At 64.3% G+C, this 56,283-nt stretch carries 52 protein-coding genes and 2 pseudogenes (1 of these 54 only partly in view); 27 read left to right on the top strand and 27 right to left on the bottom strand.

The genetic code is table 11. The annotated features are described in order from the left end of the window. The 3 genes in view from Q3C01_RS28900 to Q3C01_RS28890 are tightly spaced (at most 20 nt apart) and all read left to right on the top strand, a layout consistent with a single transcriptional unit that may run on beyond the window. Positions 1 to 1,053, top strand: the 3' portion of a protein-coding gene (locus Q3C01_RS28900; protein WP_458148686.1) for an ABC transporter ATP-binding protein. The gene continues 60 nt to the left of window position 1, outside the view; only the last 1,053 of its 1,113 coding nucleotides appear in the window; the start codon falls outside the window, past its left edge; it ends in the stop codon at positions 1,051 to 1,053. Positions 1,054 to 1,073: 20 nt separating this feature from the next. Beyond that, on the top strand, positions 1,074 to 2,606 hold the full coding sequence (locus Q3C01_RS28895; protein ID WP_458148685.1) for an FAD-dependent oxidoreductase: 1,533 nt from the start codon (positions 1,074 to 1,076) through the stop codon (positions 2,604 to 2,606). Next, positions 2,603 to 4,270, top strand: a complete 1,668-nt coding sequence (locus tag Q3C01_RS28890) for a GMC family oxidoreductase (RefSeq protein WP_458148684.1) — start codon at positions 2,603 to 2,605, stop codon at positions 4,268 to 4,270. Before Q3C01_RS28895 ends, Q3C01_RS28890 begins: the two co-directional genes overlap by 4 nt. A gap of 2 nt (positions 4,271 to 4,272) precedes the next feature. On the opposite strand, the gene Q3C01_RS28885 is transcribed toward Q3C01_RS28890, so the two are convergent. From Q3C01_RS28885 to Q3C01_RS28860, 6 genes are all read right to left on the bottom strand, one after another. After that, positions 4,273 to 5,514, bottom strand: a complete 1,242-nt coding sequence (locus Q3C01_RS28885; protein ID WP_458148683.1) for a Zn-dependent hydrolase — start codon at positions 5,512 to 5,514, stop codon at positions 4,273 to 4,275. Next, complete coding sequence (locus tag Q3C01_RS28880; RefSeq protein WP_458148682.1) at positions 5,507 to 6,292, bottom strand: ABC transporter ATP-binding protein; 786 nt, start codon at positions 6,290 to 6,292, stop codon at positions 5,507 to 5,509. The genes Q3C01_RS28885 and Q3C01_RS28880 overlap by 8 nt, the downstream gene beginning before the upstream one ends. Beyond that, on the bottom strand, positions 6,289 to 7,062 hold the full coding sequence (locus tag Q3C01_RS28875; RefSeq protein ID WP_027525944.1) for an ABC transporter permease: 774 nt from the start codon (positions 7,060 to 7,062) through the stop codon (positions 6,289 to 6,291). The genes Q3C01_RS28880 and Q3C01_RS28875 overlap by 4 nt, the downstream gene beginning before the upstream one ends. 81 nt (positions 7,063 to 7,143) lie before the next feature. Continuing rightward, on the bottom strand, positions 7,144 to 8,088 hold the full coding sequence (locus tag Q3C01_RS28870) for an ABC transporter substrate-binding protein (protein ID WP_458148681.1): 945 nt from the start codon (positions 8,086 to 8,088) through the stop codon (positions 7,144 to 7,146). A gap of 85 nt (positions 8,089 to 8,173) precedes the next feature. Next, the gene (gene hutC / locus Q3C01_RS28865) at positions 8,174 to 8,905 is read right to left on the bottom strand and encodes a histidine utilization repressor (RefSeq protein WP_458148680.1); all 732 of its coding nucleotides are present in this window, start codon (positions 8,903 to 8,905) and stop codon (positions 8,174 to 8,176) included. After that, positions 8,902 to 10,260, bottom strand: a complete 1,359-nt coding sequence (locus Q3C01_RS28860; RefSeq protein ID WP_458148679.1) for a formimidoylglutamate deiminase — start codon at positions 10,258 to 10,260, stop codon at positions 8,902 to 8,904. Before Q3C01_RS28860 ends, hutC begins: the two co-directional genes overlap by 4 nt. Positions 10,261 to 10,344: 84 nt before the next feature. Between Q3C01_RS28860 and hutI the strand changes: the two genes are divergently transcribed. The 3 genes from hutI to hutU are packed head-to-tail and all read left to right on the top strand — an operon-like array spanning position 10,345 to position 14,797. Continuing rightward, on the top strand, positions 10,345 to 11,559 hold the full coding sequence (gene hutI, locus Q3C01_RS28855) for an imidazolonepropionase (RefSeq protein ID WP_458148678.1): 1,215 nt from the start codon (positions 10,345 to 10,347) through the stop codon (positions 11,557 to 11,559). After that, positions 11,556 to 13,115: a histidine ammonia-lyase gene (gene hutH / locus Q3C01_RS28850; protein ID WP_458148677.1), complete on the top strand. Its 1,560-nt coding sequence runs from the start codon at positions 11,556 to 11,558 to the stop codon at positions 13,113 to 13,115. The genes hutI and hutH overlap by 4 nt, the downstream gene beginning before the upstream one ends. An 11-nt stretch (positions 13,116 to 13,126) precedes the next feature. Then, entirely contained in the window at positions 13,127 to 14,797 is a 1,671-nt protein-coding gene (gene hutU, locus Q3C01_RS28845) for a urocanate hydratase (RefSeq protein WP_458148676.1), read from the top strand. A gap of 51 nt (positions 14,798 to 14,848) precedes the next feature. On the opposite strand, the gene Q3C01_RS28840 is transcribed toward hutU, so the two are convergent. After that, on the bottom strand, positions 14,849 to 15,022 hold the full coding sequence (locus tag Q3C01_RS28840; protein ID WP_458148675.1) for a hypothetical protein: 174 nt from the start codon (positions 15,020 to 15,022) through the stop codon (positions 14,849 to 14,851). 119 nt (positions 15,023 to 15,141) lie between these two features. Beyond that, on the bottom strand, positions 15,142 to 15,402 hold the full coding sequence (locus tag Q3C01_RS28835; protein ID WP_458148674.1) for a hypothetical protein: 261 nt from the start codon (positions 15,400 to 15,402) through the stop codon (positions 15,142 to 15,144). Positions 15,403 to 15,672: 270 nt separating this feature from the next. Here Q3C01_RS28835 and Q3C01_RS28830 point away from each other — a divergent pair, with 270 nt between their 5' ends. Beyond that, positions 15,673 to 16,083 carry a DUF3775 domain-containing protein gene (locus Q3C01_RS28830; protein ID WP_458148673.1) on the top strand — a complete coding sequence of 137 codons (411 nt, stop codon included), beginning with the start codon at positions 15,673 to 15,675 and terminating at the stop codon, positions 16,081 to 16,083. Positions 16,084 to 16,181: 98 nt separating this feature from the next. After that, positions 16,182 to 16,429: pseudogene (locus tag Q3C01_RS28825) on the top strand (host attachment protein); the annotation flags it as partial. 41 nt (positions 16,430 to 16,470) lie between these two features. On the opposite strand, the gene Q3C01_RS28820 reads toward Q3C01_RS28825, so the two are convergent. Continuing rightward, the gene (locus tag Q3C01_RS28820) at positions 16,471 to 16,734 is read right to left on the bottom strand and encodes a hypothetical protein (protein ID WP_458148672.1); all 264 of its coding nucleotides are present in this window, start codon (positions 16,732 to 16,734) and stop codon (positions 16,471 to 16,473) included. Between the two features lie 288 nt (positions 16,735 to 17,022). Here Q3C01_RS28820 and Q3C01_RS28815 point away from each other — a divergent pair, with 288 nt between their 5' ends. Further along, the gene (locus tag Q3C01_RS28815) at positions 17,023 to 17,469 is read left to right on the top strand and encodes a hypothetical protein (RefSeq protein WP_458148671.1); all 447 of its coding nucleotides are present in this window, start codon (positions 17,023 to 17,025) and stop codon (positions 17,467 to 17,469) included. 119 nt (positions 17,470 to 17,588) lie between these two features. Next, positions 17,589 to 18,461: a DMT family transporter gene (locus Q3C01_RS28810; RefSeq protein ID WP_458148670.1), complete on the top strand. Its 873-nt coding sequence runs from the start codon at positions 17,589 to 17,591 to the stop codon at positions 18,459 to 18,461. A gap of 90 nt (positions 18,462 to 18,551) precedes the next feature. Here the strand turns inward: Q3C01_RS28810 and Q3C01_RS28805 are convergent, their stop codons facing one another. Both Q3C01_RS28805 and Q3C01_RS28800 read right to left on the bottom strand, forming a co-directional pair. After that, positions 18,552 to 18,803 carry a hypothetical protein gene (locus Q3C01_RS28805; RefSeq protein ID WP_458148669.1) on the bottom strand — a complete coding sequence of 84 codons (252 nt, stop codon included), beginning with the start codon at positions 18,801 to 18,803 and terminating at the stop codon, positions 18,552 to 18,554. A gap of 66 nt (positions 18,804 to 18,869) precedes the next feature. Beyond that, complete coding sequence (locus Q3C01_RS28800; RefSeq protein WP_458148668.1) at positions 18,870 to 20,309, bottom strand: cryptochrome/photolyase family protein; 1,440 nt, start codon at positions 20,307 to 20,309, stop codon at positions 18,870 to 18,872. Between the two features lie 120 nt (positions 20,310 to 20,429). Here Q3C01_RS28800 and Q3C01_RS28795 point away from each other — a divergent pair, with 120 nt between their 5' ends. After that, positions 20,430 to 22,166, top strand: a complete 1,737-nt coding sequence (locus Q3C01_RS28795; RefSeq protein WP_458148667.1) for a methyl-accepting chemotaxis protein — start codon at positions 20,430 to 20,432, stop codon at positions 22,164 to 22,166. An 81-nt stretch (positions 22,167 to 22,247) separates the two neighbouring features. Here Q3C01_RS28795 and Q3C01_RS28790 read toward each other — a convergent pair whose 3' ends face one another. Continuing rightward, positions 22,248 to 22,907 (bottom strand): peroxiredoxin, encoded by a 660-nt coding sequence (locus Q3C01_RS28790; RefSeq protein WP_458148666.1) that lies wholly within the window; start codon positions 22,905 to 22,907, stop codon positions 22,248 to 22,250. A gap of 382 nt (positions 22,908 to 23,289) precedes the next feature. Between Q3C01_RS28790 and Q3C01_RS28785 the strand changes: the two genes are divergently transcribed. Continuing rightward, complete coding sequence (locus Q3C01_RS28785) at positions 23,290 to 23,874, top strand: hypothetical protein (protein ID WP_458148665.1); 585 nt, start codon at positions 23,290 to 23,292, stop codon at positions 23,872 to 23,874. Between the two features lie 54 nt (positions 23,875 to 23,928). Here the strand turns inward: Q3C01_RS28785 and Q3C01_RS28780 are convergent, their stop codons facing one another. Continuing rightward, a complete protein-coding gene (locus Q3C01_RS28780) occupies positions 23,929 to 25,782 on the bottom strand; it encodes an alkaline phosphatase family protein (protein ID WP_458148664.1) in 1,854 nt (617 codons plus the stop codon). Positions 25,783 to 26,573: 791 nt separating this feature from the next. On the opposite strand from Q3C01_RS28780, the gene Q3C01_RS28775 reads away from it, so the two are divergent. From Q3C01_RS28775 to Q3C01_RS28765, 3 genes are all read left to right on the top strand, one after another. After that, positions 26,574 to 27,008: a phasin family protein gene (locus Q3C01_RS28775; protein ID WP_458148663.1), complete on the top strand. Its 435-nt coding sequence runs from the start codon at positions 26,574 to 26,576 to the stop codon at positions 27,006 to 27,008. 199 nt (positions 27,009 to 27,207) lie between these two features. Continuing rightward, the gene (locus Q3C01_RS28770) at positions 27,208 to 27,414 is read left to right on the top strand and encodes a hypothetical protein (protein ID WP_458148662.1); all 207 of its coding nucleotides are present in this window, start codon (positions 27,208 to 27,210) and stop codon (positions 27,412 to 27,414) included. 47 nt (positions 27,415 to 27,461) lie between these two features. Then, the gene (locus tag Q3C01_RS28765) at positions 27,462 to 27,653 is read left to right on the top strand and encodes a hypothetical protein (protein WP_458148661.1); all 192 of its coding nucleotides are present in this window, start codon (positions 27,462 to 27,464) and stop codon (positions 27,651 to 27,653) included. Between the two features lie 29 nt (positions 27,654 to 27,682). Here Q3C01_RS28765 and Q3C01_RS28760 read toward each other — a convergent pair whose 3' ends face one another. Further along, complete coding sequence (locus Q3C01_RS28760) at positions 27,683 to 28,411, bottom strand: Crp/Fnr family transcriptional regulator (protein ID WP_458148660.1); 729 nt, start codon at positions 28,409 to 28,411, stop codon at positions 27,683 to 27,685. A gap of 641 nt (positions 28,412 to 29,052) precedes the next feature. On the opposite strand from Q3C01_RS28760, the gene Q3C01_RS28755 reads away from it, so the two are divergent. Beyond that, a complete protein-coding gene (locus tag Q3C01_RS28755) occupies positions 29,053 to 29,490 on the top strand; it encodes a hypothetical protein (protein ID WP_458148659.1) in 438 nt (145 codons plus the stop codon). A 44-nt stretch (positions 29,491 to 29,534) separates the two neighbouring features. Here the strand turns inward: Q3C01_RS28755 and Q3C01_RS28750 are convergent, their stop codons facing one another. Further along, positions 29,535 to 30,374, bottom strand: coding sequence for a GNAT family N-acetyltransferase (locus Q3C01_RS28750; protein WP_458148658.1), 840 nt, complete (start codon positions 30,372 to 30,374; stop codon positions 29,535 to 29,537). 96 nt (positions 30,375 to 30,470) lie between these two features. Between Q3C01_RS28750 and Q3C01_RS28745 the strand changes: the two genes are divergently transcribed. Both Q3C01_RS28745 and Q3C01_RS28740 read left to right on the top strand, forming a co-directional pair. Next, positions 30,471 to 31,175, top strand: coding sequence for an SDR family oxidoreductase (locus Q3C01_RS28745; protein WP_458148657.1), 705 nt, complete (start codon positions 30,471 to 30,473; stop codon positions 31,173 to 31,175). A 281-nt stretch (positions 31,176 to 31,456) separates the two neighbouring features. Next, on the top strand, positions 31,457 to 32,275 hold the full coding sequence (locus tag Q3C01_RS28740; protein ID WP_458148656.1) for an outer membrane protein: 819 nt from the start codon (positions 31,457 to 31,459) through the stop codon (positions 32,273 to 32,275). Positions 32,276 to 32,348: 73 nt separating this feature from the next. On the opposite strand, the gene Q3C01_RS28735 is transcribed toward Q3C01_RS28740, so the two are convergent. After that, on the bottom strand, positions 32,349 to 33,404 hold the full coding sequence (locus tag Q3C01_RS28735) for a serine hydrolase (protein WP_458148655.1): 1,056 nt from the start codon (positions 33,402 to 33,404) through the stop codon (positions 32,349 to 32,351). Positions 33,405 to 33,687: 283 nt separating this feature from the next. On the opposite strand from Q3C01_RS28735, the gene Q3C01_RS28730 reads away from it, so the two are divergent. The 3 genes from Q3C01_RS28730 to Q3C01_RS28720 all read left to right on the top strand — a co-directional run bounded on the left by Q3C01_RS28730 (position 33,688) and on the right by Q3C01_RS28720 (position 35,568). Continuing rightward, entirely contained in the window at positions 33,688 to 34,077 is a 390-nt protein-coding gene (locus Q3C01_RS28730; RefSeq protein WP_458148654.1) for an ArsR/SmtB family transcription factor, read from the top strand. Then, positions 34,077 to 34,565, top strand: a complete 489-nt coding sequence (locus Q3C01_RS28725) for an SRPBCC family protein (RefSeq protein WP_458148653.1) — start codon at positions 34,077 to 34,079, stop codon at positions 34,563 to 34,565. Before Q3C01_RS28730 ends, Q3C01_RS28725 begins: the two co-directional genes overlap by 1 nt. Before the next feature lie 157 nt (positions 34,566 to 34,722). After that, positions 34,723 to 35,568 carry a hypothetical protein gene (locus tag Q3C01_RS28720; protein ID WP_458148652.1) on the top strand — a complete coding sequence of 282 codons (846 nt, stop codon included), beginning with the start codon at positions 34,723 to 34,725 and terminating at the stop codon, positions 35,566 to 35,568. 11 nt (positions 35,569 to 35,579) lie between these two features. Here Q3C01_RS28720 and Q3C01_RS28715 read toward each other — a convergent pair whose 3' ends face one another. Both Q3C01_RS28715 and Q3C01_RS28710 read right to left on the bottom strand, forming a co-directional pair. Beyond that, the gene (locus Q3C01_RS28715; RefSeq protein ID WP_458148651.1) at positions 35,580 to 36,242 is read right to left on the bottom strand and encodes a response regulator; all 663 of its coding nucleotides are present in this window, start codon (positions 36,240 to 36,242) and stop codon (positions 35,580 to 35,582) included. Next, on the bottom strand, positions 36,239 to 37,630 hold the full coding sequence (locus Q3C01_RS28710; RefSeq protein ID WP_458148650.1) for a sensor histidine kinase: 1,392 nt from the start codon (positions 37,628 to 37,630) through the stop codon (positions 36,239 to 36,241). Before Q3C01_RS28710 ends, Q3C01_RS28715 begins: the two co-directional genes overlap by 4 nt. A 193-nt stretch (positions 37,631 to 37,823) precedes the next feature. Here Q3C01_RS28710 and Q3C01_RS28705 point away from each other — a divergent pair, with 193 nt between their 5' ends. Then, complete coding sequence (locus tag Q3C01_RS28705) at positions 37,824 to 38,714, top strand: DUF3280 domain-containing protein (protein ID WP_458148649.1); 891 nt, start codon at positions 37,824 to 37,826, stop codon at positions 38,712 to 38,714. Positions 38,715 to 38,937: 223 nt separating this feature from the next. Here the strand turns inward: Q3C01_RS28705 and Q3C01_RS28700 are convergent, their stop codons facing one another. The 3 genes from Q3C01_RS28700 to Q3C01_RS28690 are packed head-to-tail and all read right to left on the bottom strand — an operon-like array spanning position 38,938 to position 41,986. Beyond that, entirely contained in the window at positions 38,938 to 39,969 is a 1,032-nt protein-coding gene (locus tag Q3C01_RS28700) for an L-idonate 5-dehydrogenase (protein WP_458148648.1), read from the bottom strand. Between the two features lie 39 nt (positions 39,970 to 40,008). Next, a complete protein-coding gene (locus tag Q3C01_RS28695) occupies positions 40,009 to 40,776 on the bottom strand; it encodes an SDR family oxidoreductase (protein ID WP_458148647.1) in 768 nt (255 codons plus the stop codon). A 10-nt stretch (positions 40,777 to 40,786) separates the two neighbouring features. Further along, positions 40,787 to 41,986: a mandelate racemase/muconate lactonizing enzyme family protein gene (locus Q3C01_RS28690; RefSeq protein ID WP_458148646.1), complete on the bottom strand. Its 1,200-nt coding sequence runs from the start codon at positions 41,984 to 41,986 to the stop codon at positions 40,787 to 40,789. Between the two features lie 197 nt (positions 41,987 to 42,183). On the opposite strand from Q3C01_RS28690, the gene Q3C01_RS28685 reads away from it, so the two are divergent. Further along, on the top strand, positions 42,184 to 42,945 hold the full coding sequence (locus Q3C01_RS28685; RefSeq protein ID WP_458148645.1) for a GntR family transcriptional regulator: 762 nt from the start codon (positions 42,184 to 42,186) through the stop codon (positions 42,943 to 42,945). A gap of 22 nt (positions 42,946 to 42,967) precedes the next feature. Then, positions 42,968 to 44,332 (top strand): MFS transporter, encoded by a 1,365-nt coding sequence (locus Q3C01_RS28680; protein WP_458148644.1) that lies wholly within the window; start codon positions 42,968 to 42,970, stop codon positions 44,330 to 44,332. Between the two features lie 59 nt (positions 44,333 to 44,391). Here the strand turns inward: Q3C01_RS28680 and Q3C01_RS28675 are convergent, their stop codons facing one another. From Q3C01_RS28675 to Q3C01_RS28650, 6 genes and pseudogenes are all read right to left on the bottom strand, one after another. Then, entirely contained in the window at positions 44,392 to 46,095 is a 1,704-nt protein-coding gene (locus Q3C01_RS28675) for a methyl-accepting chemotaxis protein (RefSeq protein ID WP_458148643.1), read from the bottom strand. 158 nt (positions 46,096 to 46,253) lie between these two features. Further along, positions 46,254 to 46,492, bottom strand: a pseudogene (locus tag Q3C01_RS28670) (ArsB/NhaD family transporter); the annotation flags it as partial. A 233-nt stretch (positions 46,493 to 46,725) separates the two neighbouring features. Further along, positions 46,726 to 47,979 (bottom strand): arsenic transporter, encoded by a 1,254-nt coding sequence (locus tag Q3C01_RS28665; protein WP_458148701.1) that lies wholly within the window; start codon positions 47,977 to 47,979, stop codon positions 46,726 to 46,728. A gap of 25 nt (positions 47,980 to 48,004) precedes the next feature. Then, positions 48,005 to 49,279 carry an MFS transporter gene (locus Q3C01_RS28660; protein ID WP_458148642.1) on the bottom strand — a complete coding sequence of 425 codons (1,275 nt, stop codon included), beginning with the start codon at positions 49,277 to 49,279 and terminating at the stop codon, positions 48,005 to 48,007. Between the two features lie 88 nt (positions 49,280 to 49,367). Continuing rightward, complete coding sequence (locus Q3C01_RS28655; protein ID WP_458148641.1) at positions 49,368 to 49,808, bottom strand: EamA family transporter; 441 nt, start codon at positions 49,806 to 49,808, stop codon at positions 49,368 to 49,370. Between the two features lie 49 nt (positions 49,809 to 49,857). Next, the gene (locus tag Q3C01_RS28650; RefSeq protein WP_458148640.1) at positions 49,858 to 52,305 is read right to left on the bottom strand and encodes a PAS domain S-box protein; all 2,448 of its coding nucleotides are present in this window, start codon (positions 52,303 to 52,305) and stop codon (positions 49,858 to 49,860) included. A gap of 247 nt (positions 52,306 to 52,552) precedes the next feature. Between Q3C01_RS28650 and Q3C01_RS28645 the strand changes: the two genes are divergently transcribed. The 3 genes from Q3C01_RS28645 to Q3C01_RS28635 all read left to right on the top strand — a co-directional run. Then, complete coding sequence (locus Q3C01_RS28645) at positions 52,553 to 53,632, top strand: zinc-binding metallopeptidase family protein (protein ID WP_458148639.1); 1,080 nt, start codon at positions 52,553 to 52,555, stop codon at positions 53,630 to 53,632. A gap of 177 nt (positions 53,633 to 53,809) precedes the next feature. Beyond that, a complete protein-coding gene (locus tag Q3C01_RS28640; protein ID WP_458148638.1) occupies positions 53,810 to 55,825 on the top strand; it encodes an acetyl-CoA carboxylase biotin carboxylase subunit in 2,016 nt (671 codons plus the stop codon). Positions 55,826 to 55,974: 149 nt separating this feature from the next. Next, on the top strand, positions 55,975 to 56,283 hold a 309-nt coding region (locus tag Q3C01_RS28635), incomplete at its 3' end, for an isocitrate lyase/phosphoenolpyruvate mutase family protein (RefSeq protein ID WP_458148637.1).

Raw genomic sequence — 56,283 nt, 5'->3', positions numbered from 1 at the left:
GGGATCGACATCACGCTCGAGAAGGGCGGCTTTCTGGTGTTGGTCGGCCCGTCCGGCTGCGGCAAGTCGACCCTGCTCAACACCATTGCAGGCCTGGAGGGGATCTCCTCGGGCGAGATCCGCATCGGCGGCGCTGTCGTCAATGACCTGCACCCGTCGAAGCGGGACATCGCAATGGTGTTCCAATCCTATGCGCTCTACCCGAACATGTCGGTCGCCGAGAACATGGGGTTCGGTATGGAGATGCGCGGTGTTCCGAAATCGGAGCGCGACAAGGCGGTGGCCGGGGTCGCGAAGACCTTGCAGATCGAACATCTCCTGTCGCGCCGGCCGAGCCAGCTCTCCGGCGGACAGAGACAGCGTGTCGCCATGGGACGAGCGCTCGTCAGGCGCCCGAGCGTCTTTCTGTTCGACGAGCCCTTATCGAACCTCGATGCCAAGCTGCGCGTCGACATGCGGGTCGAGATCAAGCGTCTGCATCAGACGACCGGCACGACGATCGTTTATGTCACGCACGATCAGATCGAGGCCATGACGCTGGCGACGAAGATTGCCGTGCTGAAGAATGGCGAACTGCAGCAGGTGGGAAGTCCGAGCGAAATCTATAATCGTCCCGCCAACATGTTCGTCGCGGACTTCATGGGATCGCCGGCGATGAACCTGCTGGAGGGCACGGTCACGCAGGCGGATGGCCAGCAGCGGATCGCGCTCGCGCGCAAGGATGGGTCATCGATCATGCTGCCCGTGCCGGCGAGTGCCGATGCTGCCGGGCTCAAGGACGGTGCCAAGGTGATCTTCGGCATTCGTCCCGAGGCCGTGAACGATGACGAAAGCATGGACCGCAACGCCAGATCGGTTGTCCGGTTCGACGCCAACGTGGAGATCATCGAGCCTGCCGGATCGGACACCTATGTCGTCATCCGGGTCGCGGGCAAGGAGGTGACCGCCCGCATGCGTGCTGATGCCGACATCCGGCTCGGGCAACCGCACACTTTTGCGTTCAATCTCGACAAGGCGGTGCTGTTCGACCCAGCGACCACGCACCGCATCTGATCGAGCGCTGCGAGAGCCGCATGAAGATCACGGAGACAACCGATGTTCTCGTCATCGGTTCTGGAATGGGCGGTGCGACCTTTGCCGCCGGTCTCGCGCCTACCGGCGCAAAGATGGTGATTCTCGAGCGCGGCCAGCGTCTGCGCGACTGCGAGGCCGCGCGGGACGCGAGGGCGATCTTCCAGCGTGGGGTTTTCCGGCCGCAGGAGTCCTGGCTCGATGGGGCAGGGAAGGCCTTCAATCCCGGCAATTACTACTATGTGGGCGGCAATACCAAGCTGTACGGGGCGGTGCTGATCCGCTACCGCGCCGAGGACTTTGCTCCCATCGCGCATCGCGATGGAACGACGCCGGGCTGGCCGTTCAGCTATGGCGAACTGGAGCCATGGTATAGCCGTGCAGAGCAACTCTATAACGTGCGCGGCGCGCTCGGGAACGATTCCTCGGAGCCTTTTCACTCCGCACCTTACCCGTTCGGTCCGGTGCCGGATGAGCCGGCGATCGCCGCGGTACGAGAGCGGCTGAAGAAAATCGGGCTCAATCCGTTCTCACTGCCGCTTGGCATCGACATCGAGACATGGCTCAAACGCGCCAAGACACCCTGGGATGCATTCCCGGACGCCGGGCACGGCAAGATGGATGCCGAGTCCTGCGGGCTTGCCTGCGCTCTCGCCCACGACAATGTCGAACTGCGCGAAGGTGCACAGGTCGAGCGGCTTGTCGCCGAGCCGGACGGTAAACGCATCGCCGGCGTCGAGGTCATTCAGGCCGGTGAGCGGAGGATGATCTGTGCCCAGATCGTCGTGCTCGCGGCAGGCGCCGTCAATTCAGCCGCGCTGCTTCTGCGTTCGTCACAGGCCGGCATCGCCAACCGTTCCGATGCAGTCGGCCGCTACTTCATGAACCACAATGCCTCGGCTGTGCTGGCGATCGACCCGCGAGTCGTCAACGATTCGATCTACCAGAAGACGATCGGCGTCAATGATTTCTATCTCGATGATGGACGCGGCGGACCGCCGCTCGGCAACATTCAGCTGCTTGGACGTGTCACCGCGCCGATTCTGAAGGCCAACATGCCGCTCGCGCCGGAATTGGCGCTGGGCCTGATGAGCCGGCACGCGGTCGACTGGTACGCGATGAGCGAGGATCTGCCGAGCGCCGCGAGCCGTGTGACGGTCGATGGTGGAAATATCCGGCTCGACTGGCAGCGTTCGAACTGGACGACCCATCTGGCGCTGGTGGCGGCGTTGAAGGAACGGCTGCGTGCTGCGGGTTACCCGATCGTACTGTCGAAGGCGTTCGACCGGCGCACGCCCTCGCATCAGTGCGGGACGGTGCGCATCGGCCGCGATCCCGCGACATCACCGCTCGATCCGTTCTGTCGTGCCTTTGATCATCCCAATCTTTTCGTCGTCGATGCGTCGTTCCTGCCGACCTCGGCGGCGGTGAACCCGTCACTGACGATCGCCGCCCAGGCGTTGCGCGTCGCGGATCATGTTGCGAGGACCGACCTTCGAACTCATGATCTTCGAACTCTTGGGGACATGAGATGACGGTTTACGATTACATCATCGTCGGCGCCGGGTCCGCCGGCTGCGTGCTTGCCAACCGTCTGAGCGTCGATGCGTCGACGAAGGTGCTCCTGCTCGAGGCAGGCGGCAGCGACAACAACCCGCTGTTCGGCATGCCGGCGGGTTTTGCCAAGATGACCAAGGGCATTGCATCCTGGGGATACTCGACGGTACCCCAGCGCCACCTTGGCGGGCGGGTGCTGCGCTATACCCAGGCGAAGGTGCTCGGCGGCGGCTCCAGCATCAACGCGCAGGTCTATACCCGTGGTAACGCCCGAGACTATGATGGCTGGGCAGCGGATGGCGCGACAGGCTGGAGCTACGCGGATGTCTTGCCGTATTTCAAGCGCGCCGAAGACAACCAGCGCTTCGTCGATGCCTACCATGCGCGCGGTGGTCCGCTCGGCGTTTCGGTGCCGGTCAACCCGCTGCCGATCAGCGAGGCTTTTCTGCGAGCCGGGCAGGAATATGGAATTCAATACAATGCCGATTTCAATGGTGCGCGGCAGGAGGGCGTCGGCCACTATCAGGTGACGGTGCGAGATGCGCGGCGATGCTCGACCGCCACCGCCTATCTGAAGCCGATCCGTGGCCGACCGAATCTCACCGTCCTGACCGGCGCCTACAGCACCCGGATCGTGGTCGAGAATGGGCGTGCTGTGGGAATCGAGTCGGTGCGCGGAGGGGAGCGGGAGATCGTTCGGGCCGAACGGGAGGTCATCCTTGCGTCCGGCGCCATCGGATCGCCTCGTCTTCTGCTGCTATCGGGGATCGGTCCGGCCGACCATCTGAATTCAATCGGTGTCAAGCCGATCCACGATTTGCCCGGTGTGGGCGAGAACCTTCAGGATCATCTCGACCTCTATGCGATTGCGGAGTGCAAGGGCGACTTCACCTACGACAGCTATGCGAAGCTGCACCGCACGATCTGGGCGGGGCTGGAGTATCTGCTGTTCAAGCGCGGACCGGTCGCGTCCACCCTGTTTGAGACCGGGGGCTTCTGGTACGCCGACCCGGCGGCAAGAGCGCTGGAATGGCCGGACGTGCAATTCCACCTTGGCCTCGGTTCGGGAATCGAGGCGGGCGTGGAGAAGCTTGAGCATGCAGGCGTCACGCTCAATTCGGCATTCCTGCGGCCGAGCTCGCGTGGCACCGTGCGGCTTGCAAGCGGCGATCCTTCCGCGTCGCCCTTGATTGATCCAAATTACTGGTCCGATGCGCGTGATCGCTCTGCGGCGATCGAGGGGCTGAAGATGGCCCGTGAGATTCTCCGGCAACCCGCGCTCGAGCCGTTCGTCATGGTCGAGCGGATGCCCGGTGTTGCGGCCACCAGCGAAGCCGCTCTCGCCGACTATGCGTATCGGACCTGCAAGACCGATCATCACCCCGTCGGCACCTGCCGAATGGGCACTGACGAGCTGGCGGTGGTCGATCCGTTGCTGAGGCTTCGTGGAATCGATGGTTTGCGGATTTGCGATGCTTCGGTGATGCCGCGCATCACCTCATCCAACACGAACGCCCCGACCATCATGATAGCGGAGAAGGCGGCAGATCTGATTCTCGGAAAGACGACTCTCTCTGCACCACACTTGGCGAACACGGAACGCAACGTGCTGAAAGGTTCGCTCAGTTGCCCTGCAAAATGAGTTCAAGCGGGCTTGCCCGCGAGAATGCGCCGGCAGGCGTCCACGAACACCTGGGCGCCGGTGACAATATCGGCGTCAGCCGTGTTCTCGGTCCAGTGATGGCTGATGCCGCCGATCGATGGCACGAACAGCATCGCGGCCGGCATGATGGTTGCTAGAACCTGGGCGTCGTGGCCGGCGCCGCTGGGCATGCGGGCGGAGCGTCCGTTCGCAAAGGCCTTGCTCGCAGCTTCAATGGTCTCCTGGAAGGGCGGATGCATTCTGGCGGGCACGCCGGTACGTAGCCGCTCCATGGTCGCGTGACAGGGGCCATTCGCGTTGGTCTCATCGATCATCGTCCGCAGCAGATCCTCCAGGCGGGCGATTACGGCCGGATCGTCGTCGCGGATCTGGAATAGCATCTCGGCGCCACCCGGAATGATGCTCGGTGCTCCCGGATCGAGCGTGATGCGGCCCGTTGTCCAGACTGTGCGCGGCCCTGCCACGGCCGGAAACCGCGCGTCGATCGCCACGCAGAATTTGGCCAGCGCCAAGCCTGCGTCCTTGCGCGAAGCCATGCGGGTCGTGCCCGCGTGGTTCTGCTCGCCGACGAAGTTGATGCGGTACTGCCAGATGCCCACGATCGAGGTGACTACGCCGATCGCAAGGCCGCTCGTCTCGAGCGCGTCGCCTTGCTCGATGTGGGCTTCCAGATATCCGATGTGGCGTCCTGGTTCAGCCCCGATACGTGCCCGGCCTGCAAGGCCCGCATCCGATAGTGCCTCGCGCATGCTCTGCCCGGTGGTGCGGTTGCGCGCGGCGTCGATGTCGGCTTCGCTGACGCCGCCGACATAGGACCGCGAGCCGAGGAAGTGACCGAAATGCCCTTCCTCGTCGCACCATGCCGCGACCTCGACGGCGCCGGGCAGCGACGGATCGGAATTGATGACGCGGGCCGCCTCCAGCGCATAGACGACGCCAAGCGGACCATCGAGCCAGCCGGCGTAGTTCTGGCTTTCGAGGTGCGATCCGGCCAGCAGTTTCGGTCCCGCTCGCGTGCTCGTGCCAAGGATATTGCCGATGCCGTCGATCGCACCGGTGAGACCGGCTTCGGGAAGCTTTTCGACCAGCCATGCAAGCGAGCGGCGATGCGGCTCGGACAAGGTCGGCTTGTGCACGCCAGTCTCGTAGGCGCCGATGGCGCGGAGCGCATTGAGGTCGGCGAGCACGCGCTCGCCATTGGCGATAGAACGATTGTCAGGCATGTTCGGCAACCTTCAATGCCTCGGTGCGGATTTCCTCGACGAGGCGCTCCTTGAGGCGGACGAACTCCGGCGTGGTCTTGATCTTGTAGGAGCGCGGATGCGGCAGGTCGACTGCAATCTCGGCCTTGATGCGGCCGGGCCGTGCGCTCATGACGATGACGCGGCTGCCGAGGAAAATCGCTTCCTCGATGTCGTGGGTCACGAACAGCACGGTCTTCTGGTCGCGCTCCCAGATCCCGAGCAGCATCTCCTGCATCAGCGCGCGGGTCTGGTTGTCGAGCGCGCCGAAGGGCTCGTCAAGCAGCAGTATCTTTGGATCATTGGCGAGCGCGCGCGCGATCGCGGTACGCTGCTGCATGCCGCCGGACAATTGCTTCGGCCAGTGACTTTCAAAGCCGGACAGCCCCACCTGGCGGATGAAGGCGTCAGCGATCTTGCCGCGCTCGTCTTGCGAAATGCCGCGCTCGCGCAGGCCGAAGGCGATGTTCTCCCGCACGGTAAGCCAGGGGAACAGCGTGTAGGACTGAAACACCATGCCGCGATCCGCGCCGGGGCCGCTCACCTCGCGCCCGTCGAGGAGGACGCTCCCGCTGGTCGGCCGATCGAGACCGGCGACGATGCGGAGCAGGGTGGATTTGCCGCAGCCGGAAGGACCGAGGATGGTGACGAAGTCGTTGTCGCCGACGTCCAGGCTGGTCGGCTCGAGCGCCTTGGTCGGCGCATGGCCGGCACGCGCAGGAAAGGTTCGTGAAACCTGATCGATCCTGAGCTTGGTCATGCGAGCTTCCACGGAAACAGCCACGCATTGAACGCCTTGAACAGGAAGTCGGAGACGAGGCCGATCAAGCCGATGACGATGATGCCGAAGATGATCTGCCCGGTGTTGAGCAGAGCCTGGCTGTCGGTGATCATGTGGCCGATGCCCGATGACGACCCGATCAATTCGGCGACGATCACATAGGTCCACGCCCAGCCCAGCACCAGCCGCAGGATTTCGGCGATCTCCGGGGCGGAGGAGGGCAGCAGCACGCGGCGGATGATGCCGCGGTCGCTGGCCCCTAGCGTATAGGCCGCCTCGACCAGATCGCGCCGGGTGGCGCCGACGGTGACGGCCACCATCAGGATGACCTGAAACACCGAGCCGATGAAGATGACGAGCAGCTTTTGCAATTCGCCGATCCCGGCCCAGAGGATGAGGAGCGGGATGAAGGCGGAGGCTGGCAAGTATCTCGCGAAGGACACGAACGGCTCGAGAAAGGCCTCGATCGGCTTGTAGGCGCCCATCAGCACGCCGAGCGGCACGGCAATGACGGCTGCAAGCGCAAAGCCGCCGACGACGCGCCAGACCGTCATGCCGATGTCGAACAGGAAGCCGTGCCGGGTCAGGAGCTCAAAGCCCTCCTGCACCATGGTCAGCGGGTTTGCGAGGAAGGTTTTTGATACATGGCCCCCGAAGGTCGCCCAGGACCACAAGGCAACGAACAGCACGAAGAACGCCAGGCCATAGGCCGTACGTTGCTTCGCAGTCACGGGATCGAGGGGACGCATCACGGGCGAGGTTTCCAGACGAAGCGAGATCATGCACCGGTTCGCTTCATGCGAAGCGAACCGGCCTGGCGCCGGCGGTGACTACTTGATGAAGCTCGCGTCGAAGAGATCCTCAACCTTGGGCGCCTGCTTGATGATGCCGATCTCGAGCAGCAGTTCCGCGGCATCCTTGTTGAAGCCCAGGAACTCGCCGCCAAAGAACTTCTGGTTCGCGGCCTTGTCCTGCCAGCGCAGATACTTCGCCGAGTTGCCGAACTGCTCGCCGGTCTGCTTCACGTCCGCGCCCATGATCTCATAGGCCTTGGTCTGATCCTTCGCGATCATGTCGAGCGCCTCGAAATAGCTGTCGGCCAGCGCCTGGGCTGCCTTGGGATTCTCGCTGAGGAATTTCGGCGTGCAGCCGAACGTGTCCATCACCATCGGATAGTCGAGCGTGGTGGCTATGATCTTGCCCTTGTCGGGCGCGGCGCGCACCGTCGAAAGATAGGGCTCATAGGTCATCGCGGCATCGTTCTGGCCGGAGACGAAAGCCTGCGCGGCCGCGGCCGGCTCGAGGTTCACGACCGTGACGTCCTTCACGGAGAGGCCGTTCTTCTTGAGCATCCACGCCAGCGCGAAATAGGGTGAGGTGCCGGGCGCGGAGGCGGCGACCGTCTTGCCCTTCAGATCCTTGATCGCCGCGAGATCGTTGCGCACCGCCATGCCGTCGGCGCCGTAGCTCTTGTCGAGCTGGAAGATCTGCTTGGTCGCGACGCCGTTGGCGTTCCAGGAGATCCAGGTCTCGACCGTTGTCGCCGCGCACTGGACGTCGCCGGAGGCGATGGCGAGGTGGCGATCCTTCTGCGGGATCTTCTTGATCGTGACGTCGAGGCCGTTCTTCTTGAAGATGCCAGCCTCCTTGGCGAGCGTCAGTGGCGCAAAGCCGGTCCATCCGGAGATGCCGACGCCGACCTTGACGTCGTCGGCGAGCGCCGGCGTCGCCACTGCGAGAGCAATGATGGCTGCGAATGCTTTTGTGTTACGCATGATTGTTGTCCTCTTGCCGATCGATGTGCTGAACGAACTTGATCTCACCACGTTGCATGAATTGTGCCGCTTGCGACGTCGCCGCTCAACCTCCCTTGAAACGGGCGACGAGACGGTGGGACTCGCCGGGATAGAGCAGCCGCACAGCGGTCAGCGTCCGCGCGCTGCGCCAGGTGTAGCGGTCGATCACCAGGCAGGGCGCGCCGACGGCGATGCCGAGCGCGTCCGCGGTGCGATCATCTGCAACCACGGCGCTGATCGTATGCTCGGCTTCTGTCCATGGGACATGATGAAGCAGCCACGAGCCGGGCGGCTCGGCCGCAAAGTCGGCGTGTGCTGCTTCCGGTACGGCCTCGAGATCGATTAGCCTGTCCTCGAGCGCGAACGGCACGTTATCGGCGCTGTGGCGGCAGGTGATCGCGATCACCTTGCCCGTCTTGCGCACCCCGAGACGGGCGCGATCCGCAGCACTTGCGGTGCGGCGCGTGCATTGGACGAGCTGATAGCCATAGCCGCGGCCAAGCGCGGTGATCTCCGCGCGAATGTCCGCGATCTTGAGCACCGCGGACAGATGCTGTGGACGGCGGACGAAAGTGCCGGCCCGCCGGCGCCGCTCGATCAGATCGGCCTGCGCAAGCTCCGAGAGAGCCTTGTTCACCGTCATGCGCGAGCAGCGATAGCGCGCCATCAATTGATGCTCGAACGGAATGCGATGACCCGGCGGCCACTCGCCGGTCAATATCCTGGTCTCGATGTCGCGCCTGATCTGCTTGTAAAGCGTCGGCTTGTCGTCGAGCTTGTCGGTGGCAAGGCTCATGCGATGAGCCTCCGCACCGTCGTGTTGAAGCGTTCCCGCGCCGAGCGGCGAAGCATATGTTGCCCGCCTTCGACGACCTTCCTGCCGCTGGCCCAGACGCAATCGATCGCGCCTTTGCCCGCCGCAAAGATCCAGCCGTCGAGAACGGCGTCACCACGGCGCCCGGCAAGCGATGGATGCGTCGTGTCGAGAGCGACGATGTCGGCGCGCGCGCCGGCTTTCAGTCCCACGACGGCTTGCGCGAGCGCTTGGCCGCCGCCGGCCAAAGCGCCGTCGAGCAGAGCGCGTCCGGTCGACACACCGGGTCCGTTCGACAGCACGTTGCGCTCGCGGTGCTTCAGCCGCTGGCCATATTCGAGCTGGCGCAGCTCATCGGCAATGCCGACCAGGACATTGGAGTCGGTGCCGACGCCGAACCGGCCCTGGGCATCGAGGAATTCGCGCGCGGGAAAAATACCGTCGCCTAGGCTCGCTTCGGTCATGGGGCAGAGCCCCACGACTGCGCCTGTCCTCGCGAGCGAAGCGACTTCCGTTGGCGTCGTATGGGTCGCGTGAATGATACACCAGCGCCGATCGAGAGGAGCGTGTTCGAGCAGCCATTCCACGGGACGCTTGCCGGACCAGGCGAGGCAATCCTCCACCTCTTTGGTTTGCTCTGCAGCGTGGATATGGATCGGACCGCCGTCCGCGAGGGGAACGATCGCGGCCAGCTCGTCCGGCGTCACGGCGCGCAGGCTGTGCGGCGCAATGCCAATATTGGCGCCGGGCAACCTGCTGACGGCCTGACGCGAAGCGGCAAGCAATTTTGCAAACTGGTCGACCGAGCAGATGAAACGGCGCTGGCCGGCATGTGGCGCAGCTCCCCCGAACGTGCCGTGCGCATAAAAGCTCGGCAGCAGGGTGAGGGCGATCCCCGCAGTTTCGGCGGCCTGGGCGATGCGCATCGCCATTTCCGCCGGGTTGGCGTAGGCCGCGCCGTCGTGATCGTGGTGCAGATAGTGGAACTCGCCGACGCGGGTAAAACCCTGCTCGAGCATCTCGACATAGAGCTGGGTGGCGACGCTCTCGACGTCATCGGGCGTCATCGTGAGCGCGAAGCGATACATCGTCTCGCGCCAGGTCCAGAACGTGTCCGCGGTGTTGCCGCGCGTCTCGGCGAGCCCCGCCATGCCGCGCTGGAACGCGTGGCTATGCAGGCTCGCGATTCCAGGAATGGCGAGTTGATGGCGCTCGTCTCCGGCCGCAGGCGCGACGCCTGCTGTGACTTCGGCGATGGTGCCGTCGGTGACGACGACCTGCACGTCGTCGGCCCAGCCCGAGGGCAGCAGCGCGGATGCGAAATGCAGTCGTGTCATGTTTCCTGCCGGCTGGACAGAACCATGCCACGATTATATGTCTAGACATATAAGTCAAGCGTCCGGCAGCGAAGGAACACCTGCATGGCAGAGCGCTTCGATCGGATCTGGCACAACGCCCGCCTCGCCACGATGCGGGACGATCTGCCCGATCTTGGCGAGATCGCGCATGGCCTGGTCGCGGCGCGCGATGGCCGCATCGCGTACGCCGGCGCTGTCGCGGACTTTCCGGCGGATGCCGACGCGGCGGAGTGGATCGACTGCTCGGGGCGGTGGATCACGCCTGGCCTCGTCGATTGCCACACTCATCTGGTCTACGGCGGCAATCGCGCGCGCGAATTCGAGCTGCGGCTCACGGGCGCCAGCTACGAAGAGATCGCACGCGCCGGCGGCGGCATCGTCTCAACGGTTGCGGCAACGCGGGCGGCGAGCGAGGCGGAGCTCGTTGTGAGTGCGCTGCCGAGGCTAGATGCGCTGATCGGTGAGGGCGTAACGACGCTCGAGATCAAGTCGGGTTATGGTCTCAACACGGTAACCGAGATGCGGCAGCTCAGTGCCGCCCGCGCGCTCGCGCGCGTCCGGCCGGTTGCAATCCGCACGAGTTTCCTCGGCGCGCACGCGCTTCCCGTTGAAGCTGGCGGCGACAAGGATCGCTACATTGATCTGGTGTGCCGCGAGATGCTGCCAGCGGTGGCGCAGGCCAGGCTTGCCGACGCTGTCGATGCGTTCATGGAAGGCATCGCGTTCTCGGCAGAGCAAACGGCGCGTGTGTTCGCGGCGGCAAAAGCGCTCGGTTTGCCGGTGAAGTTGCACGCCGATCAACTCTCCAATCTCGGCGGTGCAGGGCTGGCCGCGAAATTCTCGGCGCTGTCCGCAGATCATCTCGAGCACACCGATGAGCGAGGCGCGACAGCGCTGGCGCAGGCGGGAACGGTAGCCGTCCTGTTGCCGGGCGCCTTCTATTTCATCCGCGAAACGCAAAAACCGCCGCTCGAGCTGTTCCGCAAGCATGGCGTCAGGATCGCGCTCGCGACCGACTGCAATCCCGGCAGCTCGCCGCTCACCTCGCTGCTGCTCACGATGAACATGGGCGCAACGCTGTTCCGAATGACGGTCGTCGAATGCCTCGCCGGCGTGACGCGCGAGGGGGCGCGCGCACTGGGCATGCTTTCGGAAATGGGCACGTTAGAGGCTGGCAAAGGGTGCGACCTCGCGATCTGGGACGTCGAGCGGCCGGCCGAGCTCGTCTACCGGATTGGCTTCAATCCGTTGCATCGCCGCGTCTGGAGAGGCCAGTGAACGGCGCTGCGACACCAATCGTTGTCACACCCGGCCGCGTCAGCCTCGGCCATCTCGCGCAGGTGCTGGCGGGCGCGACCGTAGAGCTCGATCCGTCATTCTGGCCGGCGGTCGACGCGGCGTCGGCGATCGTGGCCGCGGCCGCGCAGGCGCCTGCACCAGCCTACGGCATCAACACCGGGTTCGGCAAGCTCGCCTCGAAGCGGATCTCGCCCGACCAGACGGCGACGCTTCAGCACAATCTGATCGTGTCGCATTGCTGCGGGGTGGGACAGCCGACGCCGCAGCCGGTGGTGCGGCTGATGATGGCGCTGAAAATCATCTCGCTGGGGCGCGGCGCATCAGGGGTGCGGCGGGAGGTCATCGCGCAGCTCGAAGCGATGCTCGCGCGCGGAATCTGCCCGCTGGTGCCGCAGCAGGGCTCGGTTGGCGCCTCCGGCGATCTGGCGCCGCTCGCGCACATGGCCGCAGTGATGATCGGCGAAGGGCAGGCGCTGGTGGGCGGAACGATCATACCGGGCGGCGAGGCCCTGGCCCGCGCCGGTCTCGCGCCATTGACGCTTGGTCCCAAGGAAGGCCTCGCACTCATCAACGGCACGCAATTCTCCACGGCTTATGCGATCTCCGGCCTGCTGCGCGCACACGCGCTGGCCTGCGCATCGCTGGTGACCGGCGCGCTGTCCGTCGATGCGGCGATGGCCTCGACGGTGCCGTTTCGTTCCGAGATCCAGGCGCTGCGCGGCCATGCCGGACAGGTCGCCGCCGGCGCAACGCTGATGGCCCTGCTGGAGGGCAGCGATATCCGTCAGTCGCATCTGGAAGGCGACGAGCGGGTGCAGGATCCCTATTGCCTGCGCTGCCAGCCGCAAGTCGCCGGTGCCGCGCTCGACGTACTGGCGCAGGCCGCGCGCACCCTGATAATCGAGGCCAATTCGGTCACGGACAACCCGCTGGTGCTGGTCGAGACCGGCGAGATCGTGTCGGGCGGCAATTTCCACGCCGAGCCGGTCGCCTTTGCCGCTGACGGAATTGCGCTCGCGCTGTCTGAAATCGGTGCCATCAGCGAACGGCGCATCGCAACGCTGGTCGATCCCGCGCTGAACTTCGGCCTGCCGCCGTTCCTCACGCCCGATCCCGGCCTCAACTCCGGCTTCATGATCGCCGAGGTGACGGCGGCGGCGCTCTACGCCGAGAACAAGCAGCGCGCCGCGCCGTGCTCGATCGATTCGACGCCGACCAGCGCCAATCAGGAAGATCATGTGTCGATGGCCGCGCATGCCGCGCGGCGGCTCTCCGACATGGCGGATAATCTCGCCTCCATCCTCGGCATCGAGCTTTTGGTCGCCGCGCAGGGCATTACGCTGCGCCTGCCGCATTTGACCAGCCCCGCACTGGCGGCCGTCATCGCCGCCTTGCGCGAGGACGTGCCGGCGCTCGGACCCGACCGCTACATGGCCGACGACCTTGCCAAAGCCAAGGCGATGGTCGAGGCCGGCGCGCTGCCGCGCATGGCGAGCGCGGTGCTCGCGAAAGATCCGTTTCCATTGTTTGCCTGAGAGGTCGCCAGATGAATCGCCGATTGGACAACGAACGCACGATCCGCGCCCCACGCGGCTCCGACATCAGCGCCAAGAGCTGGCTGACGGAGGCACCGCTGCGCATGCTCATGAACAATCTCGATCCCGATGTCGCCGAGCGGCCGGGCGAGCTCGTCGTCTATGGCGGGATCGGCCGGGCGGCGCGTGACTGGGAGAGTTTTGACCGGATCGTTGCGTCGCTGCGCAAGCTCGAGGGCGACCAGACGCTGCTCGTTCAGTCGGGCAAGCCGGTCGGCATTTTCCGCACCCATGCCGATGCGCCGCGGGTGCTGATCGCGAATTCCAATCTCGTGCCGCACTGGGCGACGCTCGATCACTTCAACGCACTCGACAAGGCCGGGCTGATGATGTTCGGCCAGATGACGGCAGGCTCGTGGATCTATATCGGCAGCCAGGGCATCGTGCAGGGGACATACGAGACCTTCGTCGAGGTCGGGCGGCGCCATTATGGCGGCAGCCTTGCCGGCAAATGGATTTTGACGGCGGGCCTCGGTGGCATGGGCGGCGCGCAGCCGTTGGCGGCAACGATGGCCGGTGCATCGCTGCTCGCGATCGAGTGCCAGCCGAGCCGCATCGAGATGCGCCTGCGCACCGGCTATCTCGATCGCCAGGCGAGCTCGCTGGATGAAGCACTCGCACTGATGGCGGACGCCGCGCAAACCAGGAAGCCCGTCTCGGTCGGGCTGCTTGGCAACGCCGCCGACATCTTCCCCGAGCTCGTGCGCCGCGGCGTCAAGCCTGACATCGTGACCGATCAGACCAGCGCCCACGATCCGATCAACGGCTACTTGCCGAAGGGATGGACGCTTGCGCAGTGGGAGGCGAGGCGCAAGGACGATCCGAAGGCGGTTGAGCTCGCGGCAAAATCCTCCATGGTCGACCACGTCAAGGCGATGCTGGAATTCCACGCGCAAGGGCTTCCCACGCTCGACTACGGCAACAACATCCGCCAGATGGCGAAGGACATGGGATTGAACAACGCGTTCGATTTCCCCGGCTTCGTGCCGGCCTATATCCGTCCGCTGTTCTGCCGCGGCGTCGGGCCGTTTCGCTGGGCGGCGCTGTCGGGCGATCCCGAGGATATTTTCAAGACCGACGCACGGGTGAAGGAGCTGATGCCGCACGACAAGCACCTGCACAATTGGCTCGACATGGCAAAGGCGCGCATCAAGTTTCAGGGGCTGCCGGCGCGGATCTGTTGGGTCGGTCTCGGTGACCGGCATCGGCTTGGGCTCGCCTTCAACGAGATGGTGGCGCGCGGTGAAGTGAAGGCGCCGATCGTGATCGGCCGCGACCATCTCGACAGCGGCTCGGTGGCAAGCCCGAACCGCGAAACCGAGGCGATGCGCGACGGTTCAGACGCGGTGTCGGACTGGCCGCTGCTCAATGCGCTGCTGAATTGTGCCAGCGGAGCCACCTGGGTGTCGCTGCATCACGGCGGCGGCGTCGGCATCGGCTATTCGCAACATGCCGGGATGGTGATCGTCGCCGACGGCACTGCGGAGGCCGCCCGCCGCCTCGAACGCGTGCTGTGGAATGATCCGGCGAGCGGCGTCATGCGTCACGCGGACGCCGGCTACGAGACCGCGATCGACTGCGCTCGCGCAAACGGGCTCGATCTGCCGAGCCTGGCAGGTTAGCGGGCCAGCGTCTCCAAGGGAGTCTCCTTGACCGTCGCGCGGTTGAGCTGCTCAGCGATTCCGGCTCATTGGCTGTCCGGACACCAGATCGATGAAATGGACGCGCGCGCAGGCGGGGCAGGTGAAGGCCTCAAAACTCCGCCCCTCGGCGCCCTGCTGCTTTTCCAAATGAGTTTGCACATTCAGGCCCGTCTGCGGGCAACGAAAAACGATCAAATCGGCCATCGGCACAGCATGGACGGATGGCTTGTTTCGTCCTTGATCTGGATCAGTTTTGGAATCGTCTTTCGTCCGACGACGCTATCTCGCATATGCGAAGGGGCCCCGAAGGGCCCCTCAAAATCTCACCAACGGCGATAGCCATAATAGCGAGGACCGTAATAGCGCGGTCCATAATATCTGGGCCCGTAATAGGGTGCATAGCCGTAGCCATAATAGTAGGACGGCTGCCGCCAACAGCGCCCCCAGGCGTCGCAGACCAAGCGAACCTGCTGGGCATCCGATGTCACCTGCGGGGCGGGTGCGACCGGCATGGCGGACGCGGCCGGCGATGCCGCGACCGCTGCGAACAACGATGCGGCAACGAGGCCAATTCCAAGCTTCATGATGTATTCCTCCGATTACGGGAACCCAGATATCAGAATTGGTTCTGATGAAATTGTGGCAGAGCCGAAATGTAATGCTGATGAACAAATCTTCAGCCGGGCGGTCACCGCCCAATTCCGCCCCCAATCCAGCACGCCGTCGAGTGGAGACAACGGCTCTGCGCCGCTTTGATACTTGATCTTGCGCAATTCGCGTGCCCTCCGGCACTTATAGTCTGCTTGGTGTGAGTGCGGCGGCGATACGCCGGTCCCTCAAGAAGGTGAAGCACCATGCGGACCATTCCCAGCCTGTCGATCTCGCCCGAAAAGGTCTTCTTCATCATCGCGAAGTCTCGCCAGTCCGACAGTGGGGCAGACGGTGGTGGCGTCATCCTGGACAGCGGCGACGATGACATGAGTTATGGCCGCGGCGGCCGGGGAGAGGCGACCGACCGCGCGGAGCTGGCCGGCTTCATACGCGACCTCAATGTCGACGAGCAGATTGATCTCGTGGCGCTGACGTGGCTCGGCCGCGGTGACGGCGACCTTTCGACCTGGCCCGAGCTGCAGTCGCAGGCGGCGCAGGCTCACAACAATCGTACCGCCTCCTATCTGATCGCGACGCCGATGCTCGCGGACTATCTGGAGGAGGCGATGACGCAGTTCGGCAAGTCCTTCGAGGAGTTCGAAGAGCATCTCTGACCGGCCGGTGACCGGGGCGGTGACCGGCCGGCGTGCATCGTTTTGCGCGGGGTGGTCTTTCGCGGCGCCCGCGCCATTCCTGGAGTACTGCAATGACCAACTCGGTCGAGCAGACCGACTGGCATGACGAGGCGGAGCGTGCCTTCCTGAAGAGCTTGGCCGGCCGGCTCGATAGCGCGGTCACATCCGGCGAGACCGCGGCGCTGGCCATGGTGGTGGCCTCACCCGTGCGCTCGGCATGATCCGGGCCGAATACTCGGCCGCAGTGCGCAAGACGCTGCATGGCGAGGTCGGCAAGGACCTCGTCAGGCTGCAGGTTTATGAGATCGAGCAGCAGCTCCTGGCGTCCGGCGCGATAGGTTTGCGCCGGCACCGCGTCAGCGTCCCTCAGAAGCAGGGATGCCGGCGCCGATCCTGGCCGATATAGGCGGCCGAGCCCTGGTAACAGTGGTTGGTCGACGGCCCGTCGTAATAGGCGAAGCGGCCGGACGTGACTCCCGGACCGTAATTGTGGATGTAGCTGATCGGGTAGGGCAGCGGATTGGCGTAGTGGTGGTGATACCGGTGATGGACCCGCGCCTCGGACAGGCTCGGGGCGAGCGTCACCACCGACAGGGCGGCGACCGCCGCAAGGCACTTCAACTTGCTCATCTTGATTCTCCGGAAGCCGACCTGACCGACAACGATCTTATAGCGATTTGCGGCCCGTAGGGCACCCGCTTTGCGGCCGTAAACCTGGTGAAATTCCACAGATTCGCGCCTTGGTGCTGCCGGGACCGCCAGCGAACCCCAAGGTCTGCCCATTTTTGGCCTTTTCCGGATGCTTAACGGATTCCCAACACAGTTTGGCCAAGAGTTCGTTCGCATCCGGTGGCCGGCCCCTTGGGGCTCTCTATGAGGTCGGCTTCCTTCAAACAAGGCTTCAGCCGTTACTCTGCAATGCGCATCACGCCCATCAGCCTGCTGTTGCTGTCCTGCGTCGCCGCGGCCCCCGCGCGCGCGGATTTGCACATCACGCGCGACCACGGCGGTTACGTCGAGGAATACAAGGCCAAGTACAAGCGCATCCGCGACAAGGGCGAGCGGGTCATCATCGACGGCATCTGCAATTCGGCCTGCACCCTGGTCCTGGGCATCGTGCCCATGAACAAGATCTGCGTGACGCCACGCGCCAGCCTCGGCTTTCACCAGGCCTATTACGACAAGGCATTCACCTTCGGCATCAAGGTGACCAGCGCCGCGGGCACGTCCGACCTGATGTCCTATTACCCGGACACGGTGAAGGACTGGATCCAGCGCAATGGCGGGCTCACCCCCGAGATGAAGAAGATCAAGAACGGCGTCGATCTCTGGAAGATCGTCGACCCCTGTCCCGACGAGTGGTGAGCGGCCGCGCCGGCTGACGTCGTCCTCGTCGCAGCCTGCACGTCCTTCGTGCAGCGCAGCAAGGGATCCGCCGAAATTTGCATTGCCGCGCTTCCCATGGTCGGGCAATGAGAGCGGCAATGAATCATAATCAAGAAAATTGGGCCGCACGCGCGGCGCCGGTCCTCTTCGTCGTGCTGTGGAGTACCGGGTTCATCGCCACCAAATCCGTCGTCAACAACGCCGACCCCTTGACCTACCTCGCCATTCGCATGGCGATCGTGGTCGGGTTGATGGCGATCATCGTGGCAATTGCACGTCCCAAATGGCCGGACGGGACCGGCATTGCCCACAGCGCGGTCGCGGGCATTCTCGTTCACGGTTTCTATCTCGGCGGCACTGCGATCGCGATCGCGCATTCGATTCCCGCCGGCCTTTCCGCGCTTATCCCGGGCCTCCAGCCGATCCTGACCTCGACCATCGCCAATCGCTGGCTCGGCGAGCGGGTGACGCCGCTGCAATGGGGCGGGCTCTTGTTCGGTCTCGGTGGCGTGGTGCTGATCCTGCACAATCGTCCGATGACCGGAGAGGCAGGCCTTGGATGGCTTGCCTCGGTCGTCTCGCTGATCAGCATCACGCTCGGCACGCTCTACCAGCGCCGCTACTGCAACCACATCGACTGGCGCGCCGGCAATCTCGTGCAATATGTCGCAGTGACACTGTTCTTTGCGGCGGGGGCCTTCGCCTTCGAAGACCGCGTGGTGCACTGGACGCGGGAATTCGTGCTGGGGCTGGCCTGGCTCGCGGTGGCGCTGTCGATCGGGTCAATCGGCCTGTTGTACTGGCTGATCCGGCGTTCGGCCGCGACCGCGGTTGCGAGCCTGTTTTACCTGGTGCCCGCGGTCACGGCGCTGATGGCCTATCTGCTGTTCGGCGAACGGCTCGATGCGGTGGCCGTTGCCGGCATGGCGATCTGTGCGGCGGCGGTATTCGTGGTCAACAGGCGTTTCTAGCCGCGCGGACGGGCCTCGACGCGGCGGGCGAGAACAGTACGCAGAGCCGCCGGGCGCTGGGCACCCGGAGGCCTGATCTTGGATCTGCGATCAACGCTTGGCTTTCTTCTTTTTCTTGGAGGCCTTCTTCGCGGCCTTCTTGGGAGCCTTCTTGGCGGCTTTCTTCTTGGAAGCCTTCTTGGAAGCTTTCTTGGCCTTCTTCGCCGTCTTCTTCGCCGCTACTTTCTTTGCGACCTTCTTGGCGGCTTTCCGGGTCTTCTTCGGCTTTGCAGCCTCTTTCGGCGTCTCGGCGACGGGCATCGCTTCGATCGCCGGCTCAATGACGGGTGCGTCGTCTTTCATATCGTCCCCCAAGGTTTGAACGGAGCGATGACGATAACGGGATTCGACAACCTGTCAAAGCGACGCTCAACCTTTGCGGATCTTCGCGTAAGCTGCGAGGGCGCGCTCGCGCCCCTTGGCATGATCGACAAATGGACGCGGATAGCCGGAGCCGAGCTCGACGCCTGCGCTCGCAAGCTCGATCGGTGTCGCCTTCCAGGGGTGATGGATCAGCTTCGCCGGCAGATGCTTCAGTTCGGGCACCCAGCGCCGCACATAGGTGCCATCAGGATCGAACTTCTCGCCCTGGAGCACCGGATTGAAGATACGGAAATAGGGCGCGGCGTCGGCGCCGCAGCCGGCGACCCATTGCCAGTTGGCGGGGTTGCTGCCGGCGTCGGCATCGACCAGCGTGTCCCAGAACCACCCTTCGCCTTGTCGCCAGTCGATCAGGAGATGCTTGACCAGGAAGGAGGCCACGACCATCCGCACCCGGTTGTGCATCACGCCGCTGTGCCAGAGCTCGCGCAGGCCGGCATCGACTATGGGATAGCCGGTCCGGCCGCGCTGCCAAGCGGCGAGCGCCTTCGCGTCGTGCTTCCACGGGAAGGCGTCGAAGCCGGGTTGCAGGTTCTCCGTTGCGAGGTCGGGATGGTCGAACAGGAGGTGACGGCAGAATTCGCGCCAGCCGAGCTCGCCGAGGAATTTCTCGACACCGCTCGCAAGGGCGGGGTCCTCGGCGGCGGCAAACCGTGCGGTGTGCCAGAGCTGGCGCGGGCTGATCTCGCCGAAGCGCAGATGCGGTGACAGCCGCGAGATGCCCGGCAGGTCAGGCCGGTCGCGCTCGCTGGCATAGCCGCGCGCGGCGGTCTTGAGGAAATCGCGCAGCCGGCCGTGGGCCTGGGTCTCGCCGGGCTGCCAGCTCTCGCGCAGGCCGCCGGCCCAATCGGGCCGTGTCGGTTCGAGCTCGCAGCTTTCGAGGGCATCGCCCGCAAGCGCTGGACCTGCCCGCAGCGCTTTCGGCGCCGGCAGCGGTTTGGGCGGATCGCCCAGCGCCAGCACGCGCCGCCAGAATGGCGTGAACACGCGCAAGCCGCGGCCCTCCTTGTTGCGGATCGTGCTTGGCGAGGCCAGGAGGTCACCGGGGAAGCTTTGTGCGTCGACGCCGAGCTTTGCGAGGCTCTCCTTGAGTTTCGTCTCAAGCGCTTGATGCGGCGCCTGCGCGATCTCGTTCCAGTAGACTGCGACCGCTTCGTTTTCGCGTGCCACCTCGGGGATCACCGTGACCGCCGGTCCCCTGCGCAGCGTGACCGCGCCGCCGATCGCGGCGAGGCCTGCGGCAAGCGACCGCAGCGACTGCGCCAGCCACCAGCGCGCCGCGGCACCGAGCGGCCGTCCCACGGTGTCGTCGAGGACATAGAGGCAGATTACCGGCGCGCCAGTCCGCGTGACGGCGTGGAGGGCCGGGTGGTCGGAGAGTCGCAGGTCATCGCGGAACCAGACGATGATCGGCCGCGGGCTTGGCATGGTCGGGAAAGATCCTCGTTCACCTTTTGGAAGGCATGTCGCCGGCTGCAGTTGCGAACGGCCGTTAATGCGATCGTAAGCCGGTCCCTCAAATATACGGCCGTTTTTTGGGGGAGTTTCATGTCCAATCCTTTGACTGGGAAGGTCCTGCCGCAGTTCCGGTTCAAGCTCGGCACCAAGGCGGTGCTGTGCGCGGTGCTCCTGATTGCGGTGAATACGGCACTCGTGGTCGGTGCGGGCTACTGGTCTCTCACGTCCGAGTTCAACGATCGCGCGCTGCGCGACATCGAGGTCAATCTGCGCACGCTGGCGCTCGCCTTCGCCGAGATCGTTCCCGACGCCAGGATCACGATGAGGGACGGCATGGTCGTCCGCGCCGAGATCCCCAAGATGCCCGACTTCAAGGACCATGCGATCGTCGATCGCGCCGTGTCCTATGTCGGCGGCAACGCCACGCTGTTCGTGTTCGACGACGCCAGTGGGCAGTTCGTCCGCCGCTCGACCAATGTGAAGAAGGAGAACGGCGACCGCGCCGTCGGCACCCAGCTCGCCGCCGATCACCCCGGCCAGGTCCCCTTGCGCAAGGGCGAGGCCTATAAGGGGCAGGCCACGCTGTTCGGCAAGTCCTTCATGACCGCTTATTTCCCGGTCTCGGATGCGGCCGGCAAGGTCGTCGGCATTCTCTACGTCGGCATCCCGATGGCGCACTTCGAAAGCATGATGGCGGAGGCGATCCGCAACATGGCGATTGCCGCCGGCATCGCAGCGCTGCTGGTGCTCGCTCTGACCATGCTGGTCGTGCGCCGTGTGACCAGGCCGCTGAGCTCGGTGACGAGCTCGCTGACGGCGCTGGCCAATGGCCAGAACGACATCACCATCGATTGTGAGGACCGGGCGGACGAGATCGGTGAGATCGCGCGCACGGTCGCGGTGTTCAAGAGCAATTCGCTGGAGCGGGCGCGCCTGCGCAGCGAGCAGGCTGCGACTACGGCTGCGGCCGCCGAGCAGCGCAAGTCCGAGCTGCGCAACTTCGTCGACGAGTTCCGTGGCAGCGTCGGCGGCATCCTCAACAACGTGCTGGACTCTTCGAGCGAGTTCGAGCGCGTTGCCCGGCAACTGACCGATACCGCCCGTTCGACCGCCGACCTGTCGGCACAGTCCGCAGGCGCCTCCGAGACCGCCTCCGAGCACGTGAAGTCGGCGGCTGCGGCTTCAGACGAGCTTTCTAAATCGATCACCGAGATCACCCGCAGGGTGCAGGAGTCGAACGAGATTTCAGCCGAGGCGGTACGGCAGGCGGAGGCCACCGACCACCGCATCGCGCAGCTTTCGGAAGCGGGCGCCCGCATCGGCGACGTCGTCAAGCTGATCACCTCGATCGCCGAGCAGACCAATCTGCTGGCGCTCAACGCCACCATCGAGGCCGCGCGCGCAGGCGATGCGGGACGCGGCTTTGCGGTCGTGGCGCAGGAGGTCAAGACGCTCGCGGGCCAGACCGCCAAGGCGACCGACGAGATCTCCAGTCAGATCGCCAGCATGCAGCTCGCGACCGAAGAGTCGGTCGCCGCCATCAAGGCCATCGGCCAGACCATCGAGCGTATCAGCGGCATCGCTACGTCGATCTCTGCGGCGGTTGAGCAGCAGAGAAGCGCCACCCACAACATCGCCGGCAGCGTTCGGGCTGCGGCAAGCGGCACGGCGGATGTCGCCGCCAATGTCCGGCATGCGGCCAAGGGAGCGAACGAGACCGGCGAGACTTCGAGCCGGATGTTCGCCTCGGCCCAGGCGTTGTCAGGCGAGAGCCTCAATCTGAAGGCAGAGGTCGAGAAATTCCTCGACCGCGTGCGCGCAGCCTGATCGGAGCGGCGGGCTGAAACACTCAGGCCCGCCCTCGTGACGCGGTCTGCTGGTGGCGAACCGTACGACCGGGTAGGGCCGTTATTTCGGCTGCGGCACGATCCGGATGTAGGGCTTCGGCTCCTTCCAGCCCTGCGGATAGATCGTCTTGGCCTCGTCGTTGGAGACCGAGCCGGCAATGATGACGTCTTCACCGTGCTTCCAGTCAGCCGGCGTCGCGACGCGATGCTTGGCCGTGAGCTGGAGCGAGTCGATCGCGCGAAGGATTTCCTGGAAGTTGCGTCCCGTGGTCATCGGATAGACCAGCACCAGCTTGATCTTTTTGTCCGGGCCGATGACAAAGACGTTGCGGACGGTCTGGTTGTCGGCCGGCGTCCGGGTGAGGGGATCGCCCGAGGTCGAGGCCGGCAGCATCTCGTAGAGTTTCGAGACGTTGAAGTCGGTGTCGCCGATCAGCGGATAGTTCGGGGCGGCACCTTGCGTTTCCTTGATGTCCTCGGCCCATTTGGAATGCCGGTCGACCGGATCGACCGACAGGCCCACCAGCTTGACGCCGCGCTTGTCGAACTCGGGCTTCAGCTTGGCGAGGGCGCCGAGCTCGGTGGTGCAGACCGGGGTAAAATCCTTGGGATGCGAGAACAGAAGGGCCCAGCTGTCGCCGATCCAGTCGTGGAATTTAATTTTCCCTTCGGTGGTTTCGGCTTCGAAGTCGGGGGCGGTGGCGCCGATCGGAAGTGGCATGGTTCTACCTCATCTCATTGAAGTTGCTGATGAATTCGTTCTAGAGGCTTTCAGTGGAATATAAGACGGGGAAGGTCCGAAGTGAACCCGTTCAAGTAAAATGTGAAATCATTCTCTCAACACGCCGATCTTCTAGCACCTTCTTGCCGCACGCGCTGCTGCGGCGAAATATCCCCACCGGCGGGAAAGGGCTGGATTGCCGCGATATTGCCTTTTATGACCCGCACCACGCCGCCCGACATTGGATAGAACCGAAACGGTCCCGACAGCGACCAATCGGCAACCATGTAGAAAAGTCGCGATCACCCTATCGAATCGTTAACCACTCGTTCAGGCCCTGCATGGAAATGCTGGTCGATCAGAAGAAGTCTGGAAGTGAACTATGTCTGCCGCTGCCAAGTCCCTTGAGTCCAAGTCCCTTGATTCGCCGTCCCTCGAACCGTCCTGCCGCGATACCGCGGCCCATGCACTCAGCATCGTGCGCGACGGCGTGATCACAGGCGAAGGGCCCACCACCAAGGGCCGGGTGCATTTCTCCCGCTCGCTCGATGCCGATGACGCCGCCTGGTGCGCGCGCATCCTGACGGCCGTCGCCGTCAACGACCAGCCCGTCAGCCGCGCCGAAGCCGAGGCGCTGTTCGAGATCAACGAGGCCGCGACCGAGCGCACCGATGCCGGCCGGTTCGACGACCTCCTGGCGAAGGCCGTCGCGCATCATGCCGCGAGCGCCTCCGGACTGCCGGTGCCGCCGCGCAGCGTCGCGCTGTCACCCGAGACCGACATCGAGAGCTGGGCGCCGGCCTATGCCTCGAAGGTCAAGACCGAGATGTTGGAGTGGATCGCGGGCCAGATGCGCGGCAAGCGCCAGGGCAACCGTCGCCTGATGGCGATGGTGGCAACCTTCCTGGGAGCCACCGCGCTGCCGCTGGCGGGCCAATTGCCGAACGTGTTCGACATTGGCATGTGACCTGGGCGTCAAATTTCGCGCACGTCTTCACGATGCGCCAACGAACGGCGGGGGTTATTTCCCCGCCGTTTTTTGTTTGCCGCTCTCAGGCTCGAGTCCAAGCGTGCGACCCGGGAAGCCGGCCGCGTCGAAATAGCGCTGACTCTCGACGCGCTGGAAGTTGAGCACCGTGCGCAGGCCGTTCTCCGCCGGCTTCGACTTGACGTCGCCGACATAGCCCTTCGGCACGATGCCGTTCGGCAAGGCTTCCGACATCACGCGGCCGACCAGGCCGCCGTTCTGTGAGGTGCGCAGCCCCAGGATCTTGGCCGCCGTCACTCCGACGTCAGCATTGCTGACCGGCAACTGGTCGACATAGCCCGCCTTGAAGTCAGGACCGATCGCCGCCATGAAGTTCATCGTGTCGCCGCGGCTGAAGCTGCCATGCATGCCCTGGCCCTGGCGCAGCACGGTATCGGCGACCTGGACCGAGCAGTTGGTCGGCGCCTCGCCGCAGTCGCTGGCATAGGAACGGAAGTTGACGACGATCGCCGGCGTCGGGGTCGCCGCCTTGCCGCGGAGGTTGATGAGCGACAGCGGCAGCGTGCCGGGGAAACGGCCGAGGGAGTCGTCGACGAACAGGCCGGAAACGTAGTCCTGCGCGAGCAGCGCCTTGATGGTCTTGGCCGCCAGCTTCTTGTCCTTGTTGGGGAGGTAGACCAGGTCCGATCCGCCGTTGGTCGCGACGACGAGATCGGGCTTGGCCGGATCCTTGCCGAGCACGCCGTTGCCGGCCTTCGGATGCGCGTTGCCGGTGACGGCGGCGTTCTTGTCATTCGGATCGAACAGCGGCAGGTCCAGCGCCTTGGCGAGGTCGAGCGCCAGGAAACCCATCGGCAGGAAGTCCTTCGGGGTGTCGTCATAGCTGACCTTGGCCGAGGGGCTGGTCTTGCTTTCCTTGGAGATTGTCGAGAAGCCGTGATCGGCCTGGATCATGATGTTGGTCGAGGCCGCCAGCCCAAGCTCGTCAAGCGCCTTGCGGAGCTGGGCGAGGTTGTTGTCGGCGTTCTTGATGCTCGCCATCGTGCTCGGACCATTGATGCCGGGCATGATCTGATTGAGGCTGTCGCCCTGGTTATGCTGGGTGCCGTCCGGGTCGCGTGACCAGAACACCAGCACGAACGGCTTGTTGCGCGCCTTGAACATCGGCAGCACGACCTTGCTGGCGACGTCGGCGAAATAGGCCTGTTGCGCGACGTTGGCGACAGTCGTGCCCGGAGTCTTGGCGTCGCCCGCCTTGGCATTGTCGCCGCGTGAGGGGGCGGCGAGCGGGAGGCCCGCCTTGGTCAGGGCGTCCTTCATCTCGTCCGACAGCGCCACGCCGGCCTTTCCGCCAGTGGAATCGTCGATCACGATCGAATGCTGGCCCGGCTTCTCCGGATGATCGGTGTGGTCCCACTGATAGGTCGGACCGACCTTGCCGATGGCCGCGGTGCTCAGGCCCTTCTCGCGGGCCATCTTCAAAATGGTCTCTTCATTGAGATAGTTGCCCTTGAAATGCTCGTCGATGTCGCCGAGCACGGCGTCGTTCTCGATGAAGGGGACCACGGTGTCGCCGGCAGGGACGGAGGTGTAGCCGGTCCAGATCGTGTTGGAGAACACGCCAGTGTCGCCGAGATAGTGCCCGGTCGACATCGCCGAGCCGTTCGCCATGGTGAAGGTCGGGAACAGCGAATGCGAATTCTTGAAATTGACGCCCTTGTCGCGGACCGCGGCCATCGCCGGCGCGGTCTCGGGGGTGACCTTCAGCGCGCGCAGGCCGTCCGGGATGAACAGGATCAGGTTACGGGGCGTGTTGTTCTGCGCAGACGCAAGTCCGGTGGACAGCACGGTCAGTCCGGCGGACAGCAACACGATTGAGCGGCGCATCGAAATCTCTCCCAGCGGTGAGGCAGCTTGCGACCGATCGCGGCCGCCGCCTTCGTTTAGTTTTGCTGTGTGACGGTTTTGTTACAAGAGTCGTGTTTGTGCAAAGGATGATGGGGAAGGGACGTTCGGTGTCGTCCGCTGCTTTCGCCAAGCCGGTGTTGGGGAGAGTCACCCGTGCTGTCTCAATGTCGTCATTGCGAGGAGCTCTTGCGACGAAGCAATCCAGAATCCTAACGGGGTGACAGTCTGGATTGCTTCGCGGCGCTTGCAACGACGGAGGCGAGGCGAAGATACGATAATTCCGAATTTCGTCAATCGATATGCGCGGCGCGAATTGTCTTGCCTCTGCCGTGATTTGCCCGTCGGGCAGCGCTAGCGATCCTGGCTGGAAAAACTGGTCGGCGCAGCACCCAACTCCTGCGATAGCTTGCTGCCGCGGTTCCTTCCGGATAGCCCGGTTTCGTTTTCGTTGGATAAGCCCGCGAGTTCCGCCAGCCGTCGCGCAGATATCCCCAGTTTGCACCGTGTCACCTCTCCGACATACTAGAGTTTGTATTGACATTCGCGAAAAAAATCCAAGCGAGAGTCGCAAATCGAACGGACGGCCTTGCCTACGTCAGGCATAGTTGTCGTGCGGGGCTGAATGAGAAGCTCATCAAATAGCTGATCGGTATGGAAACGGGAGAAAGTCTCGTTTCCGTGGACTCTCGCGGTGCAATTCATGCGCGCGAGAAATGATTTCGCTTGAGTAGAGGGTAGGCGCTGTGAGTGAAAGTGAAACGAAAGCCGAAGTGAAAGCAGCAAATGGTTCAAATGGTTTCGGACTGTCCGCGTTCGGACTTCCGAACCTGTTCGAGCAGCTTGTCGAGCAGCGAGCCGCTCGCACGCAGGAGGGTTGCGAGAAAATCAAGACAGTCTCGCAGGAGGTGACCGAAGCGCTTCGCGAGACCTATTCGAGCAGCGCCAGGACTGCGACCGACTACGGGCTCAAGGTCATCGAAATTTCGAATGCGAACGCCAGCTCCGCAATTGATTTCTTTGCTCGTATCGCGAGCAGCAAGTCGATGAGCGACGTCTTCACAACGTCGGCGGCGGAAGCGCGCAGGGCCTTTGATGCTGCCGCGGCCCAGAACACGCAGTTGTGGGAGCTTGCGCAGAGGCTTGCAACGCAATCGGGCGAGCCAATCAGGCAGCACGTCGCCAAAGCTTTCCAAAAGGCCGGTTGAACGTCGGCGGTTCGGAGAGGAGGGCAATCCGGCCGGTTGGAAGAAGCCCCGCCACTTGCATGGCCCCACTCCATGCTCGATCAGACGATGGCAAGGTGCGCGATGCCCCCCAACTCAACGCACCGACACAAGAGGCGCAATCCAACCGGCTGGTTCCTGCTCCAACAATAATCAGATCGATTCCGAGGAGGAGGAAGAGATGGGTATGCTCATGGTCAAATGCCCGCAAACCGGACGCGCGATTCCGACCGGAATCGCGACGGATCGCGAGCGCTTTCGATGCAGCGCGGTGTTTTTCGGACGCACGCGCTGTCCGATCTGCTCCGTCGATCACGCCTGGTTCGCACAGGAAGCTTGGGTTGACGAGCCGACCCTCCGTGTGCGGCGTCGCGGCACGGGTCTTTAGGCCTGATCATCCCACGCTGTCATCGATGATGTAATAGGGGGCCTACCATGGCGAACAGGAACGTTTCCGGTGAAGTGTCCACATTGCTGCTGCAAGCAAAGGATTTCCTTGTCGAGGCGCGACGGCTGAAGCCGGGCCCCGCGCGCAATGAATTGCGAGAGGTGGCCAAGGTCCTGCACGAGCTCGGCAAGCTGGAGACGCAATCCAGATTTGCGCCTCATGAGGCAGACACAAGATAGCCGACGCCGGGAAATAGCGCGGACAACGCTCAAACGGCCTTGTCCCGGTCATCCCTTGCGTTGGCCGGCATGGCCCAGGCGCGAGGCCGGGCCGCGTTCGTCGAGAAGATCTGTTCAATCTGGCGACGCATGCTGACGTGGCATTCGCATGCGGCTGTGGCGAGCCTCGGCCGATCAACCTCGATCTTGCCCCGTCGATCAGATCGGATCGCTCCGGACTCGCGCAGATTGCGCATCAGGAGCGTGACCGTGGTTCGGCGCACTCCGAGCATCTGCGACAACGACTCCTGAGTGAGCGGAAGGACGTCGCTATCGGTGCAGTCGCGCAGTTGAAGCAGCCAGCGGGCCATCCGGGCTCCGACTGGATGCAGCGCATTGCAGGCCACGCCAAGTTGGAACTGCGTCAGTAACGAGGTGATGTGAACCTGGACCGCCTGCCTTATCGCGGGGCTCCGGTTGAACGCAGCATGAAATCGCGCGGCCGGAATCCGCGAGGCGGTTCCAGCCACACGAACGCTGGCGGTTATCACCGAAGGTGTCGGTCCGAACACGGAGAGTATGCCGATTGCGCCTTCGCGCCCGACTGACGCGGTTGCAACCGCCTGTCCGTTTGCCATTTCGATCATGAGCGAGATCGCGCCGCTATGAGGGAAAAAGACATGGTCGACCCGCTCGCCTGCTCGCGAGAGGACTACATCTTGATTGAGCGCGACGTTGTCGAGCTCGGGCGCGAGCAGAGCGAAGTCGGCTTGCGGCAATATTCCTAGAAGGCGGTTGCCCATTCCGCTGGGGATGGTCACGGCAAGTGACTCCCCGTGAGTCGCCCACCACGCGTCCGAACGGTGTCGAACGGCGGCGGCTCTAGCACATGTTCGTATCGGCTCTCTCGACGGACGTTGGCTTCCAATTCACATACAATCGCCTTCATCCAAATGCCTTCATCGCAACAAAACCAAAGGCTCAAATCTGCTTCGAGTCTGATTTTCTGCTCGGAGCACTTTCGCAAATAGCGCGTAAATACGTTGAAGCAGATAAGTCGCCAGAAACAAATTGCAAAACGCGAATGGGTATCACCGTAGGGTGTGCGCGGAGTTCCCGCATGTTGCCGAAATGACGGGCATCATCTGAAATTCGGGCAATACGAAGCGTTGTTCCCGTGAGGGCGCCTCGGGCAGGTGCAAGGGAACCCTGAGGCCATTTCAAAACTTGCGCGACCAATGATTGGCCCGCGCGTGCGAGCGGTCATAGTCAGAATCGCTGACAGGGCCGGGACCGAAAACCGCCCCCGTTAATCCTGTGCCTTAACCAACAATTAATTATACGTTTGCGGAGGGCTGACGGCTAGGCCTAGCGTGCTGGCGGGGAGCAGCATCGCTGGCCAAACGAGTTGGTGCGTACCATGACGTATAGATCATATGGGGCGTTGCTCGCCTCGCTGAGCGCAGTCGCGCTGCTTTTTGCCTCCAGCAACGGTTTTGCAAGATCGGGCGGCGTCGCGCCGCGTGGCATAGTCGGGACGCCGTCGGCCGTCCATCGGCCGATCGTGCCGTCGGCGCGGTTCCATCGCCGGAATTCTTTTGTTGTCTGGCCGGGCGGCGGCGGCTTCTACTACGAGCCTCCCACAAGCGACTCCTATGCCGCCGAGATGGCCCAGCCGCCGCTCGCCAACGACGTCCGCTACACCTACACCTACGACGTGCCCTGGGACTGGACCCATCGCTATCCGCCGAACGTCGTGCCGTCGGATCGGCCCTACGTGCCGAGCTGTCCAACGGAGACCGTGACGGTGCCCGGCCGCAGCGGCGAGCAGACCGTCAACATCATGCGCTGCTACTGAGCGCGCCGTCTTCATCGCCGCTTGGCGCGCGGGGTAGTCGCTAGCTAGCCGAGCTCAAAGCTGGTGACGCCGAAGACCCGGTCGAGCTGCAGCGGTCGGATCGGGCCGGTGTACATGCGTGCCGTCTCGAAGGTCGGTGCAAGGCCAAAACTTTCCGCCAGCGCGATCGCCTCGCGATTGACGCCGGGGACGTCGAGAAACACCTCGCCGCCGCCTGCGCCCGCGAGCAGCGCCTGCATGATGACCTCCGCGCCGGCGCGGTCATCGGCGACCAGCGGGCCGATCTTGTGGCCGTGACGGCAGGGGCGGATCGTGCCCCATCCGGTGAGACTTCCATCGCGCATCAGCGCCCGGCCGATATGACCGGGTGCACCGACCCAGGCCCGCAGGAAGGCGCTGCGCGAGGCCGGGAAGACGGTGGCGTCATCCGCCTCGACCAGCGCCAGCGGAATCGTCTCGAGCGCGACGACGTCGGTCGTCTGCGCCGGCGCCGCGACGGTCCCGCCATAGCGGATATTGCCATAGGCGAGTTGGAAACCCGACTTTCTGTAATTGTCCTGCTGCGCAACGACGCCGTCGAGCCCGATCACGCGCGCGCCCGCATGTGCAATCGCCGCGTTCCAGATGCGCAAGCCGCAGCCGCGGCCGCGCAGTTCGCTGCGCACGATGTAGAAGCCGAGGAAGGCGAAGCGAGCATCGTAATTGACGCAGGAGACGGTGGCGACCGGCTCGCCGTCGATTTCGCCGATGAGAAAGCCACCCGGATCGACGCACGCAAAGCAGTCAGCATCGACGAGCCCCGGATTCCAGCCTTCGGCCGCCGCCCAGTCCGCGGCGAGCGCGATGTCGTCGGGGCGCATGGCGCGGATTTGCAGGTCACCCATGGTCAATCATCGTGTGCAGGCCTCATGATCGGACTATACGTCCGGACGGGCGGCGCATAAACCGGCCACCGAGTCAGGACAAAGCCGGAGATCAACATGGCAGCAGAGAAAGTCGCACTCGTCACCGCAGGCGGCAGCGGCATGGGGGCGGGCGCCGCACGGCGGCTTGCCGCCGACGGGTTTCGCGTCGCGATACTGTCCTCCTCCGGCAAGGGCGAGGCGCTTGCGAACGAACTCGGCGGGCTCGGTATCACCGGCTCGAACAAGTCCCATGACGACCTCAAGCGCCTGGTCGATGGCGCCATGGCGAAGTGGGGTCGCATCGACGTGCTCGTCAACAGCGCCGGCCACGGGCCGCGCGCGCCGATCGTCGAGATCACGGACGAGCAGTGGCACACCGGCATGGATACCTACCTCTTGAACGTGATCCGCCCGACGCGGCTGGTCACGCCGATCATGCAGGCGCAGAAGCACGGTGCGATCATCAATATCTCGACCGCCTGGGCGTTCGAGCCGAGCGCGATGTTTCCGACTTCGGCGGTGTTTCGCGCCGGCCTTGCCGCGTTCACGAAGATCTTCACCGATACCTACGCTGCCGACAATATCCGCATGAACAATGTGCTGCCAGGCTGGATCGACAGCCTGCCGGCGACGGACGCTCGCCGCGAGAGCGTGCCGATGAAGCGCTATGGCAAGGTCGAGGAGATCGCCGCGACGATCTCGTTCCTGGCCTCCGATGGCGCCGCCTACATCACCGGGCAGAACATTCGGGTCGATGGCGGGCTGACACGATCGGTGTGAGGCTGGGCGCCTCGGGTCGGTTCGAGCTTGCCGGTGACGTCTGGCTTTGCACGCAGGATTGTCGCTGCAGGCGTCGTGCGATTGGCGTGGGCGGCACTGGAGTGTGCCTGATCGGCAACAGCCATCGCGCAATGATCCCATGAGTTCGCCGCAGTCCAGGCGAAGGGCGCCACAGAACAAGACGGCGATACCCGCGGAGATTATTCCAGACCTTGCGCTGGACGCTTGCGGCCGCATGCTTTGGGACGCGACACCGCTCGCGTGAAGAGTTGGAGATTGAAATGAAGAGAATCGCCCTAGCGCTTTCGCTGGCTCTGTTTGGAACCGCGTCCGCGTTCGCGGCCGACCTCGCGCCGAGCTACACCAAGGCGCCCGCGATGGCGCCGGTCTACAACTGGACGGGCTTCTACATCGGCGGCAATGTCGGCGGGCAGTGGGGCAGTTCGGATCCGAGCACCTCGACGGTTTTCTCGCTGCCCGGCTACTTCGACAGCAGAAGCATTCCCGCCATCGCTGCCGTTGGTGCCCAGCACATCAACAGCTCGAGCGTGACCGGCGGCTTCACCGCCGGCTACAACTGGCAGGTCAGCAGCGCCGTGCTCGGCCTCGAAGGCGACATCAACTATTTTGGTTTCAAGGGTAGCGCGACGGGCTCTGCGCTCTATCCCTGCTGCGCGCCGACAGGCTTCACCGTGAATTCCTCGGTGTCGGCCGACTGGCTCGCCACCATCCGCGGCCGCGTCGGTTTCCTGGCCACTCCGAACTGGCTGATCTATGCCACGGGCGGTGTCGCCATTGCGGACGTCAAGGGCGATTTCTCCTTCACCGACACGTACTCGGCGGCCACCGAGTCGGCGGCGATCCGGGGGACGCGCGTCGGCTGGACTGCAGGCGCTGGCGGCGAATATGCTGTCGGCAATGGCTGGTCGCTCAAGGCCGAATACCTCTATGTCGACCTCGGCCGCAGCACAGTGACCAGCACGAATTTGGTCGGCTATAATCCACCCGGAACCGCGTATCCGAGCAACGTATACACCCATTCGTCCGATCTCAAATCGAGCATCGTCCGCATCGGTGTGAATTACAAGTTCGGCGGCTGATCTGGTCCTGCCGCAGCGCCTGATCGCGAAAGCCCCGGCTGAGCCGGGGCTTTTCATTTTGAGCGGCGTCGCCTCATCGCCCCGAGACCAGCCGCGCCAGTGTGGGGAGGATCGTATAGCGCGCGATCTCGTGCGGATACTCGCCGCGATTGGCGAGCAGGACGATGCCGAGCCTGCGTGCGGGCACGAGGCCGATATAGCCCGAGGCGTTGTTGAGGCCGCCCGGCTTGTCGAGGACCGTCACACCATCGAGATGCACGGTCTCCCAGGCCATGGCCTGGCCGAATTTCTCGTCGACGCGAAAGCTCTCCTGCTGCGTCATCCGGATGGCCTCGCGCAGCTCGGGCTCGATCGACCTGCCGTCCGCGCAAGCCGCAACGAAGATCGAGAGATCGCGCGCCGACGAGAACATCTGGCCGGTGCCCGGAAAGTCGAAATAGCTCTGCTGATTGCCGGGCGGCCCGATCGGAGTGCCCTGATCCGAATAGCCCTGCACGGCACGCGCCATCTGCGCGTCACTCAGCATCGCGCGATTGTCGGACGCGCGCTCTGGCACGAATGTCGCGCTCATGCCGAGCGGCTTCAGGATGTGGTTTGCGATCAGCTCGCGGACCGGGACGCGATAGCGGCGCTCGAGCACGAGCTGGAGCAGCACATAGCCGGCATGAGTGTAGATGCGCTGCTTGCCGGGCGCGATGCCCTGCGGCGGCGCGAAGGCATTGAGCATATCGAGGAACTCGCCGAGGCTGAACGACTCGTTCGGCCAGGGCGGATGATCCGTCGGCAGCAGCAGGCCGGATGTATGCGTGACGAGCTCGCCGACCGTGACGCGGCGGATATAGTCGCCGTCGAGCTCGGGCAGGTAGGCCGCCACGCGCTCGTCGAGCCGCAATTCGCCGCGGCGCACCCCGAGCGCGACCAGCGTCGCCTCAAAGGTCTTTCGCAAGGATGCGAGGTTGAACAGCGTGTCCGATGTGACCGGATGCCTGGTGGCCTCGTCGGCCAGGCCGTAGTTGAAGAACTCGACGTGACGGCCCGCATAGAGCGCGGCGGCAAGGCCGCCGGGATGATCCGACGTCGCCGTCGGCGCAAGCTCCGTCGCCACGATGTCCCGCAACATCGGTATCATGTCGGAGTCCGCGTGGGCAGGGCGGGCGAAACCGAACGCGAGCGGCAGCAGTGCGGCCTTGGCAAGGGACCGCCGGCTGATGGCAGGGCGCGGTGAGCGAACAAGAGGGTGCACTGTTGTGATGATCAGTTAGAATCGCCCCCGCTTCACTCTTATCGGCAAATATCGCGCCTCCCAATTCACGATTGCGCGGGGAACGGTTCCGTCCACAGCGGCAAAAGAAACTAAGCCGAACGGCTAACAATTATTGACGACGCTCGGCGCTTCATCTATAGTTAGCTGTATGGCTAACCAATTGTCCCGACTCGACCAGGTCTTCGGCGCGCTCTCGGACCCCACGCGCAGGGCGATCGTGATGCGGCTGTGCGCCGGCGAGGCGTCGGTCGGCGAGCTCGCCGATCCCTTCGCAATGGCGCTGCCGAGCTTCATGAAGCACATCCGCGTGCTCGAGGAGAGTGGCCTCGTCGGGTCCGAAAAGTCCGGGCGCGTGCGCACCTGCCGGCTGCGGCCGGAGGCGATGGCGGGTGCGGAGGATTGGCTGCAGCAGCAGCGGGCGATCTGGGAAGCGCGTCTCGACCGGTTCGAGGCTTACGTGATGAAGCTCAAGAAAGAGAAGGAGAGGGCAGCTGCCAAGCGGCCGTCCCGAACAACCAAACGGAAAGGTGCCGAGTGATGACGAGTTCAGCCAACCCCGCCCTGTCGCAATGGTCGCTCGATCGCGAGATCGTGCTGTCGCGCGTGATCGACGCGCCGCGCGAGCTGGTGTTCGAGGCGTGGTCCGACCCAAAGCATCTGCCGCAATGGTTCGGGCCGGCGGGCTTCCGGATCGAGAGCAAGGAGATCGACGTTCGCGTCGGCGGCGTCTGGCGCTTCGACATGATCGGGCCCGACGGCATGGTCTATCCAAACCGCATGCGCTTTCTGCGCATCGACAAGCCGCGGCTGATCGAGCTCAATCATGGCGTGGACAAGGACGAGGACTCCGGCATGTTCCGCATGACAGTCACTTTCGACGCCCATGGCGACAAGACGGTGCTGACGCTGCGGCAACTGCACCCGACGGCCGCGCAGCGCGAGACCGTGATCGGCTTCGGAGCCGTCGAGCTCGGTTACCAGACGCTGGACAAGCTTGCCGCCCATGTGACGGCCCTAAAGGGCTGATCGCGCTCGCGATCTTCCGCTCGCGCGGGCCGGGCCCAGTCTGACCGAGGTCCGGCCCGGCCCGAATCAGACACGCAGATTTTTGTCGCAACCGGCTGCCTTATTGTGACAGTATTGCTACCGCTTGATGTCAGTTCGATAAAAAGCGGAGCGGTCGATGCGGTTGATGTTGCAGGCGAGGTCAAATCCCCTGGCCTGGTGGTGGGGTTCGCTGACGTTGGTCAGCAACGTCAACATCCTCGTCTGGTACATGCTGTATCGCGAATTCTACCAGGTCCCGACGGCTGGCTTCGGCGGCGTCTCGGGCATCGGGCTCATGCTGCTGCTCTGCGCCGGCTATGTGTTCGGCTGCGCCTTCCGCTCGTTCCTGCCGCGCGCCGACGTGCAGCGCATCTGCCTGTTCGACACCTGGCTGTCGAGCGTGTTCGTCGGCCGCTCGGTCGCAACGGTCGCTGAGCTCTGCTTCGCGGCGCAATGGGCGGTCATCCTCGCCCAGCTCGGCGGCATGGCGGGGGCGGAGACCACCGCGAACATTGCGCTCGTGATCGTGCCGGTGATCATCATCGCCGAATGCTTTTCCTGGTACGCGGTCCTGACCACCAACTACCTCTACAACGCCATAGAGAATTCGCTGTGGGCGGTGGTCTTCTTCCTGGTCGGCGTCGCACTGTGCCGGCTGCTGCCCGAATTCCAGGGGCCGGTGCGCTGGGGGCTCATTGCCGGCATCGTCGGGATCGCCTGCTATCTCGCCTTCCTCGTCACCGTCGACGTGCCGATGTATCTGAGCCGCTGGCGGGCAGGGCATCCCGAAGGCGGCAGGCTGCTCGGCCTGCTCGAAGGCCTTCATGACGTCGCCACCCGCTGGGTCGTGACGCATGACGTCGCGCATTGGAAGGGTGAGCTTGCCTGGATGGCGCTCTATTTCAGCGCGGCGGTGTGGTCGAGCCTGGCGCTGTGCGCGGTCTATGCGATGGAAGGCTATCTGACGCGATACCTCGTTTGAGGCAAAGCGCGTCAAGCTTCGCCAAGATCGACTTGGGTCAAAATGCCCTGGCGCAGTGCGAGCCTGACGAGCTCGATATCCGACTCGACACCGAGCTTGCCCTTGATCAGGGAGTGCAGGTTCGCGACCGTCTTGGGACTGACGTGGAGCGTCTCGGCGATCTCCTCGGTGGAGCGTTCGGCGAGCAAGAGCCTCAGCACCTCGAATTCACGTGCCGTCAGGACGTCGGTCGCCGCGCTCTCGCCGGCGAGCCGGCTCAGCGCGAGCTCGTGGTCGATGTCGGGGCTGATCGCGACCCGCCCCGCAAGCACGTCCATCACTGCGCGCACCAGGGTTTCCGGTGGGCTGGTCTTGGTGACGTAGCCCCTAGCGCCGGCGCGAATCGCCTGCACGGCGAAGCCCGCATTCTGATGCATGGTAAAGACGAGGATTTTTGCGGCCTTGTCCCACTGCCTGATCCGCCGGATCGCTTCAAGGCCGCCGATGCCCGGCATGCTCAGATCCATGACGATCAGATCAGGCGCGCACTCCTTGAACAGCCGATAGGCTTCCGCGCCGTCTGAGGCCTCAGCGACGACGCGCAGTCCCGGCTGCTTCTGCAGGACGGAGCGATAGCCCTCGCGGACGACGGCGTGGTCGTCGACCAACATGATGGCCCAGCCGGCCTCGCTCATGCCGCGTTCTCCAGAGCTTCGAGCTGCCTGTCGGCCCGGCTGACCGGAATCACGACACGCAAGGCGGAGCCGCCGTCCGGTCCCGCCGTGAAGCTGAGCCGGCCGCGCATCGCCGCGACGCGCTCGCGCATGCCGAGTAGGCCCATGCCGGATTTGACGGCGGCATCGTTCGGCCGGCCGTCGTCGTCGATGGCGAGTGCGATCTCGTTGGCGCCCATCGCCAGATGCAGGCTCACCTTCGTGGCGCCGGCGTGCTTGGCCGCGTTGGTGAGCGCCTCCTGCACGATGCGGTAGAGATTGGCGCTGATGGAAGCCGGCAGGTTCTCGAAGACGCCCTCGAAGCGGATATCGAAGCGCGGCTGGCCGCGGCTGCGGCCGTTCCACCCCGACACCAGGCCTTCCAGACTCGCGACGAGACCGAGCTCGTCGACATCGGGCGGCCGAAGGCGGAACAGCGCGCCGCGCAGTGTCTCCATCATGTCGGTCGTGGTCCGAGCAATGCTGTCGCATTCGCCCAACAATGCCGGGCAGTCCTCGGCCGCGGTCTGGCGGGCGGAAGCGGCGAGCGCGCGGATTGCGGCGAGCGACTGGCCGAATTCGTCGTGCAGCTCGCGCGCGAGATGACGGCGCTCCTCGTCCTGGAGCGCGATCAATCTGCGGGTCAGTTCGCTGCGCTCGGACAGCGCTGTGGCAAGACTTGCAGCGAGATGATTGAAGACGTCGCGGATCGCCGACAGCTCCGCGAGGTCGAAGGGTGGCAGTCGCGCGTCGAGGTCGTTGGCGGCTATGCGCTCGAGGCCGGCGCGAACGACCTGGGTTGGACGCAGTGCGCGCGCCAGCGCTGCGTAGACCAGAGCGCACAATAGCGGCAGCGTGATCGCAAGCACGGTCATCAGGCGACCGGCCTCGTGCCAGGCCTCCGCGGTCTGCACGGCCGGATCAAACCAGACCACGGCGTCACCGAGCTTCGCTCCGCGCGCGATCACGGGCCGTACGGCTTCGCGGCCAGGGTCGAACAGGCTGCGATAGAAGGCCGCGAAGGCCTGTGGTGGCACGCTCGCCGGGTTCGGCGCGCCGCTACAGAAGCGCTGGAGCATGTCGCCGCTCGCGCCACGGAATCCTAGACACAGGCCAGGCGTCATAACGAACGCCGCGACAGGGTCAAGGTTAGGAAAGTCCGAGCGCGGATTGGCCATCCATTGCACTTTGCCCTGTTGCAGCTCCAGCGTCCTCGCGACGATGGCGGCGATGCCGTCGATGCGCGCGTGTACCGCGCGGTCGGCCGTGATGAGGAAATAGGCGGCGATCGCGGCGAAGCAGGCGGCCGATACGGCAGCCACGCGCAACGTCAGACGGACCTTGAGATCGAACCTCGGGCGGTTCCACATCGGCGGGCACCTGGCGCGGACGGTATTGTCGCGTCAGCATTAAACGGCAGAACGCCAGCGGCGGAAAGCGCTAGGCGTTACCGCGGTGCAACGTCGTGAAATTTTCCCGGCATCGGCCGGGACGGGCGCGGATGCGTGGCCTGAGGTTGCCGGCCTAGCATTGTGGGTCCGCTCCATCACAGGAGGCCCGCTCATGCACCTCTCCCGGTTGATCCTCTCCGCTCTTCTTGTCGCCGTGCTCCTGGGTGTCCGACCAGTCAGTGCGGGCACCGAGGCGGCTGCGGCGGCGCCGGTCGGCGTGACCGTCGAGGACTTCGGCTATCTCGATACGTCCGGCGAGCCGGTCGACCAGACCGCCGCCCACGAGAAGCGGCTCAGCGCGTTCATGGTCGCGCTGCGGCGGGATGTCGAGGCGGACAAACGCTATCAGCTCGCGCCCGCCGGACAGGGCAATGCAAAATTCAAGGTCGTCGGCGGCGTCCAGAAGACGAGTACGCTGGTGCAGTGGGCGAGGGTGGCGGTGATCGATATCGGTGCCAAAAAGGTCCTGTTCGAGAAGCTCTACACCTTCCGCGGCGACAACGACGAAGCTTGGGACCGCGCCGAGGCGTTCGTCGCGCGCGAGGTGATTGCAGCACTCGCGCAGCCTGCTCCGATCGCGCTTGCGGTGTTCGCTTTCGAGCTCGAGGACACCACGGCCGCACCGTCAGCGGTCCTGAGCGAACCCGATACCGCGCATCTTGCCGAGGTCACGAACGGCGTGCGCGATCGCCTCGCGCAATCCGGCCGCTACCGCCTGGTCGACGTCAGCGGCGCGAGCGGGGAGGCGGCCGCGCGCCACGCGCTGCGCGACTGCGGCGGCTGCGACGCGGAAATCGCCGGGAAGCTCGGGGCTGACCAGTCACTGATCGGTGTGGTACGGCGGGTCAGCCGCACCGAGTATACGATCGGATTCCAGGTCCGCGACGTCAGGACCGGCGCGGTCGTCGCGCGCGGTGACAGCGGCCTGCGCATGGGCGCCGACTATTCCTGGGATCGCGGCGCCGTGAGGCTGGTCAGCGATCGCCTGATCGAGGGCCAGTAGGCGACCGGTGCCTCTAAAGCGGGATGAGTTTAGGTTCGATGGCTGCAATCTAGGAGTTGCGCTCCCTCTCCCGCTTGCGGGGGAGGGGTGGGGGTGTTTCCGCAATGGACACTCCCAAAGTGGAGAAAGCCCCCACCCGGCGCTTCGCGCCGACCTCCCCCGCAAGCGGGAGAGGTTTGAGCGAGCCCTCGGCCCAACCAATTCAACCAAAACTCATCCTGCTCTAGAACGTCAACTGCACCTTCATCGACTGGGACCGGTCGCTGGCGAGCTCGAAGGCGGCGACCGCATTTTCGAACGGCAGCGAGGCCGAGATCAGCGGCTTCACGTCGATCAGGCCTTCGCCCATCAGCCGCACCGCCAGCTCGAACTCCGGATCGAAGCGGAAGGTGCCGCGGAGCTGCAGCTCCTTGGCAACGATGGAATTGATCGGCAGCGTCATTTCGCCGCCGAGACCGAGCTGGACGATGCTCGCGCCGGGGCGGAGCAAGTCGAGTGCGGTACGCAGCGCCGCCTGGTTGCCGGACGCTTCGAACAGCGTGTCGAACACGCCCTTGCCGGCGCGCCAGGGATCGAGCGCGGCGGCGTTCGAGGCGACATTGATGGCGTGGGTGGCGCCGAGCTTCCTGGCGGTCGAAAGCGGTGCGTCGGCCACGTCAGTGACCACGATCTCGGCGGCGCCGCCAAAGCGCGACACCAAAATCATCAGCGCGCCGATCGGGCCGCAGCCGGTGATCAGCACACGCTTGCCGAGGAGAGGACCGGCCTGCTTGCCGGCATGCAGGCACACCGCAAGCGGCTCGGCCATCGCGGCTTCGGCAAGCGACAGCTTTTCGGTGATCGGCACGGCTTGCGCGGCGTCGACCGTCACGTATTCACGAAAGCCGCCCTGGACGTGGGGATTGCGCATTGCGCTGCCCATGAAGCGCATGTCGAGGCACTGGTTGCGCATGCCCTCCTGGCAATGCAGGCACTGGCCGCACGGCTTGCTCGGATTGACCGCGACCCGCGTGCCCGGCTTCACATGCGAGACGCCTTCACCAACTGCGGCAACGACGCCGGCGATCTCGTGCCCGAGCGCCATCGGCTGCTGAATGCGCACGGTGCCGAAGCCGCCATGGTGATAATAGTGCAGGTCGGAGCCGCAGATGCCGCCATTGGCGATCTTCACACGGACTTCACCGGGGCCGGGCGCGGGATCGGCAAAGCTGTCGATCCGCAGATCCTTCGGCGCGTGGATGACGACGGCACGCATGGGCGTTACTCCTTCAGCTCGTTCAGTGGCCGGGCGCGATCACATCGCGGCGATCATGCCGCCATCGACATAGATGATCTGACCGTTGACGTAGGTCGAGGCGTCGGAGGCGAGGAAGACCGCTGCGCCCACCAGCTCGTCGGGCTTACCCCAACGCTTGGAGGGGATACGCCCCATCAGCCAATTGTTGAAATCGGCGTTGTTGACCAGCGCCTCGTTCATGTCGGTCAGCATGTAGCCCGGGCCGATCGCGTTGGCCTGGATGCCGTGCTGCGCCCATTCCACCGCCATCGAGCGAGTGAGATTCTTGATGCCGCCCTTGGCCGCGGTGTAGGGCGCGATCGTCGGCCGCGCCAGCTCGCTGCCGAGCGATCCGATGTTGATGATCTTGCCTTGCTTGCGCGGGATCATCCGCTTGGCGGCTTCGCGGCCGATCACGAAGGCGCTGGTCAGGTCCGTCTCGATCACCTTGCGCCATTCGTCGGTGGTGAACTCGACCAGCGGCTTGCGGTGCTGGATGCCGGCATTGTTGACGAGGATGTCGACCGCGAGTCCCTCGCGATCGAAGCGCTCGAAACTGGCGACGATCGCGGGCTCATCGGTGACGTTGAAGGCGGCGCCTTCAGCCTCGTGGCCGGCAGCGCGGAACTCGGCGACCGCCTGCTCGACCCGCTTGGGATCGACGCCGTTGATGATCAGCTTGGCGCCGGCTTTCGCCAGCCCTTCCGCGATGGCGCGGCCGAGCCCGCGCGAAGAGCCGGTGACGAGCGCAGTGCGGCCGGAGAGATCGAACAGGGTAGTGCTCATCTAAAAATCCTCAAACGTTGGAGCGGCGCACGGTGAGATCGGACCGGTCGAATACCGCAGGCAGGAGATCGACGCCAAGGCCTGGTCCTTCCATCGGGAAGACATAGCCATCCTTGATCACGGGCATGGTGGTGACGAGTTCATTGTACCAGCCCTTGTAGAAGGCGCGCACCGATTCCTGGATCAGCGTGTTGGGCTGGCTGAATGACATGTGGATCGCGGCGATAAAGCCGACCGGGCCGATGCAATCATGCGGTGCAAAGGGGCGGTGATAGGTCTCGGCCATCGCTGCGATCTTGCGGCCCTCGGTGAGGCCGCCGGTCCAGCACAGATCCGCCATCACCACATGCATGGCGTCGCGGTCGAGCATGTCCTTGTAGGGGAAGCGCGAGCCGAGCGTCTCGCTGGCGCAGACCCAGACGTCTGTCGAGCGCGCATATTCGGCGAGCGCCTGCGGCGAGCTCATGCGGATCGGATCTTCATACCAGGTCGGCTTGTACGGCTCGAGCGCCCGCGCAATCTGCTTTGCGGTCGGCAGATTCCAGAGCGAATGGAGCTCGACCATGATCTCCATCTTGTCGCCGACGGCCTTCCTGATTTTCTCGAATGGCTCGATCGCCTGCTTCATCTGGGCTGCGGTGATGAAGAGGCCGTTGTTCTCCTGCGCCGCCGGGTCGAACGGCCAGATCTTCATCGCCGAGATGCCGCTCTCCAGAAGGCTTTCGGCGAGGGCGTCGGCACGGTTCATGAAGGCGTCGAGGTCTTCATAGGGGCATTGCACCTCGCCGAGATTCCAGTTGGAAACCGGGCGGATGTTGGTGGAACGGACGTATTTAGTGCCGGCGCAGGTGTTGTAGATGCGCTGCTTGTCGCGGCAGAGGCCTCCGAGCATCTGGTGTACGGGTTGGCCGCAAACCTTGCCGAACAGGTCCCAAAGCGCGATGTCGATCGCGGAGGCCGCGCGATATTCGACGCCGGTCGAGGACTGCGCCATCGGCAGATTGAGCATATCGCGATGGATCGCCTCGATGTGAAGGGGATTGCGGCCGAGCAGGCGGCCGGCAAAGGTGTCGTGGATCTGCGCTTCGACGGCGCCCGCGCCATAGAAGGTCTCACCCAGGCCGATGACGCCGGCATCGGTGTGGACACGCACCCAGATCACATTGGCGAATTCTTCGGTGCGCAACGTCTCGATCGACGTGATCTTCACGGCAACATCCTCCCGTCGAGAGCGCGGCTAGCGCCCGCCTTGTTGTTTTTGCTTTGACTGTACCTTGGGCCGCGCAATGCCTCGCGGCCCGGGGCGCAGTCATACGCCCGCTTGTAATATATCACAACATGTTTTATGCATGTCACAAACGAGACGCGACCTGCCCGGGACGAGGCGGGGTCGATTGGGAGGACAACATGGTGCGGCGCAAACGCGCGCTCGAGCTGGTCAATCCGGAAAGCGAAGGTGCAATCGGCCGGCGTAACCGCGTCAATTTCGTCGAGCTGGCCTATCAGAAGATCGAGGATCTGCTCGTCAATTGCGAGCTGAGGCCGGGTCAGTTCCTGACCATGCTCGAACTGCAGCACATCACGGGCTTTGGCCGCACCCCGGTACACCACGCCGTCAACACGCTTGCCGCCGACACGCTGATCATCATCCGCCCGCGGCATGGCCTTCAGGTCGCGCCGATCGATCTGGCGCGCGAGCGCATGTTACTGGGCCTCCGTCGCGATATGGAGCGCTTCCTGATCCGGCTCGCAGCCGATCGCGCCAGCCTGTCGCACCGCAACCAGGCCCTGCATATCGAGCGCGTGCTGCGCGAGCGCCGGGCCAGGCTGACGCTCGACGAGTTCAACAGCCTCGACCGCCGCATCGACGCGCTGATCCTGGAGGCCGGCGGCGAGCCGTTCCTCGCGCATACGATGCGGCCGCTGCACACGCTCTATCGTCGCATCGGCTTCATTCATCACCGCCACATGCCGGGGCAGACCGACTTGTCCGGCACCATCGACCGCCATCTCGACATTTTGAACGCCGTTGCCAATCGCCGCGTTGAAGCGGCCGTGGAGGCCAGCGACGCGCTGATCGACTTCATGAATGCGATGTTCGTCGGGATGGAGGCTGGGATCGATCCGCGACTGCTCGATTGCAGCATCGAACCGCTGCTCGGCACATAAAGAAATCTCAGGGAGAACCAGAATGTCGACGATGGCCATGCCACAACCGACCGCGAGCGAGGCCGCGGTCCGCTACCTCATCACCAACTACAGTCCCAAGGGAAACAAGGTCGGCTGGCTGATGATGGCCTCGATCCTGGTCGAAGCCTGGGATCTCTATTCGATCGCCTTCGTGCTGATTTTCATCCGCGAGCAATACAATCCCGATCCCTTGATGCTCGGTCTCGCCGCAGCCGGCACGCAAGGCGGCGCCCTGATCGGCGCACTGCTCGGCGGCTGGATGTCCGACAAGATCGGCCGCCGCGTGATGTTCCTGGTCACCATGGTCATGTTCATCGTCCTGGCGCTCGCGCAGGCCTTCGTGCCCAGCGTCGGCTGGCTCGTCGTGATCCGCTTCCTGCTCGGCGTGCCGCTCGGCTCCGACATCTCGACCGGCTACACCTACATCATGGAATCCATGGCCAAGGGCGAGCGCGAGGTCATGGGCAACCGCTGGCAGTTCATGTTCGCGGTCGGTGAAGTCCTCACCATCGGCGTCATCGTCATCTTTCTCCTGATCGACATGCAGCACGAGACGCTGTGGCGCGTGACGCTCGGGCTCGGTGCGGTTCCCGCGCTGATCATCCTGATCATGCGGCACGATGTGCCGGAGACGGCGGTATGGCTGGTGCAGAAGGGACGCTATCGCGAAGCCAAGCAGGTTGCCCGCGAGATGTTCAACGATGATCTCGCGATGCTACCGGACCAGGACGTGGAGGTGCCGAAGGTCAGCACCCGCGCTTTCCTCGCCGATCTGAAGAAGGATCCGATCCGCTGGCGCGCCACGATCTACGGCTGGATTGCCTGTTTCGCGCAAGGCAGTGAGTTCTCGACCTTCGCGTTCTACCTGCCGGTGCTGTTCGTGATGGTCGGTGTGTCCAGCGTCCTCGGCAACAATCTGGTGACGATGGCGCTGTTCTGCTTCGCCGCGCTGTCCGGCTGGGTCGGACCTTTGTTGACACCGAAGCTCGGCCATCGCGGCATCGCGATCGCTGGTTTCGCCATCGTCCTGGCCTCGCTGCTGGTCGCGGCCTTCGCGCTGTACACCGACAACAAGATCCTGCTGCCGTTCGCCGCGGCCGCGATGTTGTGGGGTCATTATTGGGACGCCTCCAACTGCATGACGATCCCGACCATGGTCGCCAAGCCGAAGTATCGCGGCACCGCGAGTGGCTTCGCCTACATGTTCGTGAAGCTGCCGTCGTTCCTGGCAATCTTCCTGTTCCCCGCGCTGTTTTCCGCAATCGGGCAGGCGAATGCCACGCTGTTCGTCGCGATCTTCCCACTGATCGGTTTGCTCGCTGCGATCTTCATCCTGCCGGAGGTCTACGGCTACGACAACGACTGACGGATCCGAGTAGACGAGGCGGCGGGCAAGCCGCCTCGTTCGACCTCACGGCGGTGCCGTCAGGCGGCGCGCACCGAACTCAGGAAGCGACCGACTTCGAGCTTCAGCCGGTTGCTGTCCGAGGCCAGCGATTGAGCGGCGGAGAGGACCTGCGAGGACGCGGACCCGGTTTCGGCTGCGCCGCGCTGCACGTCGGTGATGTTGGTGGAGACCTGGTGAGTTCCCTGGGCCGCCTGCTGCACGTTACGGGAGATTTCCTGAGTCGCAGCGCCTTGTTCCTCCACGGCGGCGGCGATGGTCGATGAGACTTCGGACAGCTTCTCGATCGTCCCCGAGATTTCCTTGATCGACGTGACCGAGTCCTGCGTCGCGGCCTGGATGCCGGAAATCTGCTGGCTGATCTCATCGGTCGCCTTGGCGGTCTGCTCAGCGAGCGCCTTCACCTCGGATGCCACCACCGCAAAGCCACGACCTGCGTCGCCGGCGCGCGCGGCTTCGATGGTTGCGTTCAGTGCAAGCAAATTGGTCTGGCTGGCGATGGTATTGATCAGCTCGACCACGTCGCTGATTCGCGCGGCCGCCTTCGACAACTCGCCGACGCATTCGGTGGTTGCGCGCGCCTGACTGACAGCATCGCCGGCCATTCGCGCCGACTCCTGCACCTGGCGGCTGATCTCGCTGACCGACGAGGACAGCTCCTCGGTCGCCGACGCGACCGATTGCACGTTGGCGGAAGCCTGTTCCGAAGCCGCCGCAACGGTGGTCGCAAGCTGCTGGGAGTGATCGGCGCTCGTCGTCAGCGTGCCGGCGGAGGCTTCCAACTCGGTCGAAGCCGAGGACACGGTCTCGACGATCTGGCCGACCGCCGACTCGAAGCTGTCTGCGAGCCGAACCATGTCAGCCTTGCGCTGTGCTGCGGCGTGTGTGTCGGCTTCCTTCTGCTCGGCCTCCATGCGGAATTTGGCGAGGCCGTTTTCCTTGAAGGCAAGTGCCGTCTTGGCGACTTCGCCGACCTCATCCCTGCGATCGGTACTGTGAACTTCGACGTCGTAATTACCCGTAGCAAGTTGCTGGAGCAGGGCGACGATGGAGCGGATTGGACGGGCGACACCGAACTGGCCGATCAGCACGCCGAACAACGTTCCGGCGAGGACGCTCGCGATCGAGATCACGATCAGGGTTTTCGACTTCGAAGCATATTCGTCCGAGGTCTTCTGCGAGTATTCCTGGACCCTATCGTCCAATCGCTCGGCAACGGCCTTGAGTTCGGACGACAGTTTTTCTGCTGCGGTCCGGCTCTTCGCGACGGCATCGCGTAGCTTCGCCGCCGTGTCCGTGATCTTCTGGGACGCTGCGGCATCAGTCGCCGACATCGTATCGTTCAGCGCCTGTTCGTAGACGGACAATGCCTGGTGCACACCCGGAAGCATAGCCTGGACTTTGCCGTCGGTCGTCTTGCCGACTGCCTCCATCAACTCGCGAAACTGCGCGAGCATCTCCTCGATGGCCTTGCGGGTCTTGCCGTGCTCGCCCGCCGGGTCGAGCGCGGCGCGGAGCTCGGCCTGATTCATGGCAACGACCCGTTGGCGTGCACGCGCCGCCTCGAGCGTGCGCTTGGCGGAAACCGCCATTCTCTCGGCATTTTCGTTCTGCTCGGCCAGTGTCGTAATGGCGAGGTAAGATAGCGCGCCCATCAGAACAGCGAGCAGGAGGACGATCGAAAGGATTTTCGGAAGGATGCGGAAACGGCCAAGGAAAAGCATAGATTTTCCATTCAATAGGCTGTGCAACGTAGGCTCAGCGGCCGCCCCGGATCGACCGGCTGAATGCCTGCGTACAATTGTCGCAGGCACATCGATATTTGGTTAAAATGGAACCCCGGGACTCTACGGGTTTCCTGAAACAAGCCGGCGAGTGTCCAGCGGATGGTTGCCACGAGCACCGCGATCAGAGCCGGCGGCGTGACGAGCAGAACGAGCTTGAGGGATTGCTGGGCGCCGATCTCGATTTGCTCGTGGCGAAGCACGACCAGCCACAGGATGGTGGCGAGTGAGCCGGTGATCGAAAAGTTCGGGCCGGATCGATGCCGATCAGGATGGCGCTGACGACGGGCGCAGGTAGGTGATCGCTCGCCACGATTGATCCGGCAACGAGACCGACGGCGCCAAGAGACTGACGGCTCCGCTCAGGCGAGCCGCCATGTTTTGCGTCGATGATGGCATTATGCCCCTGATTTGCCCGACGTGTCAAATCGATTTCGGAAAATACGTATGGCATGCCGCCGGCAGTCGTCGGCTACTTTGCATGGGGTTGTTTTTCGACATTTTTGTTGCGGGCCTCGTGCCGGGCCTCATCTCAACATGCCCCGAGGCTACGTGAACGACTGACCATGCTCATCTGATCGCGGCCGCGAGTGCCGCGATCAAGGCCGGCGGCGTCACGATCAGGCCCAGCTTAAGGAACGGCCAGGCACCGACCTCGATCTTCTCGCGGCGCAGTGCCACCAGCCACAGGATGGTGGCGAGCGAGCCGGTGATCGAGAAGTTCGGTCCCAGGTCGACGCCGATCAGGATCGCACTGACGACTGACGTCGGCAGGTGATCGCTGGCGACGATCGATCCGGCGACGAGCCCGACCGGCAGATTGTTGGCAATGTTGTCGGCGATCGCAGTCGCGATCCCGACGCTCCAGGCGGCCTTGGGCACGGACTGGGCGACGGCCTCATGCAGCAGGGCGCTGAGATGGCCGATCACGCCGGTCTTGATCAGTGCCTCCACCATCACGAAGAGGCCGCCGACGAGCGGCAGCACGCTCCATGACACGTGCTTGAGCACCGGTACGGGCGACTGCCGGCTGAGCAGCAAAACGAGGGCGGTCGTCACCGCGCCGCAGATGAAGGTGGGCAGGCCCAGCTGCTTGTCGAGCGCGGAGGCCGTGATCAGCACGACGCCGATCGCGGCAATGCCGATGGCGGTCAGTTTGCCGCCCCGGCTGAGCCGCTTGTGTGCCACCTTGTGCTCGATGGCTTCCTCCTTCAGCGCGCTATGCTGGGTGAGGCGGAGAACGACGTAAGTGAGCACGATCGAGGCGAGCGAGGGTAGCGCAAAAAGGCGGAGCCATTCTGTCAGATGCGGCATGTGCGCGCCGAACACCACGAGGTTGGCGGGGTTCGAGATCGGCAGCACGAAGCTCGCGGCGTTGGCAATAAAGGCGCAGACGAAGAGATAGGGCAGCGGCTGCGCGCCGGCCGCCCGCGTCGCGGCGTAGACTGCCGGCGTCAACACGATCGCGGTGGCGTCGTTCGACAGGAACACGGTCACCAGCGTGCCGACGAGGTAGATCAGCAGAAACAGCCGTTGCGGCGAGCCCCGGGCATATTCGACTGCGAGCGCGGCAAGGTAGTCGAACAGGCCTTCGAGCCGGGCGAGCTCGGCGATCAGCATCATGCCGATCAGAAACAGATAGACGTCGATGCCCTTTTCGACGCCGGTCAGCGCGTCATCCCAGCTCAGGAAGCCGAACAGCACCAGCGCCGCGGCGCCCACCACTGCCCAGATCGCCTCGGGCAGGCGAAAGGGTCGGATGATGACGCCTGCGGTCGCAACGACGATGATGCTCCAGGCCCAATAGACGGCATGCGGCGCGATCGGCAATGTGGTCCTCGTTCGATGGCTATTGTGCAGCGATAGCCGAAGCCGGCCGCGCTGTCTTCCCCTGCGGACGCGACTGTGGACACCGCGTCTCAGGGAGGGCGAAGGAGCAGATTGCGGCGCCAATCGCGGCAACGGCGCCGAGGGTGAGAAACGCAGCGCCGTAGCCGGCGCCGACCACGATCAACCCGGCCAGCGTCGTGGACAGGGCCGCGCCGATGCTTTGTGCGGTGATGATCGCGCCCTGTGCGACGTTGAAGCGGCCGGTGTTGCGCATGAGACCTGCGACGATGACGGGGAAAATCGCGCCGAAGATGCCTGCGCCGACACCGTCGAGCAGCTGCACGCCGACCAGCCAGAACGGGTTGTCAGAAAGAGTATAGAGCGCGCCCCGAATAGGCAGGATCAGGAGTGCGCCGAGGAAGAAGCGCTTATGGCCCCAGCGATCGGCCCTCGCGCCGACCAGCATCGCGAACGGCACCATCACGATTTGCGCCGCCACGATGCAGGCAGACATCAGGCTGGTGCCGAGATGCTTGTCCTGGAGGGCCAGCTTTTGGCCGACCAGCGGCAGCATCGCCGCGTTGGAGAGGTGGAACAGTGCGACGCAGATCGCGAAGACGAGCAGGGGCCGGCAAGTGAGCAGGATGCTGAGGCCTGACGGCTGCTCGCGGACTTCGCCAGCTTCGCTGTCGTGCAGGCCACGCGCGAGATCGTGGTCGATGGCGCTTTCCGGTATGCCGAGAATGCTGACGAGACTCGCAAGAGCCATGGCGGCGAGAAGGTAGAATACGACGCTCGGTCCGAACCAGTAGGCCGCAATGCCGGCGATGGCGGCCGCCACCGCATTGCCCGCGTGATTGAAGGTCTCGTTGCGCCCGATCCGCGCCGTGAAGGCGCGGTGGCCGAAAATGCCGAGCGATACGGCGGCGATCGCGGGCGGAAATACAACCGCCGACGTGTGTGCCAGCCCTTGTGAGACCGCGACCGGCCAGAAACCTGGCCACACCGGAAGCAGGAGCGAGGATGCCGTCACCACGACCGCGGCAACGACCATCACCAGCCGTTTTGCCCTCGTTGCGTCGACCAGTGCGCCGGCTGGCGTCTGCGCCACGATGCCGGCGATCGTTGCGATCGACATCACGATGCCGATACGCGCCGCGTCCCATTGCTGCTCGGTCAGGAGATAGACGGCGAGATAAGGCCCAAGCCCGTCCCGGACGTCGGCAAGGAAGAAATTCGCCGCGTCCAGCGCGCGGCCGGCTTGTAGCTGTTGGTCGGGACTGCGCTTCGGCATCGGTCTCTCGATCGAGGCGCAGAACTCGCCCTGCGAGAAACCGATGTCGGATCAGATTGGTTCCGCTCAAATCAGCGCGAGCACTCCGTTACAGTTTCACCGCCAGCAGCACCGCGCCGGCGCCGATCATGGCGATGCCGAGCCAGCCTTGTGGTGTCGGACGCTCGCCGAGAAAGGCGAAGGCGAACAGCGCCACCAGCACGACACTGAGCTTGTCGATCGGTGCGACCAGCGTTGCCGGCCCGAGTTTTAGCGCGCGAAAGTAGCACAGCCATGATGCGCCGGTAGCGAGCCCCGACAGGATCAGGAACAGCCAGGTTTTCGACGAGATCGCCGATGGCGCGGCGAATTGGCCGGTGAGGAACAACAGCACCGAGAAGGCGAGCAGCACAACGATGGTGCGGATGAAGGTCGCAAGATCAGGATTGATGCTCTCCACCCCAACCTTGGCGAAGATCGCAGTCAGCGCGGCGAAGCAGGCGGACAGCAACGCCCAGGTCTGCCAGGCGGAGAGGAGGGCGGGTTTCATGGGGCATCCGATGCGTTGTCGTTCGGAGCTCGCCGCGTGCGTGGTCTATTCACCGCGCCACCGGCAGCTTTTCCGCCATCGCCTTGCGCAGGATGCGCGACAGCGACTCGACCGAATAGGGTTTCTGGATCAGCTCGAAGCCGCGATGGGCGCTTTCGGCGAGCACGTTGCTGTAGCCGGAGGTGAGCACCACCGGCAGGCCCGGATAGCGCTCGCGGATGAGGCCGGCGAGTTCGACGCCGTTCATGCCGGGCATGATGACGTCGGAGAACACGAGATCGACGGCGAACTCGTTCTCGCCAAGGATCGCCAGGGCGGCATTGGCGTTGGCGACACGGCGCACGACATAGCCGAGGTCCTCGAGCAGTTCGGTGGAGAAGCGGCCGACGTCGTCATTGTCCTCCACCACCAGCACACGATAACCGCGCCCTGTGGCGGCGGGTTCGCTCATCAGCGACGCTGCCTGCGTGGCCAGGGTTGGGCTCGGCGCCTGCGGCAGATAGATCGTGAAGGTCGCGCCGTGTCCGATGCTGCTCTCGACCGCGATGTCGCCTTCGGACTGCTTTGCGAAGCCGAAGGCTTGGCTCAGGCCGAGCCCGGTGCCTTTGCCGACCTCCTTGGTCGTGAAGAAGGGCTCGAAGATGGCCTCGAGATTTTCCGGCGCAATACCCGAGCCGGTGTCGTGGATCGAGATCGCGACGAAATCGCCGCTGCGCGCCGATTGCGTGCGCAAGGCAGGGATGCCCTTGAGCTTGCGGACCGCGATGGTCAGGCGCCCCTCGTCCTTCATCGCATCGCGCGCGTTGATGGCGAGGTTGATCAGTGCGGTCTCGAACTGCGCGATGTCAGCGATGGTGAAGCAGTCGGGATCCTGTATCTCGACCGCGATCTCGATGCGGCCGCCGACCAGCGGCCGTACCAGTTGCGCCACGCTTTCGACCTGCATGCCGACGTTGAAGACCTGCGGCTTCAAGGGCTGCCGCCGCGCAAAGGCGAGCAACTGTGCCGTCAGGTTCGAGGCGCGCTCGACCGTCTCGGAGATCGCATCGACATAGCGCCGCCGCCGTTCCTCCGGCAGCTCGCGCCGGCGGAGGAAGTCGGTGGCCGAGCGGATGATGGTGAGGAGATTGTTGAAATCATGCGCGACGCCGCCGGTGAGCTGGCCGATCGCCTCCATCTTCTGCGACTGGCGCAGGGCCTCCTCGCCGCGCCGGCGCTCGGTGATGTCGACGGCTTCGGGCACGGCGCCGGAGATCTCGCCGTGCTGGTCGAGCAAGGGACGGATGCTGAAATCGAACCAGCGTTCGCCGATGGGAAGGCGGAGCTGCACCTCGATCCGCACCGCTTCGCCCTTCAGCACGGTGTCGAAAGCGTTGCGGACGACCGCGGTCATCCCTTCGGTCGCAGTGAACCATGGCGTGTCCCAGAACGGCTTTCCGATGACGTCTCGCGGCGCAGCGCGGATGCCGGCGAGCGCCGTCGTGTTGGCGAAGAGCAGATTGCCTTCGAGGTTGAGCAGGCCCTGGTACTGGTTGCTGGTCTCCAGGATCGCAAGCAGCCGAGCCTCGTTGGCTTCGAGCTGTGATGTGCGCTCGGTGATGCGCTCTTCCAGCGTTTCGTTGAGCTGCCTGAGCTCGATCTCCGCCTGCTTGGCGGCGGTGATGTCGTGGGCGACGCCGATGAAACCGATATGCTTGCCGTTGGGGTCCCAGCGCGGTTGGGATTCCGAGCGCAGCCAGCGCCACTGCCCGTCGGCGCGCCTGTAGCGTGCTTCCAGCACGAAGGGTTTTAGCGAGGCTTCGCCCTGCACGGATTGCTGGAGCACCTGGGGCAGGTCATCCGGGTGCAGCACCTTGCGCCAGTCGAAATCGATAGCCTCCTCGAAGGGCAGGCCGAGAAAGTCGACATAGGCCTGGTTGGCGAAGGAGCGTTTGCGGTCGAGCTTGGTGACCCAGATCGGCACCGGCGCGCTATCGGCGATCAGGCGAAAGCGCTCCTCGCTTTCCCGCAAGGTCGCCTGCGCCAGCATCTGGTCGGTGACGTCGAGGTCGGCGCCGACCAGCCGCACCGCCCGTCCGCTCGCGTCGCGCTCGATCTTGCCGACGACGCGTATCCAGCGCACCTCACCGTCGCTGGGGCGGATGATGCGGTAGGTGTCGGAGTAATCTTCGCTCTCGCTCTTGAGAATGCCGAACAGGTGCTTGACCGTCCGCTCGCGATCCTCCGGCTGGATGCGACCGACCCATTCCTCGTAGGTCTCGCTGGCGGCCTCCGGCGGCAGGCCGTGGATCAGAAGATATTCGGGAGTGCGCCGGTTCCTGACGCCGTCACGGAAATCGATCTCCAGGCCGCCGACGCCGGCGATGCGCTGGATGCGCGCAAGCTCAGCCTCGCGCTCCTGCAATACGCGATAGGCGTTGTCGCGCTCGCGGGCGATCTCCTCCAGATGCTGGCGCAGCCTTTCGGCGGCGATGGTCTCAGGCAAAGGATCGTTCAAGGGGGCGGCCGCTGTGATGCACGTGCCGGTGCAATTCTCACACAGTCCGGGCGCGATGGCTACCCATTGCAACGGCGTAAAGGGGATGATGTCGGAGAAGTGTGGACGGCGGATCAACGTCGCGCCTGAGGAATTTGTTCCGTTCGCAGGAACGATTAACGTCGCGAAGCGTCGTCGCCGGGCCCAAGATGGGTTCAAGTTAGGTTCGAGACAGGCTCAAGCAACTCCTGCCCGGGGGATGTAAACCTTGAAGTTATTTGTCTGCCAGGCCTGCAGCAACGTTCTCTATTTCGAGAACCGCGCCTGCGAACGCTGCGGGCACCGGGTTGCCTTCCTCCCCGAGAAGGAGGTGCTCTCTGCGATCGAGCCTGACGGGACGGCCTGGACGACGCTGGCGGACAAGGGCAAGGGCCGCATGCTGTGCGCCAATGCCGAGTTCGATGCCTGCAACTGGCTGACCGAGCCCGGCAGCAGCGATCTCTACTGCCGCGCCTGCCGGCACAACGGCACGGTGCCCGACCTGTCCGATCCGGCGCAGCTAGCCGGCTGGCGCGAGCTCGAGGTGGCCAAGCACCGGCTGTTCTACTCACTCTCGCGGTGGAAGCTGCCGCTGGCGACGCGGGCAGAGGACCCCGCGCACGGGCTGATCTTCAACTTCCTTGCCGATGATCCCTTCAGCGGCCAGCGGATCATGACCGGCCATGACAACGGCCTGATCACGATCGCGCTGACGGAAGCCAACGACATCGAACGCGAGCGGCGCAGGCTTGAGATGGGCGAGCCCTACCGGACGCTGCTCGGGCATTTCCGCCACGAGGTCGGGCACTATTTTTGGGATGTGCTGGTGCGCGACGGCGGCAAGCTCAACGAATTTCGCGCGATGTTCGGCGACGAACAAGTTGACTACGGGCAGGCGCTCCAGCGCCATTATGCGGAGGGGCCGCCGGCCGATTGGCAACAGAACTATGTTTCCGCCTACGCGACCACACATCCCTGGGAGGATTTCGCCGAGACCTGGGCCCACTACCTCCACATCGTCGATACGCTCGAGATGGCCTCCGAATTCGGCATGGAGGTGCGCCCCAGGATCGATCGAGCAGGCGAGCTGACGGCGCGGATCCGCTTCAACCCCTATGTGGCGGTTGATGTCGAGAGGCTCGTCAATGCATGGCTGCCCTTCACCTTTGCCATCAACAGTGTCAACCGGGCGATGGGCGCCCGCGACCTCTATCCTTTCATCCTGTCACCGGCGGTGATCGGGAAGCTTGGCTTTGTCCACGAGCTGGTGCGGGAAGCGGCTAAGTCGGCAGCAGATAGGGATCGATAAGGCCGGCTTTGAGAAGGCGATAAGGCCGGCCGGGATCGCTGGTAGGCCAGGGCGGGGACGGATTTAGACCGTTGCCTCCGGCCCATTTTGCTGTACCACGGACACATCACGGCCTGTCCCATCAGCCCGAACGGGTGAGGGAGGGGTCCCGCCCAAGGTCGAAGAACCAAGAAAAGCATGTTCAAACGCATTCTGATCTCCAATCGCGGCGAAATCGCCTGCCGGGTCATCAAGACTGCCCGCCGGATGGGAATTGAGACGGTCGCGGTCTATTCCGAGGCCGACCGCGATGCTCTGCATGTCGAGATGGCTGACGAGGCGGTCCTGATCGGCCCATCGGCCGCGGCTGAAAGCTATCTGGTGATCGAGAAGATCGTGGAGGCCTGCCGCAAGACGGGCGCAGAGGCCGTGCACCCCGGCTACGGCTTTCTGTCCGAGCGCGAGGCATTTCCGCGTGCGCTGGAGGCGGCCGGCATCGTCTTCATCGGCCCGAACCCCGGCGCGATCGCGGCGATGGGCGACAAAATCGAATCCAAGAAGGCGGCCGCCAAAGCCAAGGTCTCGACCGTGCCCGGCTATCTCGGCGTCATCGAGGACGACAAGCACGCGGTGCGCATTGCCGACGACATCGGCTATCCCGTGATGATCAAGGCGTCCGCCGGCGGCGGCGGCAAGGGCATGCGCATTGCGCACTCGAAGAGCGAGGTCGCCGAAGGCTTCAATCTGGCGAAAGCGGAAGCCAAGGCTTCGTTCGGCGACGACCGCGTCTTCGTCGAAAAATTTATCGTCGATCCCCGTCACATCGAGATCCAGGTGCTTGGCGACAAGCACGGCAACGTGATCTATCTCGGCGAGCGCGAATGCTCGATCCAGCGTCGCAACCAGAAGGTCATCGAGGAGGCGCCGTCGCCGCTGCTCGACGAGACCACCCGCCGCAAGATGGGCGAACAGGCGGTCGCTCTGGCGAAGGCCGTGCACTATGATTCCGCCGGCACAGTCGAATTCGTCGCGGGCCAGGACAAGAGCTTCTATTTCCTGGAGATGAACACCCGCCTCCAGGTCGAGCATCCCGTGACCGAGCTCGTCACCGGCATCGATCTCGTCGAGCAGATGATCCGGGTCGCTGCCGGCGAAAAGCTTACCATCGCGCAGAAGGACGTTGCGCTTACCGGCTGGGCGGTGGAGTCGCGTCTCTATGCCGAAGATCCCTTCCGCAACTTCCTGCCCTCGATCGGGCGCCTCGTGAAGTACCGCCCGCCGGCGGAGCTAAGCAAGGACGGCATCACGGTGCGCAACGACACCGGCGTGCAGGAGGGCGGGGAGATCTCGATCCACTACGATCCGATGATCGCCAAGCTCGTCACCCATGGGCCCTCGCGCGCCGCGGCCATCGAGGCGCAGGCGACCGCACTCGATGCGTTCTATGTCGACGGCATCCGTCACAACATTCCGTTCCTCTCCGCGCTGATGAACCATCCGCGCTGGCGCGAAGGACGGCTGTCGACCGGTTTCATCGCCGAGGAGTTTCCGAAGGGGTTTTCGGCGCGCGAGCCTGAAGGCGAGGTCGTGCGGCGGATCGCCGCCGTCGGCGCCGCCATCGATCACGTGCTCGGAGAGCGCAAGCGGCAGATTTCCGGCCAGCTCGGCGGCCGCGTCGTGCAGCGCGAGCGCCGCCGCGCGGTGTGGCTCGACCGCCAGGAGATCGCGCTCGAGATCGCGCGCGAAGGTGAAGCGATCGCGGTGCGTTTCCTTGATGCCGAGGGCAAGGCGGGCAATGCCCATCTCCTGGAATCGCCGTGGCGGCCGGGCGAACCGGTCTGGCAGGGCACAATCGACGGTCACTTCATCGCCGTGCAGGTGCGTCCCATTCCGAACGGCGTTCGGCTCGCCCATCAGGGCGTCGAGGTGCCGGTCTATGTCTGGACCGAGACGGAAGCGTCGTCCGCGCGACTGATGCCGGTGACCACGGCCTCCGACACCGGCAAGAAGCTGCTTTGCCCGATGCCCGGCCTGGTGGTCTCGATTGCGGTGACGGAAGGGCAGGAGATCAAGGCCGGCGAGACGCTTGCGGTCGTCGAAGCTATGAAAATGCAGAACGTGCTGCGCGCCGAGCGCGACGGTACGGTCAAGAAGATCCACGCCAGCGCCGGCGCCACGCTCGCGGTGGACGCGCTGATCCTGGAGTTTGCGTAAGGCAGCGACGCGGTTCTAAATGTAGACCCTCCCCCTGAGGAACGCGCACTTCGCGCGCGTCTCGAAGGGCGAGGCCGAGAGCGGGGCCTTCGTCCTTCGTGACGCGCGTTCCGCGCTCCTCAGGACGAGGAACTGGGAGCGACGAAACCATGGCCTTCCGTCAACGCCGCGAGAAACTGCGATCGATCCTCACCAGGCAGGGCTGCGTTCGTCCCGGCTCGGTCTATGACGCGATCTCGATCCGCATTGCCGAGGATCTCGGCTTTCCGCTCGGTATGTTCGGCGGCTCGGTGGCCTCGCTCGCCGTGCTCGGCGATCCCGACATCGCGCTGATCACGCTCATGGAACTTGCCGAGCAGATGCGACGGATGTCGCGGGCCTCCGCGTTGCCAGTGCTGGTCGATGCCGATCACGGCTACGGCAACGCGCTCAACGTCCGTCGCACGGTGCAGGAGCTG

It is taken from the genome of Bradyrhizobium sp. UFLA05-109 (genome assembly GCF_054185165.1).
This window is presented reverse-complemented; position numbering and strand designations above follow the sequence as displayed.

Coding starts and splice junctions, on each gene's coding strand:
- Q3C01_RS28835 (WP_458148674.1), bottom strand. CDS start 15,402: ATGAAGCTTGGAATTGGCCTCGTTGCCGCATCGTTGTTCGCAGCGGTC.
- Q3C01_RS28715 (WP_458148651.1), bottom strand. CDS start 36,242: ATGAGCGAGGCCGGCTGGGCCATCATGTTGGTCGACGACCACGCCGTC.
- Q3C01_RS28820 (WP_458148672.1), bottom strand. CDS start 16,734: ATGAGCAAGTTGAAGTGCCTTGCGGCGGTCGCCGCCCTGTCGGTGGTG.
- hutI (WP_458148678.1), top strand. CDS start 10,345: ATGGCAGAGCGCTTCGATCGGATCTGGCACAACGCCCGCCTCGCCACG.
- Q3C01_RS28815 (WP_458148671.1), top strand. CDS start 17,023: ATGCGCATCACGCCCATCAGCCTGCTGTTGCTGTCCTGCGTCGCCGCG.
- Q3C01_RS28790 (WP_458148666.1), bottom strand. CDS start 22,907: ATGCCACTTCCGATCGGCGCCACCGCCCCCGACTTCGAAGCCGAAACC.
- Q3C01_RS28755 (WP_458148659.1), top strand. CDS start 29,053: ATGACGTATAGATCATATGGGGCGTTGCTCGCCTCGCTGAGCGCAGTC.
- Q3C01_RS28870 (WP_458148681.1), bottom strand. CDS start 8,088: ATGCGTAACACAAAAGCATTCGCAGCCATCATTGCTCTCGCAGTGGCG.
- Q3C01_RS28730 (WP_458148654.1), top strand. CDS start 33,688: ATGGCTAACCAATTGTCCCGACTCGACCAGGTCTTCGGCGCGCTCTCG.
- Q3C01_RS28860 (WP_458148679.1), bottom strand. CDS start 10,260: ATGACACGACTGCATTTCGCATCCGCGCTGCTGCCCTCGGGCTGGGCC.
- Q3C01_RS28680 (WP_458148644.1), top strand. CDS start 42,968: ATGTCGACGATGGCCATGCCACAACCGACCGCGAGCGAGGCCGCGGTC.
- Q3C01_RS28805 (WP_458148669.1), bottom strand. CDS start 18,803: ATGAAAGACGACGCACCCGTCATTGAGCCGGCGATCGAAGCGATGCCC.
- Q3C01_RS28765 (WP_458148661.1), top strand. CDS start 27,462: ATGGCGAACAGGAACGTTTCCGGTGAAGTGTCCACATTGCTGCTGCAA.
- Q3C01_RS28795 (WP_458148667.1), top strand. CDS start 20,430: ATGTCCAATCCTTTGACTGGGAAGGTCCTGCCGCAGTTCCGGTTCAAG.
- Q3C01_RS28725 (WP_458148653.1), top strand. CDS start 34,077: ATGACGAGTTCAGCCAACCCCGCCCTGTCGCAATGGTCGCTCGATCGC.
- Q3C01_RS28895 (WP_458148685.1), top strand. CDS start 1,074: ATGAAGATCACGGAGACAACCGATGTTCTCGTCATCGGTTCTGGAATG.
- Q3C01_RS28640 (WP_458148638.1), top strand. CDS start 53,810: ATGTTCAAACGCATTCTGATCTCCAATCGCGGCGAAATCGCCTGCCGG.
- Q3C01_RS28745 (WP_458148657.1), top strand. CDS start 30,471: ATGGCAGCAGAGAAAGTCGCACTCGTCACCGCAGGCGGCAGCGGCATG.
- Q3C01_RS28875 (WP_027525944.1), bottom strand. CDS start 7,062: ATGCGTCCCCTCGATCCCGTGACTGCGAAGCAACGTACGGCCTATGGC.
- Q3C01_RS28740 (WP_458148656.1), top strand. CDS start 31,457: ATGAAGAGAATCGCCCTAGCGCTTTCGCTGGCTCTGTTTGGAACCGCG.
- Q3C01_RS28695 (WP_458148647.1), bottom strand. CDS start 40,776: ATGAGCACTACCCTGTTCGATCTCTCCGGCCGCACTGCGCTCGTCACC.
- Q3C01_RS28655 (WP_458148641.1), bottom strand. CDS start 49,808: ATGAAACCCGCCCTCCTCTCCGCCTGGCAGACCTGGGCGTTGCTGTCC.
- Q3C01_RS28840 (WP_458148675.1), bottom strand. CDS start 15,022: ATGGCCGATTTGATCGTTTTTCGTTGCCCGCAGACGGGCCTGAATGTG.
- Q3C01_RS28710 (WP_458148650.1), bottom strand. CDS start 37,630: ATGTGGAACCGCCCGAGGTTCGATCTCAAGGTCCGTCTGACGTTGCGC.
- Q3C01_RS28705 (WP_458148649.1), top strand. CDS start 37,824: ATGCACCTCTCCCGGTTGATCCTCTCCGCTCTTCTTGTCGCCGTGCTC.
- Q3C01_RS28830 (WP_458148673.1), top strand. CDS start 15,673: ATGCGGACCATTCCCAGCCTGTCGATCTCGCCCGAAAAGGTCTTCTTC.
- Q3C01_RS28880 (WP_458148682.1), bottom strand. CDS start 6,292: ATGACCAAGCTCAGGATCGATCAGGTTTCACGAACCTTTCCTGCGCGT.
- Q3C01_RS28700 (WP_458148648.1), bottom strand. CDS start 39,969: ATGCGTGCCGTCGTCATCCACGCGCCGAAGGATCTGCGGATCGACAGC.
- hutU (WP_458148676.1), top strand. CDS start 13,127: ATGAATCGCCGATTGGACAACGAACGCACGATCCGCGCCCCACGCGGC.
- Q3C01_RS28800 (WP_458148668.1), bottom strand. CDS start 20,309: ATGCCAAGCCCGCGGCCGATCATCGTCTGGTTCCGCGATGACCTGCGA.
- Q3C01_RS28885 (WP_458148683.1), bottom strand. CDS start 5,514: ATGCCTGACAATCGTTCTATCGCCAATGGCGAGCGCGTGCTCGCCGAC.
- Q3C01_RS28675 (WP_458148643.1), bottom strand. CDS start 46,095: ATGCTTTTCCTTGGCCGTTTCCGCATCCTTCCGAAAATCCTTTCGATC.
- Q3C01_RS28770 (WP_458148662.1), top strand. CDS start 27,208: ATGGGTATGCTCATGGTCAAATGCCCGCAAACCGGACGCGCGATTCCG.
- Q3C01_RS28735 (WP_458148655.1), bottom strand. CDS start 33,404: ATGATACCGATGTTGCGGGACATCGTGGCGACGGAGCTTGCGCCGACG.
- Q3C01_RS28810 (WP_458148670.1), top strand. CDS start 17,589: ATGAATCATAATCAAGAAAATTGGGCCGCACGCGCGGCGCCGGTCCTC.
- Q3C01_RS28785 (WP_458148665.1), top strand. CDS start 23,290: ATGTCTGCCGCTGCCAAGTCCCTTGAGTCCAAGTCCCTTGATTCGCCG.
- hutC (WP_458148680.1), bottom strand. CDS start 8,905: ATGAGCCTTGCCACCGACAAGCTCGACGACAAGCCGACGCTTTACAAG.
- Q3C01_RS28750 (WP_458148658.1), bottom strand. CDS start 30,374: ATGGGTGACCTGCAAATCCGCGCCATGCGCCCCGACGACATCGCGCTC.
- Q3C01_RS28685 (WP_458148645.1), top strand. CDS start 42,184: ATGGTGCGGCGCAAACGCGCGCTCGAGCTGGTCAATCCGGAAAGCGAA.
- Q3C01_RS28780 (WP_458148664.1), bottom strand. CDS start 25,782: ATGCGCCGCTCAATCGTGTTGCTGTCCGCCGGACTGACCGTGCTGTCC.
- Q3C01_RS28660 (WP_458148642.1), bottom strand. CDS start 49,279: ATGCCGAAGCGCAGTCCCGACCAACAGCTACAAGCCGGCCGCGCGCTG.
- Q3C01_RS28720 (WP_458148652.1), top strand. CDS start 34,723: ATGCGGTTGATGTTGCAGGCGAGGTCAAATCCCCTGGCCTGGTGGTGG.
- Q3C01_RS28890 (WP_458148684.1), top strand. CDS start 2,603: ATGACGGTTTACGATTACATCATCGTCGGCGCCGGGTCCGCCGGCTGC.